The 57,671-nt window shown below is 47.7% G+C and carries 54 protein-coding genes, 1 tRNA gene and 3 pseudogenes (1 of these 58 cut by a window edge); 19 read left to right on the top strand and 39 right to left on the bottom strand.

Features of this window, described 5'->3' with window-relative positions; translation table 11 throughout:
• The 9 genes in view from J07HQW2_RS13715 to J07HQW2_RS18875 are tightly spaced (at most 16 nt apart) and all read right to left on the bottom strand, a layout consistent with a single transcriptional unit that may run on beyond the window.
• Nucleotides 1-956 carry the 5' end (the start) of a cation:proton antiporter gene (locus J07HQW2_RS13715; protein ID WP_021056172.1) on the bottom strand. 1,189 nt of this gene lie to the left of the window's left edge, so the window shows 956 of its 2,145 coding nt (coding positions 1-956); the start codon lies at nucleotides 954-956; the stop codon falls past the left edge of the window.
• Nucleotides 956-2,467, bottom strand: coding sequence for a monovalent cation/H+ antiporter subunit D family protein (locus tag J07HQW2_RS13710; RefSeq protein ID WP_021056171.1), 1,512 nt, complete (start codon nucleotides 2,465-2,467; stop codon nucleotides 956-958). Before J07HQW2_RS13710 ends, J07HQW2_RS13715 begins: the two co-directional genes overlap by 1 nt.
• Nucleotides 2,460-2,828: a cation:proton antiporter subunit C gene (locus tag J07HQW2_RS13705; protein ID WP_021056170.1), complete on the bottom strand. Its 369-nt coding sequence runs from the start codon at nucleotides 2,826-2,828 to the stop codon at nucleotides 2,460-2,462. Before J07HQW2_RS13705 ends, J07HQW2_RS13710 begins: the two co-directional genes overlap by 8 nt.
• Nucleotides 2,825-3,376: a Na(+)/H(+) antiporter subunit B gene (locus J07HQW2_RS13700; RefSeq protein WP_021056169.1), complete on the bottom strand. Its 552-nt coding sequence runs from the start codon at nucleotides 3,374-3,376 to the stop codon at nucleotides 2,825-2,827. The genes J07HQW2_RS13705 and J07HQW2_RS13700 overlap by 4 nt, the downstream gene beginning before the upstream one ends.
• Complete coding sequence (locus J07HQW2_RS13695; RefSeq protein WP_021056168.1) at nucleotides 3,373-3,918, bottom strand: DUF4040 domain-containing protein; 546 nt, start codon at nucleotides 3,916-3,918, stop codon at nucleotides 3,373-3,375. The genes J07HQW2_RS13700 and J07HQW2_RS13695 overlap by 4 nt, the downstream gene beginning before the upstream one ends.
• Entirely contained in the window at nucleotides 3,915-4,271 is a 357-nt protein-coding gene (mnhG, locus tag J07HQW2_RS13690) for a monovalent cation/H(+) antiporter subunit G (RefSeq protein ID WP_021056167.1), read from the bottom strand. Before mnhG ends, J07HQW2_RS13695 begins: the two co-directional genes overlap by 4 nt.
• Nucleotide 4,272: 1 nt before the next feature.
• Nucleotides 4,273-4,599, bottom strand: a complete 327-nt coding sequence (locus J07HQW2_RS13685; RefSeq protein WP_021056166.1) for a cation:proton antiporter — start codon at nucleotides 4,597-4,599, stop codon at nucleotides 4,273-4,275.
• Nucleotides 4,599-5,468: a monovalent cation/H+ antiporter subunit E gene (locus tag J07HQW2_RS13680; RefSeq protein ID WP_021056165.1), complete on the bottom strand. Its 870-nt coding sequence runs from the start codon at nucleotides 5,466-5,468 to the stop codon at nucleotides 4,599-4,601. Before J07HQW2_RS13680 ends, J07HQW2_RS13685 begins: the two co-directional genes overlap by 1 nt.
• Before the next feature lie 16 nt (nucleotides 5,469-5,484).
• Nucleotides 5,485-5,805 (bottom strand): hypothetical protein, encoded by a 321-nt coding sequence (locus tag J07HQW2_RS18875; RefSeq protein ID WP_021056164.1) that lies wholly within the window; start codon nucleotides 5,803-5,805, stop codon nucleotides 5,485-5,487.
• A gap of 522 nt (nucleotides 5,806-6,327) precedes the next feature.
• On the opposite strand from J07HQW2_RS18875, the gene hpt reads away from it, so the two are divergent.
• The gene (gene hpt, locus J07HQW2_RS13675) at nucleotides 6,328-6,894 is read left to right on the top strand and encodes a hypoxanthine/guanine phosphoribosyltransferase (RefSeq protein WP_021056162.1); all 567 of its coding nucleotides are present in this window, start codon (nucleotides 6,328-6,330) and stop codon (nucleotides 6,892-6,894) included.
• Nucleotides 6,895-6,900: 6 nt separating this feature from the next.
• Here the strand turns inward: hpt and J07HQW2_RS13670 are convergent, their stop codons facing one another.
• The gene (locus tag J07HQW2_RS13670) at nucleotides 6,901-7,167 is read right to left on the bottom strand and encodes a transcriptional regulator (RefSeq protein ID WP_048075698.1); all 267 of its coding nucleotides are present in this window, start codon (nucleotides 7,165-7,167) and stop codon (nucleotides 6,901-6,903) included.
• 271 nt (nucleotides 7,168-7,438) lie between these two features.
• Here J07HQW2_RS13670 and J07HQW2_RS13665 point away from each other — a divergent pair, with 271 nt between their 5' ends.
• Nucleotides 7,439-8,401: a nucleotidyltransferase family protein gene (locus J07HQW2_RS13665; RefSeq protein WP_021056160.1), complete on the top strand. Its 963-nt coding sequence runs from the start codon at nucleotides 7,439-7,441 to the stop codon at nucleotides 8,399-8,401.
• Between the two features lie 196 nt (nucleotides 8,402-8,597).
• Here the strand turns inward: J07HQW2_RS13665 and J07HQW2_RS13660 are convergent, their stop codons facing one another.
• A complete protein-coding gene (locus tag J07HQW2_RS13660; RefSeq protein WP_021056159.1) occupies nucleotides 8,598-9,341 on the bottom strand; it encodes a diphthine--ammonia ligase in 744 nt (247 codons plus the stop codon).
• A 410-nt stretch (nucleotides 9,342-9,751) separates the two neighbouring features.
• Here J07HQW2_RS13660 and tnpA point away from each other — a divergent pair, with 410 nt between their 5' ends.
• Both tnpA and J07HQW2_RS13650 read left to right on the top strand, forming a co-directional pair.
• Nucleotides 9,752-10,153, top strand: coding sequence for an IS200/IS605 family transposase (gene tnpA, locus J07HQW2_RS13655; protein WP_048075308.1), 402 nt, complete (start codon nucleotides 9,752-9,754; stop codon nucleotides 10,151-10,153).
• A pseudogene (locus J07HQW2_RS13650) lies at nucleotides 10,150-11,407 on the top strand (RNA-guided endonuclease InsQ/TnpB family protein). Before tnpA ends, J07HQW2_RS13650 begins: the two are co-directional and overlap by 4 nt.
• 106 nt (nucleotides 11,408-11,513) lie before the next feature.
• Here J07HQW2_RS13650 and J07HQW2_RS13645 read toward each other — a convergent pair.
• The 7 genes from J07HQW2_RS13645 to purB all read right to left on the bottom strand — a co-directional run bounded on the left by J07HQW2_RS13645 (nucleotide 11,514) and on the right by purB (nucleotide 18,823).
• Nucleotides 11,514-12,485 carry a phosphoadenosine phosphosulfate reductase family protein gene (locus J07HQW2_RS13645; RefSeq protein ID WP_021056155.1) on the bottom strand — a complete coding sequence of 324 codons (972 nt, stop codon included), beginning with the start codon at nucleotides 12,483-12,485 and terminating at the stop codon, nucleotides 11,514-11,516.
• A gap of 27 nt (nucleotides 12,486-12,512) precedes the next feature.
• Entirely contained in the window at nucleotides 12,513-13,889 is a 1,377-nt protein-coding gene (locus tag J07HQW2_RS13640) for a glycerate kinase type-2 family protein (RefSeq protein ID WP_021056154.1), read from the bottom strand.
• Between the two features lie 214 nt (nucleotides 13,890-14,103).
• Nucleotides 14,104-14,673 carry a DUF7110 family protein gene (locus tag J07HQW2_RS13635; protein WP_021056153.1) on the bottom strand — a complete coding sequence of 190 codons (570 nt, stop codon included), beginning with the start codon at nucleotides 14,671-14,673 and terminating at the stop codon, nucleotides 14,104-14,106.
• Nucleotides 14,674-14,987: 314 nt separating this feature from the next.
• The gene (locus J07HQW2_RS13630) at nucleotides 14,988-15,335 is read right to left on the bottom strand and encodes a glutaredoxin family protein (protein WP_021056152.1); all 348 of its coding nucleotides are present in this window, start codon (nucleotides 15,333-15,335) and stop codon (nucleotides 14,988-14,990) included.
• Nucleotides 15,336-15,526: 191 nt separating this feature from the next.
• Entirely contained in the window at nucleotides 15,527-16,219 is a 693-nt protein-coding gene (gfcR, locus tag J07HQW2_RS13625) for a transcriptional regulator GfcR (protein WP_021056151.1), read from the bottom strand.
• Nucleotides 16,206-17,282, bottom strand: coding sequence for a glucose 1-dehydrogenase (locus J07HQW2_RS13620; protein WP_021056150.1), 1,077 nt, complete (start codon nucleotides 17,280-17,282; stop codon nucleotides 16,206-16,208). The genes gfcR and J07HQW2_RS13620 overlap by 14 nt, the downstream gene beginning before the upstream one ends.
• Nucleotides 17,283-17,425: 143 nt before the next feature.
• A complete protein-coding gene (gene purB, locus J07HQW2_RS13615; protein WP_021056149.1) occupies nucleotides 17,426-18,823 on the bottom strand; it encodes an adenylosuccinate lyase in 1,398 nt (465 codons plus the stop codon).
• Nucleotides 18,824-19,968: 1,145 nt separating this feature from the next.
• Here purB and purN point away from each other — a divergent pair.
• From purN to J07HQW2_RS13595, 4 genes are all read left to right on the top strand, one after another.
• Nucleotides 19,969-21,573 carry a phosphoribosylglycinamide formyltransferase gene (gene purN, locus J07HQW2_RS13610; protein ID WP_021056147.1) on the top strand — a complete coding sequence of 535 codons (1,605 nt, stop codon included), beginning with the start codon at nucleotides 19,969-19,971 and terminating at the stop codon, nucleotides 21,571-21,573.
• A gap of 145 nt (nucleotides 21,574-21,718) precedes the next feature.
• Nucleotides 21,719-23,050, top strand: coding sequence for an adenylosuccinate synthase (locus J07HQW2_RS13605; RefSeq protein WP_048075307.1), 1,332 nt, complete (start codon nucleotides 21,719-21,721; stop codon nucleotides 23,048-23,050).
• A gap of 54 nt (nucleotides 23,051-23,104) precedes the next feature.
• Complete coding sequence (locus J07HQW2_RS13600) at nucleotides 23,105-23,290, top strand: methytransferase partner Trm112 (protein ID WP_021056145.1); 186 nt, start codon at nucleotides 23,105-23,107, stop codon at nucleotides 23,288-23,290.
• Between the two features lie 131 nt (nucleotides 23,291-23,421).
• The gene (locus J07HQW2_RS13595) at nucleotides 23,422-24,024 is read left to right on the top strand and encodes a DUF7524 family protein (protein WP_021056144.1); all 603 of its coding nucleotides are present in this window, start codon (nucleotides 23,422-23,424) and stop codon (nucleotides 24,022-24,024) included.
• A gap of 145 nt (nucleotides 24,025-24,169) precedes the next feature.
• Here J07HQW2_RS13595 and J07HQW2_RS13590 read toward each other — a convergent pair whose 3' ends face one another.
• Together J07HQW2_RS13590 and J07HQW2_RS13585 are read right to left on the bottom strand one after the other, a co-directional pair.
• Nucleotides 24,170-25,417, bottom strand: coding sequence for a DR2241 family protein (locus J07HQW2_RS13590; RefSeq protein ID WP_021056143.1), 1,248 nt, complete (start codon nucleotides 25,415-25,417; stop codon nucleotides 24,170-24,172).
• Nucleotides 25,410-26,285, bottom strand: a complete 876-nt coding sequence (locus tag J07HQW2_RS13585) for a CbiX/SirB N-terminal domain-containing protein (RefSeq protein ID WP_021056142.1) — start codon at nucleotides 26,283-26,285, stop codon at nucleotides 25,410-25,412. The genes J07HQW2_RS13590 and J07HQW2_RS13585 overlap by 8 nt, the downstream gene beginning before the upstream one ends.
• 340 nt (nucleotides 26,286-26,625) lie before the next feature.
• Between J07HQW2_RS13585 and J07HQW2_RS18870 the strand changes: the two genes are divergently transcribed.
• Nucleotides 26,626-26,928: a DUF7523 family protein gene (locus tag J07HQW2_RS18870; RefSeq protein WP_021056141.1), complete on the top strand. Its 303-nt coding sequence runs from the start codon at nucleotides 26,626-26,628 to the stop codon at nucleotides 26,926-26,928.
• A 199-nt stretch (nucleotides 26,929-27,127) separates the two neighbouring features.
• A complete protein-coding gene (cysS, locus tag J07HQW2_RS13575) occupies nucleotides 27,128-28,618 on the top strand; it encodes a cysteine--tRNA ligase (protein WP_021056139.1) in 1,491 nt (496 codons plus the stop codon).
• A gap of 340 nt (nucleotides 28,619-28,958) precedes the next feature.
• Here the strand turns inward: cysS and J07HQW2_RS13570 are convergent, their stop codons facing one another.
• Nucleotides 28,959-29,246: a DUF357 domain-containing protein gene (locus J07HQW2_RS13570; RefSeq protein WP_021056138.1), complete on the bottom strand. Its 288-nt coding sequence runs from the start codon at nucleotides 29,244-29,246 to the stop codon at nucleotides 28,959-28,961.
• Between the two features lie 210 nt (nucleotides 29,247-29,456).
• Between J07HQW2_RS13570 and J07HQW2_RS13565 the strand changes: the two genes are divergently transcribed.
• Both J07HQW2_RS13565 and J07HQW2_RS13560 read left to right on the top strand, forming a co-directional pair.
• Nucleotides 29,457-30,524 (top strand): NAD(P)/FAD-dependent oxidoreductase, encoded by a 1,068-nt coding sequence (locus J07HQW2_RS13565; RefSeq protein ID WP_021056137.1) that lies wholly within the window; start codon nucleotides 29,457-29,459, stop codon nucleotides 30,522-30,524.
• A gap of 97 nt (nucleotides 30,525-30,621) precedes the next feature.
• Nucleotides 30,622-30,906 carry a DUF7545 family protein gene (locus J07HQW2_RS13560; protein ID WP_021056136.1) on the top strand — a complete coding sequence of 95 codons (285 nt, stop codon included), beginning with the start codon at nucleotides 30,622-30,624 and terminating at the stop codon, nucleotides 30,904-30,906.
• 48 nt (nucleotides 30,907-30,954) lie between these two features.
• On the opposite strand, the gene J07HQW2_RS13555 is transcribed toward J07HQW2_RS13560, so the two are convergent.
• The 16 genes from J07HQW2_RS13555 to J07HQW2_RS13480 form a co-directional block, all read right to left on the bottom strand.
• Entirely contained in the window at nucleotides 30,955-31,737 is a 783-nt protein-coding gene (locus tag J07HQW2_RS13555) for a CBS domain-containing protein (RefSeq protein WP_021056135.1), read from the bottom strand.
• Nucleotides 31,738-31,803: 66 nt separating this feature from the next.
• A complete protein-coding gene (locus tag J07HQW2_RS13550) occupies nucleotides 31,804-33,276 on the bottom strand; it encodes a DHH family phosphoesterase (RefSeq protein WP_021056134.1) in 1,473 nt (490 codons plus the stop codon).
• A 186-nt stretch (nucleotides 33,277-33,462) separates the two neighbouring features.
• Nucleotides 33,463-34,971, bottom strand: coding sequence for an NADH-quinone oxidoreductase subunit N (locus J07HQW2_RS13545; protein ID WP_048075306.1), 1,509 nt, complete (start codon nucleotides 34,969-34,971; stop codon nucleotides 33,463-33,465).
• A 29-nt stretch (nucleotides 34,972-35,000) separates the two neighbouring features.
• Nucleotides 35,001-36,527: a complex I subunit 4 family protein gene (locus J07HQW2_RS13540; protein ID WP_021056132.1), complete on the bottom strand. Its 1,527-nt coding sequence runs from the start codon at nucleotides 36,525-36,527 to the stop codon at nucleotides 35,001-35,003.
• Nucleotides 36,524-38,548 carry an NADH-quinone oxidoreductase subunit L gene (nuoL, locus tag J07HQW2_RS13535; protein ID WP_021056131.1) on the bottom strand — a complete coding sequence of 675 codons (2,025 nt, stop codon included), beginning with the start codon at nucleotides 38,546-38,548 and terminating at the stop codon, nucleotides 36,524-36,526. Before nuoL ends, J07HQW2_RS13540 begins: the two co-directional genes overlap by 4 nt.
• A gap of 1 nt (nucleotide 38,549) precedes the next feature.
• Nucleotides 38,550-38,852 carry an NADH-quinone oxidoreductase subunit NuoK gene (nuoK, locus tag J07HQW2_RS13530; protein WP_021056130.1) on the bottom strand — a complete coding sequence of 101 codons (303 nt, stop codon included), beginning with the start codon at nucleotides 38,850-38,852 and terminating at the stop codon, nucleotides 38,550-38,552.
• Nucleotides 38,852-39,211: a hypothetical protein gene (locus J07HQW2_RS13525; RefSeq protein WP_021056129.1), complete on the bottom strand. Its 360-nt coding sequence runs from the start codon at nucleotides 39,209-39,211 to the stop codon at nucleotides 38,852-38,854. The genes nuoK and J07HQW2_RS13525 overlap by 1 nt, the downstream gene beginning before the upstream one ends.
• Nucleotides 39,208-39,468, bottom strand: a complete 261-nt coding sequence (locus tag J07HQW2_RS13520) for an NADH-quinone oxidoreductase subunit J (protein WP_048075697.1) — start codon at nucleotides 39,466-39,468, stop codon at nucleotides 39,208-39,210. The genes J07HQW2_RS13525 and J07HQW2_RS13520 overlap by 4 nt, the downstream gene beginning before the upstream one ends.
• A gap of 290 nt (nucleotides 39,469-39,758) precedes the next feature.
• A complete protein-coding gene (locus J07HQW2_RS13515) occupies nucleotides 39,759-40,220 on the bottom strand; it encodes a NuoI/complex I 23 kDa subunit family protein (RefSeq protein ID WP_021056127.1) in 462 nt (153 codons plus the stop codon).
• Nucleotides 40,217-41,278 carry a complex I subunit 1/NuoH family protein gene (locus tag J07HQW2_RS13510; protein WP_021056126.1) on the bottom strand — a complete coding sequence of 354 codons (1,062 nt, stop codon included), beginning with the start codon at nucleotides 41,276-41,278 and terminating at the stop codon, nucleotides 40,217-40,219. The genes J07HQW2_RS13515 and J07HQW2_RS13510 overlap by 4 nt, the downstream gene beginning before the upstream one ends.
• Entirely contained in the window at nucleotides 41,278-42,957 is a 1,680-nt protein-coding gene (locus J07HQW2_RS13505) for an NADH-quinone oxidoreductase subunit D (protein ID WP_021056125.1), read from the bottom strand. Before J07HQW2_RS13505 ends, J07HQW2_RS13510 begins: the two co-directional genes overlap by 1 nt.
• Nucleotides 42,954-43,658 carry an NADH-quinone oxidoreductase subunit B gene (locus J07HQW2_RS13500; RefSeq protein ID WP_021056124.1) on the bottom strand — a complete coding sequence of 235 codons (705 nt, stop codon included), beginning with the start codon at nucleotides 43,656-43,658 and terminating at the stop codon, nucleotides 42,954-42,956. Before J07HQW2_RS13500 ends, J07HQW2_RS13505 begins: the two co-directional genes overlap by 4 nt.
• On the bottom strand, nucleotides 43,655-44,068 hold the full coding sequence (locus tag J07HQW2_RS13495) for an NADH-quinone oxidoreductase subunit A (protein ID WP_021056123.1): 414 nt from the start codon (nucleotides 44,066-44,068) through the stop codon (nucleotides 43,655-43,657). The genes J07HQW2_RS13500 and J07HQW2_RS13495 overlap by 4 nt, the downstream gene beginning before the upstream one ends.
• A 425-nt stretch (nucleotides 44,069-44,493) precedes the next feature.
• Nucleotides 44,494-45,147: a 5-(carboxyamino)imidazole ribonucleotide mutase gene (gene purE / locus J07HQW2_RS13490; RefSeq protein ID WP_021056122.1), complete on the bottom strand. Its 654-nt coding sequence runs from the start codon at nucleotides 45,145-45,147 to the stop codon at nucleotides 44,494-44,496.
• Between the two features lie 10 nt (nucleotides 45,148-45,157).
• A complete protein-coding gene (locus tag J07HQW2_RS13485) occupies nucleotides 45,158-46,357 on the bottom strand; it encodes a 5-(carboxyamino)imidazole ribonucleotide synthase (protein WP_021056121.1) in 1,200 nt (399 codons plus the stop codon).
• A 65-nt stretch (nucleotides 46,358-46,422) separates the two neighbouring features.
• The gene (locus J07HQW2_RS13480) at nucleotides 46,423-48,351 is read right to left on the bottom strand and encodes a flippase activity-associated protein Agl23 (protein WP_021056120.1); all 1,929 of its coding nucleotides are present in this window, start codon (nucleotides 48,349-48,351) and stop codon (nucleotides 46,423-46,425) included.
• 191 nt (nucleotides 48,352-48,542) lie between these two features.
• On the opposite strand from J07HQW2_RS13480, the gene ribH reads away from it, so the two are divergent.
• The 3 genes and pseudogenes from ribH (at nucleotide 48,543) to J07HQW2_RS13465 (ending at nucleotide 52,400) form a co-directional block, all read left to right on the top strand.
• Entirely contained in the window at nucleotides 48,543-49,019 is a 477-nt protein-coding gene (gene ribH / locus J07HQW2_RS13475; RefSeq protein ID WP_394324648.1) for a 6,7-dimethyl-8-ribityllumazine synthase, read from the top strand.
• Nucleotides 49,016-50,164 (top strand): pyridoxal phosphate-dependent aminotransferase, encoded by a 1,149-nt coding sequence (locus tag J07HQW2_RS13470; RefSeq protein WP_021056118.1) that lies wholly within the window; start codon nucleotides 49,016-49,018, stop codon nucleotides 50,162-50,164. The genes ribH and J07HQW2_RS13470 overlap by 4 nt, the downstream gene beginning before the upstream one ends.
• 195 nt (nucleotides 50,165-50,359) lie before the next feature.
• A pseudogene (locus J07HQW2_RS13465) lies at nucleotides 50,360-52,400 on the top strand (DEAD/DEAH box helicase).
• A 28-nt stretch (nucleotides 52,401-52,428) separates the two neighbouring features.
• Here J07HQW2_RS13465 and J07HQW2_RS13460 read toward each other — a convergent pair.
• Nucleotides 52,429-53,052, bottom strand: coding sequence for a DUF2238 domain-containing protein (locus J07HQW2_RS13460; RefSeq protein ID WP_021056115.1), 624 nt, complete (start codon nucleotides 53,050-53,052; stop codon nucleotides 52,429-52,431).
• A gap of 527 nt (nucleotides 53,053-53,579) precedes the next feature.
• Between J07HQW2_RS13460 and J07HQW2_RS13455 the strand changes: the two genes are divergently transcribed.
• The 3 genes and pseudogenes from J07HQW2_RS13455 to J07HQW2_RS13445 all read left to right on the top strand — a co-directional run bounded on the left by J07HQW2_RS13455 (nucleotide 53,580) and on the right by J07HQW2_RS13445 (nucleotide 55,996).
• Nucleotides 53,580-54,689, top strand: a complete 1,110-nt coding sequence (locus J07HQW2_RS13455; RefSeq protein ID WP_021056114.1) for a transcription initiation factor IIB — start codon at nucleotides 53,580-53,582, stop codon at nucleotides 54,687-54,689.
• A gap of 199 nt (nucleotides 54,690-54,888) precedes the next feature.
• A pseudogene (locus J07HQW2_RS13450) lies at nucleotides 54,889-55,877 on the top strand (class I SAM-dependent methyltransferase).
• A 46-nt stretch (nucleotides 55,878-55,923) separates the two neighbouring features.
• Nucleotides 55,924-55,996: transfer RNA gene (locus J07HQW2_RS13445), tRNA-Thr, on the top strand.
• Between the two features lie 299 nt (nucleotides 55,997-56,295).
• Here the strand turns inward: J07HQW2_RS13445 and J07HQW2_RS13440 are convergent.
• On the bottom strand, nucleotides 56,296-56,781 hold the full coding sequence (locus J07HQW2_RS13440) for a redoxin domain-containing protein (protein WP_021056110.1): 486 nt from the start codon (nucleotides 56,779-56,781) through the stop codon (nucleotides 56,296-56,298).
• A 338-nt stretch (nucleotides 56,782-57,119) separates the two neighbouring features.
• Here J07HQW2_RS13440 and J07HQW2_RS13435 point away from each other — a divergent pair.
• Nucleotides 57,120-57,671: glycosyltransferase (locus J07HQW2_RS13435; RefSeq protein ID WP_021056109.1), on the top strand; the 552-nt coding region annotated here is incomplete at its 3' end.

The following is a 57,671-nucleotide window of genomic DNA, read 5'->3' as shown; positions in this document are numbered from 1 at the left end:
TATGAAAGTTGACTAATCGTTGAATATGCAAGTCGTCGTTTGAGATTATCTTGTCTCAACGCGATCACACTCGCAATGACAATCGTCACCGCAGCAACAGCAGCTAGTGGCACCCCAACTCCCAGTTGTGCAACTGTTTCTGGACCGTAAACGTCGAGAACGAGACGAGAAATCCCAAAGACACCACTTTTGACAACCGCAACAGCATGTAACAGTCCCGAGACTGGAGTTGGGGCGACCATCGCGTCTGGGAGCCATGAATGGACGGGAATGAGTGCTGCTTTTACACCAAATCCACCAGCAAGAAGGGCAAAGGCGCCACGAGCGAGAAGTGGGTCGATGGAGGCGAGTTCAGCAATTCCCCCAGGGGTAAATGCAACAGTACCGGTTGACCAGAAAACAAGCACAATACCGGCAAGAACGGCAACACCACCACCAAAGGTGTATGCAAGATATTTTCGACCTGCTGCCCGTGCTACATCGCTTTCATCGTGTGTGACAAGCGGATACGTTGCAACAGTGAGCAGTTCATAAAAAATATATAGAATAATGAGATTTGATGCAAAGGCAACCCCGATTGCTGCGCTAACACTTCCTGCGAAAGCAGCAAAGTATCGCGTTTGTGCATGCTCATCCAGTCCGCGCATGTAACCAATGCTATAGAAGCTCGTAATAATCCACAAGAAGCTTGCAAGAAGTGCAAAGAGTGTTCCAAGCGCATCTGCGCGAAGACTAAAAGCGACACCAGGGACAAACGTCCCGAGATTGGTAACATACGCACTACCACTAAGGACAGCGGGGAGGAGGCTTGCAATGACACCAGCCGTCGAAACAGCAGTGAGAATTGTCGCTCCCTCTCGAATATTCGGGTATCGGCGTGAGAGAACAATTCCGGCGATACCGATAGCCGGGAGGATGACCGCTAATAGTGGTCTTAATGATGTAATCTCAGCCATTAGAAGTATACCTCCAATGCTGGTTCCAAGACGACAATAAGATCTGATGCAGCAAGTCCAAGTCCGATTGCACTGATTGCAGAGAGTGTGACGATTACACGAGTTGTTGTACTAATTGATGATGGTAACGTAGCATTGCCGCCATCTGTTGTCATGTTTGTACTCATGTCTGATGTTTGTTCATCAACTGGGACCGAAGACGGTGATCGGAAATATAGGCGTTCAACAATACGTAAGAAGTACGCGAGTGTAAGCATGGTGCTGACAACAGCAACCGTTGCAACAGCCCAATGACCGGCTGACACTGCACCAAGTACAATCTGCCATTTTCCGGCGAATCCAATGGCTGGTGGGACACCAACAAGCGCAAACGCAAGCGTTGCAAATCCAAGACTCACAATCGGTGCACGTCGACCAAGACCGATCATATCATCAATCGTCCGCCCTCCAGCAATGCTTGCAAGCCCTCCAAGGGCGACGAATAGACCCGCTTTCATAACAGCATGACCAACAAGATGGACTAAACTCCCTGTGAGCGCTATTTCATTCATTACTGCGATTCCAGCAATAATAAGACCAAATTGTGCGACCGAAGAATATGCAAGCATTCGTTTGAGATCTGATTGAACGACAGCCAGGACGGATCCGACAATGACACTCACTGCCGCAGCCCATGCAAGCGCATCAAGTGCAAGCGGAACAGCCGATGCAAATGAAGTGCTGAACACTGTGTATGTGATCCGGAATATCGCATATGCGGCAGCAGTAGATACCAATGCAGCAATGTATACGGTGACGCTGTGTGGTGATTCAGCATATGCATTTGGCTGCCATGTATGAACTGGGAACAGGGCTGTTTTAATCGCAAGTCCGGTCATCAACAATGTAAACCCGGTCACGACAAGTGGTGTGTCATATCCAACTGCCGGTAATTGACTCGCAAGATCAGCCATATTTAATGTCCCCGTAGCGATATAGAGATATCCGACACCAAGGAGGTACAACGATGCGCCAATTGTTCCAACAAGAAGATATTTGACACTCGCGAGTGCTGCTGCAGGTGATCGGTTGGCGGCTACAAGTGCATATGTTGCGAGACCGGTAATCTCGAGAAAGACATATAGATTGAATAAGTCGCCGGTAATGATGACACCAGATACGCCAGCAGTAAGCAACAACAGTTCACTGTAGAACGCATTTTGATGTGGTCCAGCACGACGAGCATACGCGACAGTAAGAATCGTTATAATCGAAACGAGAACGACAAGCACCGCAGTAACACTATCAGCAACAAGTTCAATGCCTATCGGTGGTTGAAATCCGCCAACAGCATAATTAAATTGACCGCTATTTAGTACCTGTTGTGCAACGATACCTGCAAGCCCGAGATGCACAACTGCAGTGATAGCCGCTGTAACCCATCCAGCATCGTTCCAGAGATATCCAAGAGCGACTGGGAAGAGGGCTGCAAATAATGGAATGACTACGAGTAATGGAAGCGCATCAGTCATTTAATTGCACCTCTCGAATCACATCTTCATCAAGACTACCATACGCATTATACACACGAATAATGAGTGCAAGTGCAACAGCAGTGAGGCTCACTCCAACGACAATAGCGGTCAAGATAAGCACGTGTGGGAGTGGACTCGCATACACAGCCTCAGTCCCCTTTTCAACAAGCGGAGGGGCGGCGTTGTTGACATACCCACCAGCAATGAAAAACAAGAAGATGCCAACCTGAAATATATTTAGTGCAATTACCTTCTTGACAAGATTTGAGCTGTTGATAACTCCATACAACCCAATACCAACTAATGCGACGTAGATAATATAACTGAATCGTGAGGTAAGTAGTTCAATTGGAGTCATGAGCCATCATTTTCCTGTTGTTTCTGTGGTGAAGGCTGAGTAATATCTCCCTGCGTAAGCATGTCTCCGCGGGCAAGTGTATAAAATAGCCCAATGAGGACACCTGAGACAATCGAACCAATTCCGAGTTCAACCAGTTCAATTCCGTATTTTATACCAGTAGTTCCAATATCATATGCAGCGTATTCGAGAAATTGACCATTGACCAATATCGAACCAAGTCCGATGATAATGAATAATCCGCTACCAGTCGCAATTGCAGTTCGGATGAGCGGTCCTTCGATCCATCTTCGTGTCGCATCGATGCCGAACGCGAATGCAAGGAGCAGAACCGTTGAGGCAACGATGACGCCACCTTGGAAGCCACCACCAGCGGAGTCAGCACCATGGAACATCACGAACAGCCCAAAGGTGAAAATAAATGGGACTACCAGCCTAACAGTCGTCATAATAACTGTGCTTTCAACGTATGTAGGGTTAGCAATACTTTCTGTACGGTCGTGAGTATCAGCGGACGTCGATGTGGGTGTGGATGATTTGTTACTCATGCATATGACTCCTGTTGAAGAACAACGAGAACGGCAAGCCCAGCAGCAATGACAACGGTCGCCTCACCAAGGGTATCAAAACCACGATATGCGGCTAGCACTGCGGTAACAGCATTTTCAACTCCTGTCTCTGGATACGCGTTCTCAATATAATATGATGTTACTGATGACGTTGCAATGGGTGACTGTGGACTTCCGACTGCGGGGAGATCATCAACCGTTGTCGCAAGGAGTCCAGCGAATAATATGGCTGTTATAGCCGCACGGGGGTCAACTTTTTCAAGAAGTCGGTCACCACTCTGACGAACTGTTCGTGCAATTGTCACAAGAAGCAGTGTTGTTGTGATACCAGCTCCAACTGCAGCCTCCGTGAGCGCAACATCTGGTGCTGCAAAGAGAATCCATGTGATCGCAACACCAAAACTGAACGTGGCGAATGCAATAATTGCATTAAGTACATCCTGAAGCAGGACTGCCGCAGCAGCGACAACCACAGCAAGCGAGAGGACAGAAGCAAGGATCCCCCACTGAAGTGGAGTCATCGGTCCTCACCCTCCGCATTTGCACTCGCGTTCACATTCACTTCTGCTTCCGCCTCTGCCGTCCATGGGACGATGTTTTGATCATACGCTGCACGCGTGATAGCATGTGCAGCCGTCGGATTTGTAATGAAAACAAATACTGCTAGTAAAACTGTTTTCGCCGTTGTCACACCACTCCCAAATACCAGTGCAACACCCGTTAGTGCAAGCACAATACCAAGAGTATCATTTTTTGAGGTAGCGTGCGCACGAGTGTACAAATCGGGAAGTCGAATAACACCAATGGTGGCAACAAGTCCAAAAAATGTCCCGAGAAGAACAAGTACAGTGGCAATAATGTCGAGAGGAGACATTTTAGAGCACGTCTCCGCGTTCGACAGTAAATTTCGAAATAGCGATACTCATCAGGAAATTCAACATTGCATACACAAGAGCAATATCAAGAAAACCAGGACGATCGAGTGCTGCCGCAAGGAGTGCTAGAACAACGACTGTTGTTGTCCCAACGCTATTCACTGCGATAACTCGATCCTGCATCGTTGGTCCAGAAACGATTCGATATGAGAGTATGACTGCTGACAAAATAAGAATAACAGCAGCCCCAATAAACACAGCTTCGATTGGGTCGTTAAGACCAAGATCAATATTACTCTGTATAATGGCTGTTAGCGATATAGACATTAGTCAGCCTCCTGTGGTGTCTGCGATGAAGATGACTCAGTAATGATATCGGTATTGAGATCAGACTCGGAGTCAGGATCAGTTGTAATCGAAACGATACTATTGCGCTCTGTCGGTGCCGGAAGTCGGGCGCCTGCCCGTCCGTAAAAAACGAATCGGACTGCTCGCTCTAGACCACCGGCGCTAAGATCAGCACGTGCGCTTTCAGTCAATGTGTGGATGTAGAGCCCATCATCAACATCGACTGTTAACGTTCCAGGAGTAAGTGTGATGCTGTTTGCAAGCGTCATCACTGGGAGGGCCCCTCGAACGCCAGCGCGAAACTGCTGCATCTCCGGGTCGATTGGAAGCGATGGATGAAGAATGATATACGTAATTGCAAGATTCGCTTTTGCAATCTCCCACAAGAGATATGGAACAAATACACCCATTCGGAGCACACGAATACCAGTTTGAATGAACCCTGGCGAAGTAGTGAATGTAATATTCGAAAACGCGATTGAGGCAGCAAGTGCAGTTACCGAACCAGTCAAGAGATTAAATGGGGTTATCGATCCGGCGATGAGGAGATAAAATACATTGCAAACAAGAAATGTTGCAATACCTTTCGTCAGCGTTGAAGGGGTTGATATTCGCGATCGACTGGTTTGGCGGTCAACCGGAGCTTCCTCAACGGTACAGTCCGTCTGTGCGAGGGCTGTCTCAAATGACCGAAGCATCGGTGCTCCTCCACCAGGTTGGTATTCGGGATCGATAATAATCCGATTAAGATCATGTTCTTCAGCGTAGTCAGTGGTGATCTCAGCAAAGTCAGCAGGACTGAATAGATATCGATCCGTGCCAAGAAGTGCCGTTTCGATCTCGATCACATTCTCATCGGCAGTATCAGCATTTACAGAACCTTTCGTTTCCGCTTTCGCTTCCGCTTCCGATTCCGATTCCGATTCCAGCAGCAGTATTCCTATCCTCATCTGCCCACACAGTCACGCGTTCTAAAAGTTCATCACCCGAAGAAATATTACCAGCAGCGCCGTCATCAACCGCTCGTTGTCGTGAGAGATAAACGAAGTGGACAGCCGGATCCTCACTCGCTGTTGCTGCTGACTCAGCAGCGCGAACTGCGTACGCAACGGTATTTCGAATCGTCGTGGACTCTCTGACAGGTACGAGCAGACGAGAATGTGCATCAGCAGTGCTGCCCGCCATTATTACTCACCTCCGGCGTGGATGACCAGCGGTTGTGCGTCATCGGGCTCTCGGCTCATATGTTATTGACAATTGTTGAAGCACCCAAATACGTCTTCCGTTCCATTGTAGCTAACTGACATATGAAGGTGATATCAGACATTCAAATGATGATGCAATTGGCCTGAAGCAACTTGCTCTTGTAGGTGACACTGAGTTCACGCCTCAGTCATCTCTCAGCGCTGTTGCCGGTGAAACAGCACGATATACGATAATAATAGCTGAATGGAATGGGCAAATAATCCGGATCATTTGGAGATCGGCGAATAACAGACGAGGAATGACACTTGCAACGTCAATAGCACCCGTCCGCCAAGCTTCTCCTGTATTCCATCTTATTCAGCCATTTGTGCTGAGGTTACTCAAAATTAATCAGGGCTTTGATGATCAAGAGTAAACAGTAGATATAAAAATTAAATTAACAACACACTCAATAACAAGATGAATCGTCAGCTTTTATATATGACATAGAATACCATCGACATGGATAAGCTGCAGCAATCGCTACTTGAGGCGCCAATTATTGAGAAAGGTGATTATGAGTATTTCGTGCACCCTGTCAGCGATGGTGTCCCAGTGTTACGACCAGAGTTACTTCGTGAAATCGTTATCAAGATCATTCGCAAAGTCGAGGTTGACAATGTTGATAAGATTGTAACACCGGCGGCAATGGGGATTCATATCTCAACAGCCGTGTCGTTGATGACTGATATTCCACTCGTTGTTATTCGAAAGCGTCAGTACGGGCTAGAAGGTGAAGTCTCACTCAGTCAGCAGACGGGCTATGCTGAGAACGAGATGTATATTAATGATGTTCGTGATGGCGAGCGAGTTCTTGTTCTTGATGATGTTCTCTCTACGGGTGGAACAATGCGGGCAGTACTCGATGCACTCGGTGAAATTGGTGCAGAAGTCGTTGATACCGTCGCTGTGATCAAGAAAGCCGGTCCAAACGAACTAGATAATAGTAGTCATAATGTTAAAAGTCTCATTAATGTTCGTGTGACGGATGGAACAGTTGACATTGTAGATTCTAGTGGGGACGATTAGCTCTTATCACAGCGGTTCAATGACAAACTCCGGCTCTGATATCCGCTCAGACCGACAATCGGGACAACGTGATGGATTATTGATTGGGTCATCAAACCGATCAAAGCCACAGTTTTTACATGTCGGAGGGGCGACCAAAAATTGTTCATCAGAAGCTGAATCAACACTTCGTGCAATATGATCGACATGCCCAAAGACAACGCTGCGAGGGATATTGACGAGCGATCCTAATTCTGAGGCTGTTTGTGGTGTTGTCCGGATTTCGGCTCTGATATGCTCTCGCGTTGTTTGTGCGTCTGATTGTGCTGTGGGTTTAGTATATTCTACCGTGTCGTCAGTCGATGATTCTGATTCTGTGGTCGTCTTAGACCCTGGCTGATGCGCTGAGTCTGCTTGAGAGTGGGTCTCTTCTGTGTCAGGTGATAGATTATTTTTATCCATTTATATCAATAGCAGCTCCGGGGGAATATATATTTCAGGACGATTCACTGTATTTTCATACTGTTTGGAAACATACTTGTCACTCCAGAAAGAGTCCTAGGCTATGAAAGCAGTCGTTCTTGCAGGTGGGTACGCAACACGGATGTGGCCAATCACAAAAGACCGACCAAAGATGTTTCTGCCAGTTGGTGATGGCACTGTTATTGATATTATCTTTGAGGATCTTGAGGAAGACAGCCGGGTTGATGAGGTGTTTGTTAGCACAAATGAACGGTTTGCCGATGATTTTGAGTCTTATATTGAGTCATCATCGTATGAGAAACCAACATTATCTGTTGAGGACACAAGTGAAGAAAATGAAAAGTTCGGAGTTGTTGGTGCGCTTGAACAGCTAATTGACCGCGAGAACGTTTCGGATGATCTCGTCGTTGTCGCTGGTGATAACTTACTTTCATTCGATCTGGGTGAGTTCGTCGATTTCTTTGAATCGAAAGGAACCCCTTGTCTGGCTGCGTATGATGTTGGATCGAAAGATCGTGCATCGTCATATGGACTGGTGCAGCTTGCTGATGATCGGGTTATCGATTTTCAAGAGAAACCAGACAATCCAGAAAGCACGTTAGTCTCGATTGCATGTTATGCATTCCCAGCAGAGACGCTTCCAAACTTTGAAACATATCTTGCAGATGGGAATAATCCTGATGAGCCTGGCTGGTTGATGCAATGGCTACAGAATCGAGGATCTGTACATGCGTTCACATTCGATGGTGCGTGGTTTGATATTGGAACGCCAGAGAGTTATCTTGATGCTGTATCGTGGTATCTTGACGGAGAAACATTCATCGATAGTACAGCAACTGTCGAAGACTCAACACTAGGTGATAATGTCCACATTATGTCTGGAGCGTCTGTTGTTGATTCTGAGCTTGAACGAACAGTCGTGTTCAAAAACACCGACATTAATGCTGCGACGATCAGTGATAGCGTTATTGATCAAGAAAGTAGCGTTGAAGCGGTTGATCTCGCTGACACACTCATCGGGTCGTACTCACAAATCCGTCACTGAAAGTGGTGTCTTTATTCCACTACTTTTGATTCACATTTAGCTGTCAGTAAGAAAATAAGCAATCCATCCGTACTCATATGCTCCAGCGGATATCAAAGATGCGAGGATGGGGAAACGCCCACAGAAGTCATTCAATCACAATTTTTCTATCCCACGTTGCGTACGAGTTTTACTAAACAATATTAATCGGTGTTTCTCATTTTGACCCAAGCGTTGCATTTGTCACATCGATGTAACCGTGTGTTCCTTTCCACGTAGTTGTATACTCAATTTCGATTGGTCGAGAGAGATGTGGACCATCGGTCACGAACGTTTCAAACTCACCACCCTCACCAAGCACATGGACTCCATAGCGATCATTGAGTGTAGCGAGTTCTGACAATGTCTTAGTATCAAGAGTGCGTCCAAGCCATGAGGAATCAAGACCACGCGCTGCGACCTGAACAATGATAATCTCGAATCCTGCAGCAATCATATTTTTACCAAGTGTCATCGGATCGCGCTGCCAAAGTGGTGCAAAGAGTTCAATATCGAGTCGATCACACATTCCTCGTATTCGACTCGTCTGAAATTCACTCTCGACCGCCCCAGCAGTAACGCCGGTGATACCTCCTGTGAGCGTCTCATCAAGTTCCGCAAGTGCATTCTCAAGCGGCTCTAACTCACGGTCACCCTGTGTACTTGCGTTGACCGCACTGGATGCGTCGAAATCATCTGGATCAATCTCAATTAATTCAATTCCAGCGCTCTCAGCCGCAAGCTGAGCGAGTCCCGTTTCAGGAACATGATACATGTATGAGTCCTCACTTGGATGTACGGTGAGCAGATGTGTGACATCACGGTCATCCCCAAGCGCGCGATATAGCGCCCATGAGGAGTCCTTACCACCGGAAAAAAGACTTACCCAGTGATCAGATTGTTTATTATCGGACAGTTTCATGATGTAGAGTTTTGATTATAGTGGTTCATATTCAATTTTATTACTGTATTGTTAGTTAGATGAACGTATAATGTTTTATTTTGTTTGAATTCGCTATCCGGAGACAGTGCAGCGATCAGGTACTCATCAGTATTGTATTCCATTCCAATCACAATGCACTTTCTCACCACTATGATGTGTTGGCGGTCACAACCGGCGAGAAGGGCGTATGCGCTAAAAGACTACAGGCATAATACCAGTATCGGAAAGTAAGATATGTATCTATGATAAAGTTACGAGCGCATACCCCCGTCTTTAGCCGGGGGTCAAGCGGACAATAGCGTACACGTCCGCCGACGACGCCACGGCTGGATTTCCCACCGATTTACCGTCAGTAGTAACATTCTGTGACCCCATAGTGTGTAAGAAGGATGAAGACCACACGACACGCGACCTACAACCTCAACTACCACATAGTGTGGCTGCCGAAGTACCGCCACTCGGTACTCGTCAACGAGGTCGCCAGTCGTGTCAGATCCATCCTCCACGAAATAGCCGACGACAAAGGCGTCGAAATACTCGACCTCACCGTACAGCCCGACCCCGACCACGTCCACGTTCACCTGTTCGTCAGTAGCCCGCCCAAGAACGAACCGGCTCTGCTCGCCAACTGGTTCAAGGGCATCTCCTCGCGCAAGTACAACCACCGCTACGCCGACCACGACGGCGAGAAAATCGGATGGGCGAGAGGATACTACGCAGGAACAGCAGGGCACGTATCGAGTGAGACAGTCGACAACTACATCCAACAGCACAAGGAGGGCGACTCGTGACCGAACTCACGAAGACGCTCGAACTCAAACTGGTAGAGCCGAACGCCCACAAGCGGAGGAAACTCCGAGAGACGCGAGAGGCGTACCAGAACGCCCTCCAAGACGCTTTCGACGCCGGATGTACCACGCCACGCAAGCCGGAGCGAACGACGTTGTGGTTGACTCCGACCTGAGCGGGTACGCCAAGAACGCGCTCAAGAAGTACGTCCCGCAGTTGAAGACGACGTACAACGCGGGCGAACTTCACGACGACCACCCTGTCCGCTTCACCAACGAGGGACTACGACTCGACCACAAGCCCGAGAATGCAATCGAGTGGTACGTCAAAATCCCACACCACGAGGACTACCACCTCTGGATGCCAGCACAGCCGAACCCCGAACAGCGAGACTGGCTGGAAGCGTTGAACGCTGGTGACGCGGAGATGGGCGAGAGTCGGCTGTTCGAGCGGGACGGAACATGGTATCTCCACGTTACGGCCACCCGCGACGTAGAGGAACGCTCCGAGGTGTCCGCCGAAGAACGGACTCCCATCGGAGTAGACATCGGGGAAGCGTCACTCGTCACGGTGTGTCACCGCGACGACCACGGCTCTCCGACCTCGCCCGAACTGTGGGCCGACGAGGGCAAGACCGTTCGTCGGCTCCGCAAAACCCACTTCACTGCCACGCGACGGCTTCAGCAGCGTGGCAGTGAGCGTATCGCTGACTCGTTCGGGGACGATATATGGAACCAGATCGACGACGTGTTCCATACCGTCACCAGCGAGGTCGTAGAGTACGCCGAATCCGTCGAGAACCCCGTTCTCGTTCTAGAAGACCTCACGTACATACGCGAGTCGATGGATTACGGCGAGTACATGAACCGCCGTCTCCACGGATGGGGGTTCGCCAAACTCCACGCGCAGATACGCTACAAGGCCGTCGAGAAGGGTATCCCCGTTGAGACGGTGAACCCGCGCAACACGTCGAAAGAGTGCCACGCTTGCGGTGAGGTGAGGTAGGATATCGCCCACGACAGGCGACGTTCAAGTGTACGAACGACGCATGCTGGATGGGGGAGTACCAAGCGGACGTGAACGGCGCGATAAACATCGCAGACCGCTACCTCAGCGGAGAGAGCCATGCAAGAGAACACACGGACACGGATGGCGATGACTCGGCTGAGGATGGGGGGCGTTTGACCGCCTCCGCCCCACAAGACACCCAAGCCGATGCTACCCAGCAAGAGACGCTTGGGACGTATGCGTCTTGAAACCATAGGGCCACGCTCGGCCTGAAATCCCGTGGTGGGATTCCCGCGTCTGCAGGCGCGGGGGGAGGTCAATGAGAGTATCAGCGCTATTTATCTAAGGAGAATATTACATATATCCAAGATCGCGAAGACGTTCCATCAGATCTTCTTTATCCTGTGCACGACCAGCTCGTTCTGTGGTGTTCTCGACGTCCTGTAGCCATGCTGGTTCCTCAGTTGTCTTTTCTGTCGAGACCTCGCTGCCAAGTGAGCGGAATCCAGCGAAGTATTTAGGCGAAACCGGAACGTCATCAACTGTCACACCATTTGGGAGATCATCGGCACCGGTTGGCACGTATCCTTCATCAGGATATGCTGAAACGGTATCTGGGACGACGAAGTTCCAAAATGTTTGCCAAACGGCGCGTTCGTCAAACTGGAGGATTGGCTGAATGCGGTCATGTGGTGGATAAATGTCTGGGTCATGTCGCGATGAGAAGAACGTCTCCTCAGCACGGGCTTCTTGTTCATCCCAGCGAACACCGGAGATGACTCCGTCGACACCTTCGCTCTCAAGTGTGTCATTGAGTGCTACTGTCTTCAGAAGATGGTTGCCAACATATGTGTCGAGTAAGAATGGGAAGGTATCCTCTTCATACTCAAGCAAGTCGCGTACATGATGTTGATTGTGTTCTGAAAGATCTGAAACAGGAATATCATCGCCCGGTTCAAGATCATGCTCATCAACGTACTCACCGATGTCATTGTTACGAGCATACATCACATCAAGATCCCAGGCATCTGCCCATCGGTCAACAAAGTCATGTATTTCATCAAAGTGCTGGAAATGATCAATAAATACTGTTGGTGGTGTCTCAAGACCGTGCTGACGAGCCACTTCCTCAATGAAATACAGTGTCAGTGTCGAGTCTTTTCCACCGGTCCACATGACAACTGGATTGTCATATTCCTCAAGACCGCGTTTGGTTACCGCAACTGCTTTCTCAATTTTTGATTCAATCGTCGGATAGTCGGTTGCTGTCTCCTCGCTGCCATCGGTATAGTCGACATCGAGATATTCAGGGAAACTTTCCGGCATATGTATAATTACATATTATTACAGCTATTAAGTATCTTCCGTTAGAACGGTGAGAACACGAAGATCATTAACATTAGTACCAGTCGCCCCATCAGTTGACATCATCAACGTGGCATGGTTATCAAGGAATGAGTACGCATTATTTGCGTCGAGTGCTGCGCGAGCTGCTGATGGCTCGTTGATACTCGCAGCTGTTACAGTTGCCCCAGCGGCATCCGTTGGACCATCAAATCCGTCAGTATCAACCGCACAAACTGCTGTATTCGGGGGAAGTTCAATTGCTGCTGCGAGTGCAAACTCCTGATTTGGACCACCGGCTCCATCGCCTGTCACCGTCACAGTTGTTTCACCACCAGCTAAGACAGCTGCTGGAGAGTCAATTGGAATTTTGTTTCGCTGAATTTCCTCTGCAATAGCGACATGTGTTTTTGCTGCTTCACGTGCTTCTCCACGAATGGATGAAGATAGAATTAATGGCTCATAACCCAGGTCTGAACATCGGTTTGCTGCGGCATCAAGTGCGGTCATTCCGTCTGCAAGGATAATCGTTGTCGTCGAGTCAAATGCTGATGAGGACTGCTTAGATGGAGTTTCATCGATCTTACCGTCGGCACCACGTTGAAGATGCATACGAACTGACTCGGGCGTGTCAATAGCGAATTCACCGAGTGTCGTGAGTGCGTCTGCATATGTTGTCGAATCTGGCGATAGTGGTCCGCTAGCGACAACGCTAGGGTCACCTGATGTAACGTCACTAAAGATGAGACCAACCGTCTGAGCTGGAGTAAGTGCACGTGACAATTGTCCTCCCTTGATCGTCGAGATATGCTTTCGAACGGCGTTAATCCGATCAATCGGTGCACCACACTGAATTAGCTCCTGAGTTACTTTCCGTAGTGCAGGCTCATCGATACCTGCAATTGGTGCTGATAAAAGCGCGCTTCCTCCACCAGTAATCACGACGAGAGCAAGGGTATTATCATCGCAGTTACGGGCACAAGAACGAATCTGTTTGGCACCACTGATGTTTGAATTGGTTGGAAGCGGATGAGTCCCGGTAATAACGGTGATTGGGTCGGCATCTACAGGGTTATCTGTAATAATGACTCCTCCAGTGAGGTAATCATCAATTATTGTGGTGAGATATCGTGCAATGCCACCGGCAGCATTACCACCACCTAGGATAACCACTTCTTGATACTCCGATAGGTCGTATTGATTATTAGCAATCGAGAGTGTATCGCCCTCTCGTGTTATCATTTCGGAGAGAACCTGCTTAGGATGTGCTGCATTGACACCAGCAGTGACAGCAGCCATAGCACATTCTTTTGGTGTAGCTGATACGGGTGTCCCAGATGGAATTTGAATTGCGTCTGCTCCATCTTGACCACGCTGTTCGAACATACATCATCTTGTGTAGACAAGTGGAAAATACTCACCGGCTGGTGAGACAGAATGAGTAGAGCATACTTATTGCTGAAGATATCAGGAATTCACCTCCATACTATCACTATGCACAGTTCAGTATGAGGTAGTTTAATTGAATACAGTAACTCTTACAGCGGCTAATGAAGGATTCAAAACGAAGCGACGGGTTTGCAGGACCTGCAATAATCAATTAATCACTGATGAATTTATTATCGCGCCAGTCTACGCCGCCAGATCCACTCTCATCCTGTGATGGGTTTTCAACGACCTCAATTGTCGCTGGTCGCTCTTCGCCTTCGACAATTCGATGAGCCGAAAGGTCCTCATCTACCTCAGTAATTGCAGTGAGCGTCCCTTTTTCCGCAAGAAGCGCAATCTGACGGAAGACGCGAAACATCGGATGCTGGAGTGCAGTGTTTTGAAGAACCGTCTCTCGGTCACCTTTGAAACAAGCGAACTCAACGAGTTCTGATGGTATTTCCTCTTCTTCCTCATCAGTCCATCGCGGGTTGCCACCACGTGGTGGTTCCTCTTCATACACGCGATTTTCTGTAACACTTGCTTTCAGTTGTGCAGTTGGTGTATATTTACTGAGATTATCATCAGCAGCAACAGCTTTCAAAATGAGTGTGTTGTTTCGACGTGTTAATTCAATTGACTCAATCTCGGTGGGCAGGTCCGGGTCACCGTTTAGAAACGCTTCGACGTCTTCGAGTGGCAGTTCTAGTGTCGAGTGGAGTCGGTATACACGGCCTGACATAATTGCGTTTCGGGTACCCGTGCGAGATGGAGAAAACGCGACGTCGGTACCTATATAAATATATGAGTCCCGGACTTATATAATGTCCGAGAGAGATGCGGTCATATCTACTTTATCATGTCTGATTGTGCCAATAGATTGAAGAATTCTTGGGTATATTTCTGCGCATAATAATTACTGAACGGTCATTTTGCTAAGTCACTGATAATATAAAAATAAAAAGTAGTTCTTATTGGGAATAAGATGGATTATCACACATTATTTATATTCTCGGTGATAGAGCCGTAATAGACCAATTGTTGTCGTAATTGGACTCAGTCGTCAAGGTCAAGTGTATCTGCAAGATCCCCCCGCTCATCAAGTTCAGCGAGAATATCACTACCACCGATGAACTCACCATCGACATACGTCTGGGGAATCGTTTCCCAACCGCTATGATCGTCAAGTGCACTGCGATATTGATCAAGTGCAGGAAGCACATCGATAGTTTCGAACTCCTCAACGTGTTGTGAAATGAGATTGACTGCTCGTTGTGAGTACCCACACTGTGGCATCAATCGATTGCCTTTCATGAACAGGGCAACATCGTTGTTTGCGATTGTCTCATTGACACGAGTCGTGACCTCATCATCGCTTAATTCGGAATCAGGCTGAAACGTCATACTATATTATATGAAGTCGGATAACAAAGAGGTTGTGTCGAAATTAATTCAGATTTACTCAACTACCGCAGTTTATACAAGATAAGGAGAATACCCGCGTCTTCAGGCGCGGGAAGATGTCAACAAAAGAGAATCCAATAGTAATTGATATCAACTGAAACTGCGTACGGCGCTTCTCTCATCGAACTCGCTCACCTGTTAGGTCGCGTCGACTTCGACCTATCAGATATATCATGATCAGCATTACTGTCACTATCGACACGAACAACGTCAATCAGTGAATAAATAGGGACATCGGCGATCGAATCAACGCCCTGTTTATCAACAACAACGACACATGCGACAGGTCGACCACCGGCATCACGAATCGCTTCGATTGTTTCTCGCATCGTTGTACCGGAGGTGATTGTATCATCAACGACGTAGCAGTCACGGTCACGGATCTGTGCAAAATTCCGTGAGAACGACCCACCAAGTTCATCAATGTCACCTTCGTTCCACTGGTGTTTTGCAGGCGCATACGATCCAAGGTCTGTATCAAGTTCCTGAGCAACAACCGTCGAGAGTGATGCACCCGCTTTTTCAATTCCAATCGTCAAATCGACCGCCTCACCTTCTTTCATTAATAGATCAGCCATTGCTCGTCCAATGTGTGTGAGCCGTTTTGAATCACGTCCAATAGCACTCCAGTCGACATGGATATCGTGTGCTTCTGTTGGCTTGTTTGATGATGGTGATTGATTATCATCGCCTGGGTCACTTCGCTCGACAAGCCAGCTAGCCGTTTCTCGAGAGACATTTAATTCATCGGCAATCTCACCTTTGGAGAGTCCTCGCTCGGCAAGTTCGGCTGCATTCTCGATAAGATCATCAACGTTCTTCATATGCGCTGAGTTGCACGGCTGTTTTTATAGTGGTGTCGTCATCATCAAATGCATCGATAAAGTTTGAGAGTGGATATACATCGGTGATTAATGCATCAATAAACCACTCTGGAAACGTGCGGAGATCATCGGTCGCTGTCTCAAAATGATCAGCATTTGAATTTACACTACCGATGAGCGCTTTATTATGTAAAACAAGTTCATTGTGGAGTGCGCCGCCGTCAATTTCGAAGGTTGATGACTCAGGAACACCAAGCAGCGCACCGACACCATTCGGTGCGAGTGCATCAATCGTTTTGAAGGCATGTGGTGCATGTCCGGTTGCTTCACAGACGAAGTCCATCGATTCATATGCAGACGGAATCGTGTCGACAGGTGTTTTCCGAGAGTCAATATACGTCGCACCCAGCCGTTCGATGATATCAATCGTCGGATCCGGTCGGTCACGACGTCCAAGACAGTAGCATCGCTCATAGGTATCTGTTGATGTAAGGTGAGCGAGCATCAGTAGTCCAAGACTACCATTACCCAAGACAAGTGCCGATGTTGGTTCCCAATTGAATGATGACCGCGAAGTCATTGCCAACTCAATGGCTTTATTCACGACTGAGAGTGGTTCAATGAGAAATCCAACGCGAGCCAATGACGGAGGAACTGAAACGAGATATTGTGCCTGTGAAGTGAAGAACTCAGAGAAATAACCATGAGACCCAATAATACCACGTTCATAATATGATTCCTCGGGTGCCATGTCCGGTTCGCCACGGTCGAAGTACACAGAGCCTCCATCTGGTGGGCGCCGGACTATTGGCGCTACAACCTCGCCACGCTCAAAATCGGTTGTTCCCGGGTCTTCGACTACGCCGACCGCCTCATGTCCGAGAATAAGATGATCCTCACCATCGGGATACTCACCATAGGATCCAGCAAGTATCTCATGATCAGTGCCATCAATACCAACGCGGAGTGTTCGGACCAATGCCTCACCTGGTTCTGGCTCAGGTCGAGGCTTTTCAATACAGATTGGTCCCTCAGAATCGCGTGAGACTGCAATAGCTTGCATATGTGCATGAGACAGCCAGTGTACAAAAGATTTCTTTTATTCTGAGTAAAAATTGATATTGCATATATCTACTCACTCATAGATCCAGAAGCGACATGTCACAGTGTCAATTCGGTAGTTCGGATTCAGTCGCGGTGATGGTATTATGACTGTTCATCGATTTCATCAACAAGTTCGTTCGCACGTCCAGTGTATCTCAATGGTGAGAGTGCCTGGAGTTCTTCACGAACAGATTTTGAAACTGAGAGTGACTCAAAAAGCTCCTGGAAGTCTTCGAGTGTGACGTCTTCTCCTCGTGTAAGTTCCTTAATACGTTCATACGCATCTACATCGCCCTCACGTCGAAGAATAGTTTGAATTGCCTCTCCAATCAACTCTGGATAGGATTCAAGCTCTGACTGCATTACTGTTTGATTCGGGACTACTTTCTGTAGACCATCAGTCGTCTTTTTATATCCGATTAATGCATGTGCAAAGCCAGCGCCAATATTACGCTTAACAGTTGAGTCTGAAAGGTCGCGTTGAAGTCGCGAATTGGTGATGTAATCAGCGAGGAACCGGAGATCAGAGGTAGCTTTTGAGAGATTCCCTTCTGCATTCTCAAAATCAATTGGGTTGACTTTATGTGGCATCGTTGATGACCCCGTTTCTCCAGTCGTTGCTTCCTGACCAAGATATCGATCAGAAATATACAACCATGCATCACGGTCAAGATCAACGATGATATCATTTACTCCACAAAGCGCATCAAATAATGTTGCAAGGTCATCACAAGGGTTAATTTGTGTCGTTAATTCTATGTGTTCAAAACCAAAATCGGTAACAAATGATTGTGCAAACGCTTGCCAATTAATATCAGGGTAAGCAGCCGTATGAGCAGCATATGTCCCTGAGGCTCCAGCAAGTTTGCCTGTGAGTTCACTGTTGGCATTTGTAATCCGACCAATAGCTGTTCCAACACGCGTTGCATAAACCGCCATCTCCTTGCCGAATGTAGTCGGGGTTGCTGGTTGTCCGTGTGTCTGAGCTAACATTGGTGTATCTCGATATTCCTGTGCAAGCGATGTCAGTTCATCACGAAGTGATTGTAATGCTGGCACAAGCACGTCTGACACGCCTGAACGTATCAAAAGCCGATGAGACAGGTTGTTAATATCCTCTGAGGTGAGCCCGAAGTGGATCCATGGGTGGATATACGATGGTGTCTGTATCCGGAGAAAGTATTCAATCGCTTTGACATCGTGGTTAGTCGCGCTGTATCCGGCTGCGCCATTAACCTCAAGTTGTTTGATCATCGCAGCATCATCGCCGTCAAACGAGTCAAGAGTTGTCTCGAGAGTATCACGGTCAGAGTTATTTAACGAGAATGAGACTCCATCAAGCGCATCAAGCGCGTACAGATATTCAATCTCAACACGGAGTCTAGCATGCATCAGTGCTGCCTCACTTGTATGTGAGACAAGCGGCGCAGTCCGCGCTGAATATCGCCCATCAAGCGGTGAGACCGCTGCAAGTGGGTTATCACGAGAGAGATCGTCCATATGCTGAGATGCCGGTGGTATCTCAAAAAGGATGTCGATGCTGCTAATATAGCATATCGTGAAGTCCCTCGGGGACAAGCCCCGACTCCGACTCCGAGGCTTCCCTAGTGAGGCTGCACTGCCCCGGCAAGGGAATTTCAGTCATCCCGACATTTTCCGTGAGGAATCGGCTGGAAGTCACACCCGCACACGCGATGTGTCCGTGGGAGTGGGAGCCGGTCACTCCACCATGACCATGACCTGACCCTGACCCGGTGAAACCCCCACCCGCCCCCGTCCCCGTCGCACCGCCAGTGACGGATGGTGACAGGGGTTACATTTCCAAACTGTCGCAGCCAGCAGTAGATGAAAATGAAGATCGGTAATCCGTCTGTGAGATTTTCTGGCTGTGTTCTTTTATGACCTATGTAGCGTCATCAGTGTGTATGTCGGCTTCACCCTCTCGGTCTCGGGGTCACATCAGTACAGTATCAAAGCCCCGACTCCCGACTCCGGACTCCGAGGCACTCGCCTTGATATCTGTAGACTCCTTGATATCAGATTAACATCGTAGCTATGAGAGACATCCTAAACATGTCACTGACAATTAACACCAACAGTCATTATAGAATACAAGGAGAATACCCGCGTTTGCAAGCGCCGAAGAATGCTGATCACTCGTGACCTCCTCCCCGTGGTAAACGATGGGGCTTCCCACGGTACCGTACCGCACCGCACCGCTCCGCTGGGGTGGGGTGGGATATTTGCTGGGTGACGACTCGTCGGCATGACGAGCCGATGGCGGAGCCGAGCCACACCGCCGTTACTCCTATCCCGGCAGGGGACTCGGAGTTATAGTTATCTTCACCGAGACACCACAGCGGTTCGAGAGGGTGTCTCGAACATTCTGGATCTCGGAATCCCGATATTGTGCAATTGGGTGGGCGGTGGAACCGCCTCGGTGTATGGCATGTTATGGACCGATGCGAGTTACATATTCGTATCGTCGTCAGACTGTAGTTTGTAGCAGAGTTGTCGGATTCACGCCCGGCGTAAACGCCGGGATTCTCTCTTTGAAGAAAGATAGATAGTCGATTGATGTGGCTTTTTATATACGTCATGACGAGACCGGAACTGACTTACAACCTGCGTGAACTCCGACGATTATGCCCACGATTGCCGGTTTAGCGAGTAACCACGGTCGAAATCTACTACACATCGCGGATCAATCGCCTGGAGACGCGACAATCGGAGTGATTGTGACAAATGATGCAGACGCGCCCGTGCTTGATGCGGCTTCCGCACGTGGCATCCCGACCGCCGTTATCGAACGTCCAGATGAACAATCCAGAGAAAACCATGAACGGCGTATTCTTGATACGCTTGCACAGCACGATATCGATATTATTTGTCTTGATGGATATATGCGGGTCCTCACTGAGACGTTTATTGAATCAACACCACCAGTGTTGAACGTCCATCCGTCACTACTTCCAGCATTTCCAGGATTACATACACACGAACGAGTGCTGGAGGCAGATGTTCGGATCACAGGATGTACTGTGCATCTTGTCACGGAAGCCGTCGATGAGGGTCCGATCATTACCCAGGAGTCCGTCCCAGTTCGAACCGATGATGATGTTTCCACGTTAAAAAAGCGGGTGCGTACGAAAGCGGAGTTCGTTGCATATCCGCGTACGATTCGGTTGTTTAGTAATGATAACATCGCGATCGATGGTTCTGAAACGCCACCATCAGTTTCTGTCGACGGTGATGATAATGACCAGCTCCCTGAGGAGAGGCATGTCTCAAGTAATCGTATAGATACACTGCGGTATGGGGAGAACCCACACCAAGCAGCTGCTGTATACGGCGATATGGGTAGTGCTGAACCAAGTGTTGTGAGAGCACCGCAGCTAAATAAGGGGGCAAAAGCGCTCTCATATAATAATTATAATGATGCTGATGCTGCATTACGACTCGTACAGGAGTTCGAAGAGCCAACTGCAGCAGTAATCAAACATACAAATCCTGCAGGATGCGCGACTGCTGAGACACTCGCGGATGCATACGCGGATGCACTTGCCACTGACCCGATGAGTGCATTTGGTGGCATTGTTGCGTTGAATCGAGAGTGTGATGATACAACTGCTAAAGCAATTATTGACTCATTCAAAGAGGTAGTTGTTGCTCCAGGGTATACTGACAGCGCAATTGAGTTTCTCAAAGAGCGTGAAGACCTTCGGGTTCTTGAAATCGACTCTATGAGTGACTCTCAGGAGACTCATCAACAACGCTCAACGATATCTAAGCCGCTTATTGGAGGACGGTTGGTGCAAGAGCAGGATACATGGGCGCCGTCACGAGATGATCTTGAAGTCGTAACGAGTGTTGAGCCAACAGAAGAACAATTAATCACGATGGAATTTGCATGGCGTGTATTAAAACATGTCAAATCAAATGGAATTGTGTTGGCGGATGGAACTGAGACCAGGGGTATTGGAATGGGACAGGTATCGCGTGTTGATGCTGTTCGATTGGCAGTGATGAAAGCCACTGAGCATGCGGAGAATGGTGGACCAGCAGGCAGCGTCATGGCTTCTGATGCATTTTTCCCATTCCCCGACGGTGTTGAAACCGCTGCTGAGGCTGATATTGAGGCTGTGATTCAGCCTGGCGGGTCTGTAAACGATGATCAGGTGATTGCTGCCTGTGAAGAACAGGGTATACCGATGGTCTTTACCGGTCGGCGCTGCTTCAAACACGATTAATGATACTAGATTATCATGCGCACAGGCGAATAGACCGCAGGATAGAGAGAGTATAACCTGAGACGGTCATCGAGTGGAATCCTCTTTGGATTTATCAATAAATAAAGTCGTAATGGGTTTCAATTGGCATGCAGAAATATCCTATATGACCGTCACAATCGTCGGCTCTCAGTTAGGAGACGAGGGCAAAGGCGCGCTCGTTGATCTATGGGGAGGCGGCGCCGATGTCGTCGTACGATATCAGGGCGGCGACAACGCAGGTCACACCGTTGTTGAAGACGGTGATGAGTATAAATTGTCGTTGGTGCCAAGTGGTGCAGTCCGAGACAAAATCGGCGTGTTAGGCAACGGCTGCGTAATCAATCTTAAGACATTATTCAGTGAGATTGATGACCTCCGTGACCGCGGACTTACACCTGATGTCCGCGTCGCTCGTCGTGCACACGTCATTATGCCATATCATCGGGTTCTTGATGGGATTGAAGAAGACGCTAAATCAGACTCCAATCTTGAGGCTGGGACAACCGGTCGTGGGATTGGACCAACGTATGAGGATAAAGTAGGTCGACGGGGAGTTCGGATTGGAGACTTACTCGATCCGGCTGTCCTTCGAGATCGACTTGAATATGTCGTTCCACAAAAGCGTGCACTCGCCGAGAGTATATTTGAGGTAGAAACAGACGAAGCGTTTAATATTGAATTCCTCTTCAACAAGTATCGTCAACTTGGGGAGCGACTAGTCGAGGAAGACATGACAATTAATGCAGGCGAGTTTCTCAGCGAGCGTCTTGATAATGATTCAGCAATTTTATTCGAAGGCGCACAAGGGACATCGATTGATATCGACCACGGAATTTACCCATATGTTACATCATCAAATCCAACAGCAGGTGGAGCAGCAACTGGAACAGGAATCAGCCCGACAGTTATCGGTCGCGGTGAGGTTGTTGGGATAATCAAAGCATATCTATCGCGGGTCGGAACTGGACCGCTTCCAACAGAACTCACAGGTACTGATGAGCCGCTTGCAGATCACATCCGAGAGAAAGGTGGCGAATTTGGAACAGTGACCGGGCGTCCCCGACGAATTGGGTGGCTTGATATTCCGATGCTCCGACATGCAACGCGATCGAATGGGTTCACCGGGCTTGTAATAAATCATATCGATGTGCTCGCTGGACTTGATGAGGTCTGTGTTGGGCACTCATATGATCTCAACGGCGAAGAGCAATCTACTATCCCAACTACGACGGAAAAATGGGCAGAGTGTGAGCCGAATCTTCGATCATTTGACCCATGGGATAGTGTTGCATGGAGCGACGTTGCAAGTGAGGGATATGAGGCGATTCCAGCAAATGCACAACAGTATCTTGAATATCTCACAGACGAACTCGATACCCCAATTTATGCGATTGGTGTTGGACCGGATCGCGCTGAGACGGTTGAATTGATCAACCCATTTACTACTACTGATTAGTAACGAATTCAAAAACCCGTAGTCTTTTTACCGACGCAATCTTCGCTGTTATCGATGAAAGAGTCATTGATGGATATCCTCTGTGATCCTCTAGATAAGAGTGAACTCGAACTTGAGGTGGACGAGCGTGATGGTGAGGAGATCATCGAAGGACAACTCATTGGAACTGAGACTGGTGAGGTGTATCCAATCGAAGACGGGATTCCAAACTTGCTTCCTCCAGATATGCGTGAGGAGTGAGCAGATAAATCGTATAGCTCACATATTGATGCCCTGATTAACTGTGAGTTGGCGCTGAGAGTCAATAGCTGTATGTGATAGATTACAGTTCAATCTAAACGTTTTTACTAGCGGGCGCCGTCACCCAGTTCGTGATAGAACCACTCACGGTCCGGCTGAACGTTGGGAAGCTATATTCAGTTGATGCACCCGACGCATTTACCGCTCGTGAGGATTTTAACATCGAACTGCAGAATATGGGCGAGTCTGTGCATGTTCACCTCCGCTTTGATGAGGAACTTTCGCAAAGGGCACAGCTACCTGAGGTTAATCATTACGTCGAAGCAGATGATAATCGACAAGTTGGCGTTCGTGTATCAGATCATCAGTATCCGATTAAAGGCGAATTGACTGTCGCATCAGGATATGGGTCTGAAACTGAATGTGTCTCCATAACGATTGCAGCACCAGAATCAGACTCCGATAAGACAAAAAAAGCTGCAGAAGATGACGGGTCATCAGAGACTGATAGCGGCTCAGTGCTCACCCGTGGGCGGGAGTGGATTCAAATGCACAATGTCACTGAGACCGGGGTTGGAGGGATCGCTGCTGTGGGCGGACTTGGGGTTATTGCAGTCGGGATTGCAGTTATTATTGCGATGATCGTCCCAAATTCAGTCACAGTGCTATTAGTTGGAACCACTCTGGGTGTGGTGGTTGCGGTTGCACTCGGGTTGTTACTCGGATTCGACTGAACACATAGGTGATGCGTTAGGTGACTTCTAATGAATATACGTCTCAAATAAATATATCATGAAGTTCAGCTACTCACCAAACACCTAATAAAAAATATCATTCACACTTCTATTAAAAGTATCAAAGCGAGTTATATCGGACACCTCATTCATCTCCAGTGAGTTCTTCGTTATCCTCAGTTTGCTTTTCACTCATCTGATTGTCGTGACGATCACCATCGTGATCATGTGATTCATCTTCATTTTCAGATTCTGCGTCATCATCGGTGTCGTCTACGGCAGTATGTTGGCTATTTTCTGTTGGCGTACCTGAGAGACGGCCTTCATCATCGACTCGTTTTGCACGAAGGAATCGTGTCCGATACTGGTTTGCTCCTTTATACACGTCAGCTTCTCGAATCTCATCAACACGACCGTCAGCAACAGCGTTGATGATATCTTCAATTTGCTCTTTTTCGGATGGTGTGAGATCAAACTCATAGGTTCGTTCATCCTCCTCTTCAAGCTTTGTCCATCGACGAGATGCTGCGATAACAAGCGAACAGGGCTCTCGACAAGGGAACGTTCCCGTTCCGCCATCAGCCTCTAGTTGGTCATCCTCGGTATACTGCCACTCGCGACGCTTGAGACACTGTGAGTCTACACAACAGGCTTCTGCTACCCATTCAACAGCGGACCGGGGAAGTTCCTCGACAATATCATAAATCCCGGTTTGGCGATCAACCGTCTCACGCCAGTGTGTGACATCAAGTTCGTCGTTGCGTTCAAGATTCCAGTTAGCAATTGAGGCTGGGTAGAGGAAATTAATCGTCTCGACTGCATCGCGTCCATTAAGATCGGGAAATATCCATCCTGTCTGGAGCGATGGTGCTGTCTGTAATGGTCGATAACGACCACGGTCATCATATGTCGAAATTTCACGGGCATCAAGCGGATCGGTATATGTTTCAATTCTCTCAGGTGTAGCCTCTTCATCAGCTTGATGACGAATATCGTAGTGGCGACGACCTCGAGTGTCGAGTGTTGTTGTTAGTTGTATCTCTCCCCACTCGGTGAGACAGCCATCATCTGAACGGAGAGCTGTATATCGCGTTGGGACATCATGGGTATGTGCACCCTCTGCATGTCGGAGGAACGCCCGGCGATGACGACCAAGTTCTGAAAGCGTCGATTCCCAATAATACCAATTTGTGACATATGGGGCAACCTCTGCAGTTGTAATATAGTCGAGAAGCGCTGTATGGGTGAACTCAGACGCGTCAGTTGATGGAGTGTCAACCTGGTAGCCCTTGTCTGTGGAGCTAATATGAAGCCCATCAAAATCGATTTCACGTTCTGAGTCGGTGAGATAGGTGATTAACGCTTCGCTGACTTTGCCTGATACCTCAATCATCCGCGACAGTTGTTTCTCGAGTCTGTTCACGAACCGTTTCAATCGCTGTTGAGATGTCCGCACCAGCATCAGCGGTACGTTCAAGAATCACATCTGCTGTGAGCCCTTCGGTCCCGACAGCACCTGCATACCAGACTCGATGATCGTCTACAGTCGCGGGTACATCGTATCCTGTTCGATAATCATCTGTAAGACCCATATCTTCCGGAATATCTTCTTGGGTGTGGAATCCATCCGCGACAAACAATGGGACGACAACAATATCGTCGGTATTGAAGAAGTTAGTGACGTCGTCCACTTCGGGGTCTTCGTCCATATAGAGTGCTTGGACTTCATCGAATCGGTCAAGCTCACTGACGCGGTCAGCGTGATACTCAATTGCTTTTGCAGAGTTCTCATTTCGCTCGGTTCCATGACCAACAACCGCAAACCCGAATCCATCACCAACCGATGGGTCGTCTGTGACGGTTTCAGCACGTCGAACAAGTACATCGGTCATTGCCTCATGAGTACCAACGGGACCACAGTAGTGAACGGTCTGGTCGGTATCGGTAGCTGAAAGGGTTGCTGTGTCAGCACTCAGCCCATCAGAATTCCATTCAGAAACATCCCAGCCGTCCAATCGGAGTTCACGAGGAATTACCTGTTCTGTAAAGTACCCTTCACTGATGAATAGTGGAACAAGATAGATTTCATCAGCTTCAACAGTTCGAAGGATCTCTCGAAGTGACGGCTCTTCTTTCCAAAATCCGGTTCTAACCTCATCAAAAGCACCGCTCGCGCGGATAGTGTCTGCATGTTGATGTGTCGGGGTCGACGAATCTGGATTAAGATGTGACCCGTGTGCTACGATGACGAGGGCTTGCATATATTACTGAATCAACCGGCGTCCTCTTATTTACTTCGGGTTTGCTCAGTGATCTCTTCAACACTTAGAGGATAGCTATCCCGGTAAAAAGCCAACCTATCTAATGAATGCAGTGAGGATACAGCCATACGTTATCCTCAACAAATATAACCCAAAAATATGAATCAATCCATAATATGAGTACGTATCATTTTATAAATGATTTCTCAGACTGTCCCCTCGATTGTGTGTTGATAACAGCGTAGGGATAGGTTAGAGGACGCTACATGTATGCAACCGCTACACATATCGAAAGTATGTCACTCGCTGCTGAGACACGTGCTGCTGCTCGTGCTCATCCTTGGCTTGGCTTGTAATCGCGTTACGCGCTGATATCATCAATTATCGCGCCGCCGCATCGTTTCTTGATATCGATGGAGATATTGACTCAGTTGCACGAGCGCTTCGTCGATTTGCTGATACTCTTGATGAGTTCACTACCGTAGAAGCATCCGATGTGACAGTTCGAATGCATCATGGCGTTGATATTGTGAGCGAGGATCATGATGTAGTTCAAGATCAAAATGAATCGGATGTTGAGACATTATTATTACGACTGATGGACAGTTATCCGCTATTATTGTTGACAATATCTCCGAGGTAACCATATCGGGGTTCACAACAGCAATTGAGCACATCCAAACGGACGATATCAATATCAAAGCAATGGGAAGTGTGGGTGTGGGTGATATGTTCATTATCGTCGTTCCACGTCGGGAGGGTGCAGACGCACTCCGCAGTATCGAAGCCGCATTAACGGTCATTCCGACGAATTGAAACCATCGACGTGAGTACCGCACGATATGACATTGTCCGTGACAAATACCCTAACGGGCGAACGCGAAGAGTTTGAACCGCGTGGTGATGAAGTGTTGTTATACGTCTGTGGGCTGACTGTCTCGGATCACGCACATTTGGGGCATGCTAGATTGTGGGTACATGCAGATATGATGCATCGTTGGCTTGAGCATCAGGGGTACGATGTCCGACATGTGGAGAACTTCACCGATGTTAATGAGAAGATTGTTGCTCGAGTCGGTGAAGATGATCTAGGTGAGAGTGAGACGACTGTCGCAGACTACTTTACGAATAGTGTGATCCGGGATATGCGTGGGTTAAATCTCAAACGAGCAACGGTTTATCCGCGTGTTTCTGAGCATATTCCGACAATTATCGATCTTGTCGAAACTCTACTCCAAGATGGGTATGCGTATGAATCAAACGGGTCTGTATATTTTGATGTTACTGCGTTTGACGGGTATGGGGATCTCTCGAATCAACAACTTGATGAAATGGAGATGCAGGGTCCTGCAGATGAGCGTGCTGAAAAGCAACATCCGGCTGATTTCGCATTATGGAAGGATGGTGCTGTTGACCCGGATGATGTAGCAGAACATCGGTCAATTGAGCTTGATTCGGTTGAGACCGCTCGTGGGCAAACGTGGAGTGCACCGTGGGGAGAGGGGCGACCAGGATGGCATATTGAATGTTCAGCAATGTCGATGGAACATTTAGACGAGACACTAGATATCCATGTCGGTGGACGCGATCTTGTTTTTCCACATCATGAGAATGAAGTTGCACAAAGTGAAGCAGCGACCGATCAACAGTTCGCACGATACTGGCTCCATGTCGGGTTACTCCAATCAGCAGGTGATAAAATGTCCTCAAGTATTGGTAATATCCTCACTGTTGATGAGGCACTTGATGAGTATGGTGTCAATATTCTTAGGATGTTTTATCTCGCAACAGCATACCAAAGTGAGCAAACACTGGGTGAATCCGAACTGACAGAGGCAACCGAGCGATGGGACCGACTTAATCGTGCGTATGAGGCGGCTGTTCAGGCGTCTGATAGCACCGATGCTTATGCAACAGTTGAGGATGAGTCCCTTCGTTCGAGTATTTCAGAAACAAAGTCATCATTTACTATTGCGATGAACAATGATTTCAATGTTCGAGAGGCGACGGCTGCCCTCCTCGAACTTGCGACAGCTGTGAATCGGCATATCGACTCACGGGAACGGTATGATTATCATGGACTGTATATGGCGATTGAGACGTTCGAAGCTCTTGGCGGGGATGTATGCGGACTCAAATTTGACGATCGCTCTACTGGTGATGGAACGATTGAGATTGCTGAAGAACTTATTGAACTCGTATTGGACGTACGTGAGACGGAACGGGAAATAGGGAATTATGACCGGGCGGATGCGCTTCGAGCCGGTCTCGACGATATTGGGATTGAAGTGCAAGATACTGATGAGGCAACAACGTATCGATTGAACGATTAATAAATGAACATGGATGAACTACAGACATCTCGATCCTGGTTGATACTAAGAGACTTATAGTAAGCATTAGTTCATCGGACACCTCATTGAAATATCATTTATCCGATCTATTATAGAAATTCGAGGCGAAATCCAACGACTTTAGCCGTGCGAGGAGGTCAATCTAAGCTAATCACTATCATTATCGGTCGGTGGTATGCGGTCACCGCTCTCTCTTTGCTTGAGGTCGGTGACTCCGATATTAACGCCTAGGAACGTTGATTTCGATGTAATAATAATTCAAAGTGTTCTAATCCGTATTTGATTTCATAGTTACACATAAACTACAAATATGAGTCATTTATATCGTAGTAAATAGATCTGAATCTTCAGGAATCGTGAATAATCCCATTCGCACACCAGCATCAAGCCAGCCATATCCATAAGAAAACGCTGCGAGTGCATTCACCGGATCATCATCGGCTCTAAAATGCCGACCATCCTCAAGATATGAACGAGCCATCTCACGTGTTTCACGAGCCGCGCGACCGAGTGGCGTTGTCGGTGGAACTGCGATTTCTGCCACTTCAAGTGCGTCTGTAAGCATTCGCTCATACTGATCTGTTTTGGCAATCAACTCAGCGGGCATATTCAGTCGTCAACGGTTGAAGACAAAGGACCATCGCACGAACACAGGACAGCATACTACTCATCGATTAGAATACAGAAAAACAGAATCGACTTGTTAATATCAGATTCCTTCGAGTTAATGTATTGTGTAAATAATACATTTCTATTGGACGTGGATTGTACACAACAGCGAAGATTAAAAGGGTGAGTCTGTCAAATATCATTGTATATGACAACACAGACCGATGAATCTGCTGAGCACCGGCGATTAGTCATTGCCGGGTCAGGGATTGCTGGTCTCTCAGCGGCAATCTACGCTGGGCGAGCTAATAATGATCCACTGGTGCTTGAGGGTGATGAGCCTGGAGGGCAGCTTACATTGACCACCGAGGTTGAGAATTATCCTGGATTCCCCGAGGGGATTTCTGGTCCAGAGCTTATTCAGAACATGAAGTCACAAGCAAAGCGTTTCGGAGCGGAGATTCGTCATGGCGTTGTTGAAACAGTCAACGATGATGAGCAACCACTTATTCTTAATGTGTCTAACGGTGATACGTATACAACAGATGCATTGATTGTCGCATCAGGTGCATCCGCGCGGACGCTCGGTGTTCCCGGTGAGGATGAACTGATGGGATATGGGCTTTCAACGTGTGCAACTTGTGATGGAGCTTTCTTCCGTGGAGAGGAGATCATGGTTGTCGGCGGTGGCGATGCTGCGATGGAGGAAGCGAGTTTCCTTACGAAATTTGCTTCAACAGTCCACATCGTTCATCGTCGTGAAGAGTTCCGAGCTGAGGATTACTGGGTTGACCGGATAATGGAACATGTCGAAGATGGTGATGTCGAAATCATGCGAAACACAGAATTGACCGAGTTACACGGTACACGTGAAGACGGTGTCGACCATACGGTACTTGCTCAACATCCTGAAGGCTACCCAACAGAAAAAATGGATCATTCGGATACCGAGACGTTTGAATTTGATGTTGGGGCGGTTTTTTACGCAATTGGACACACGCCGAATACCGAGTACCTCAACGACACTGGTGTTGCACTTGATGACCGCGGATATCTTGATGCCGCAGGTGGCGATGGTGGTGGGCAGACTAAGACAGACGTTCCTGGCATCTTTGCTGCAGGAGATGTTGTTGATTATCACTATCAACAAGCAGCAACCGCTGGTGGTATGGGTGTAAAGGCTGCTCTTGATGTTGATGAATATCTTGAAGATCTTGAGCGTACTCAGACAGCAGCAGCTGGAGCTGATGTAACAGCTGTTGAAAGTGACGACTGAGCTGAGACAGTAGTCGTTAGTTAGATTAAAATTCGTAGAATACAGGTAGCTGGTCGCTGTCCCACAGACCCTTATGTACTGGCTGTTGTAATTGAGTATGGCTTCGACAGAAACGTACACTATTGAAGATCCTAACGGAAATACCGAAGATGTTGAACTTCCTGCTGGTCTTCCGGATATGTTTACTGAGCAGGGAGAAGATTCAATTGCAGTTGTCTGTGATTTAGTCATTCAATCATTTGCACAACAGTCACATGCTGTTGTTCATCACGGTGAGGGCGAAACACCGGCAGATCTTGAAGAACTCAATGATGAGATGGAGTCGTTATTTGAGGACCGATTCGGTGTCTCATTGAGCGAAGCAATGGGACATAACCACTAAGCGCGGAGAAAGCGAAAGTCGAAAGTTTACTATCAGAAGACTACTGTGTTATTGCAGTCGGCGTGTCGTTTCAACAAGGGGATGTCGTCCATACTCAACAACCTCAATATCACCAATTGAGTGAAGCCCTTCTTTTTCTGCTGTCCGCTGCATTCCTAATTCTACGGGATCACTGACGATGATAACATATGCTTCCATCTCGTCAATCCCAATTTCCGCAGCAGCCATAACACGATGGTGACCGTCAGCAAGAAGTAATGCACCAGCAGTATCGATTGCGACAAGCGGTTCCGCAAGTCCACGTTCGAGTTCATATTGTCGTCCCTCAAGTTCGTCGCCATATACACGGCTTTGTGTCGGAACGAGATTATCAAGCGTGATTGAGCGACGTTCCTGATCAACACAAATGCCATGAATTTGCTCAAGTGTCCGCATTAATTTTCCAACCTTCTCCGGTGTTGCACGCTCTATTTGTGAGCGGACAACGTCTGTATTAGAAATAATTCCAACGAGGTTACCTGCATCATCAACAACAGGGAGTTTTTGAATACCCGACCGAAGAATAACTCGTCCAGCATCAACAACTGCCATATCCGGATGTGCTACGATGATATCCTCAGTCATCACGGTAAAGATAGGTGCCTCATCATCAACCAGGAGAAGATCACAAGCGGTCACGACCCCCTCAACAGTCCGCCCTTCCGAAACAGGAAATCCGGTATGACCAGCGCTATTTTTGATCTGTTGGGCGACGTTAGCGACGGTGTCAGTCGGAGAGACAGTCTGAACATCACGTGTCATGTACTCATCGACGGTCACCTTCTCGCTCATTATATGTTAATGGTCAATCAGTATTAAAAAACGTACCCATCATCGTGGTATGACCGCAGACAACTGTTAATTGCTCTTTTGAGGGAACTGAAATGACTCAAGAGATGATTTGTCTTCCTCAGGCTCAAGTACTGTCGTTTCATCATCTAAGGCTCCAAACACCCGTGTTGAAATCGCGTCTGAGACAGTTGCATAGAGGTCGTCTGACGATTCCTCCTGAGCTGAATTAACTGCGTTGAGTGGAATCTGTGCACCAGCCAAGTCAGCATGTCCGCCAGCACTCCCAATATTTCCAAGAGCATTCCGAAGTGTTTCACCAAGGTCAATATCAACACCACGTGCTCGTCCAGAGAGATAGACGGTATCGTCAATCCACCCATATATAATAACAATATTAATTCCCTCAAGATTCAACACATGATCTGCTGCTTGAGCAAGTGATTCACGATCGATAATCTCACCAACATTCGAGGTGAGCGCGTTACTACGAACATCACGATTCTGAATCGCATTTGAGAGTGTCTCAAGAACAGTTGAAGTCATCTGCGGAGATTCAACATCTTCAAGAATCGAAAGATCTGCGTGAGTGAGTAACCATGCGACCGCCTCAAAGTCTGCCGTAGAAACTTCTCTGGCAAAGTCATTTGTATCGGTCCGAATTCCGAATAATAGTGCTGTGGCAACAGACTCACTGGGTGTTGCATTTATTCTGCGAAGATAATCTGCAAAGATAGTGCTTGTTGCACCGACATTACGACGGAGATCAACAAAGGACGCCTCAACATGTGCCCGTGGTGGGTGATGGTCAACAACAATATCAACGGTCGTAGCAGGGTCAAGTCCATCATTGACTCCTGGTCGTGAGTGATCAACAAGTGCAACGCTATCATATGTCTCGACATCGGTATTTGATTCAAGTTCAATCAAATCAAGATCAAGCAGATTAACGAGGGCACGATTTTCTTGATGTGAGATCGATCCATAATAACATGGATCAGCATCAACATCAACACTGTCAGCGAGTTCTACTAAACTAAGGGCACTTGCGATTGCATCTGGATCGGGAGCGTCATGCATCACAATTGCAAGGGTATCGTCAATAGCACGCAATGTTGCGAACAGTTGATGTAGCTGATTAGTACCTGAGTGTGTCAATATATCGCTAAAGCGATTCACCAGCGCTCGACGGGCGTCAACTATTCGATCACTTGCACCATTGATTCGCTGTCGTGTCTTCTGAGAGGCGCTCGAAGGGATATGACTGGTGACATGTGCATGTGGAAACTCCGCTCGAGCAGTCTCAGCCGTAATTGCATTTTGTTCAGCTTCGTCACCGGCGATAAAGATCATATCGGCGGTTGAAGGATATACCGTCGAGTCATCAGGATTAGCCTGTATGTGATGGGTATCGTCACCATCGAGTGATTCAAGAGCAGTCTCATGCCGCGTGACAATCGTAAGAGGTCCAGACCGGTTAATAAAGCGTTCAACCGCATCATGGACGGCAGAGCCACACCCAAGTAGCAACCGCCGATTCATACACGATAGTTCGAATGCAGGCGCTAAAACACTGCCGTCATAATATTATTATCGTCCGTATCCGAGAATAAATATTAGCCTCCTTATATATCAAATGCGTTATCATGTATGATATTTCACCTACATGCATCAGGAAATCGAAGCTGTGGTATGAGAAATAAAACTCAAACGTCGGAACTATGAAATCTAAAACAGTGCTGCTGCGACAGTTTGTGCAGTCTCAACGACAGGACCAAATGCAGGGAGCAAAACAAGTGTTCCAACTCCAGCAAACAAGACCGCAGCATAGAGCCCAACAGGACGCGATTCAAGCGCAGAGAGATCTTGTGTCGGTGACTCAATCCACATTGCTCTTATAACACGACTATAGTAGAACAGTGACAATGCGCTGTTGACAGCACCGACAGCCGCAAGCCACCAGAATCCAGATTCAATTGCCGAGTAAAATAACGCATATTTTGAAATAAAGCCACCAAACGGTGGCAGTCCAGCAAGACTAAACAGAAAGACCGTCATCGCAACAACAGCAATCGGGGCCCGTGTTACCAATCCATTGTAATCTTCAAAGGTTCGACCGATACCCCAATGTTCGACAAGGGCAATGAATAAGAACGCGCCTGTGTTCATGAAGCCGTATACGAATAGATGTGCCATCGATGCTCCGAGCACATCACCGTTCGGACCACCGGCTGAAAGTGCTGCTAGACCAATAAGCGCATAGCCTGCATGCCCGATTGATGAGTATGCAAGCATTCGTTTCACTGTTTCTTGAGTCGCAGCCGCGAAGTTACCAAGTGTCATTGTTGCAACAGCCAATAGCTGAAATGCAAGCACCCAGTCAATTCCGACTGGAAGTGAGCTGAGTGGGAATGCCTCAGTGAACACACGAAATGCAACAGCAAATCCAGCAGCCTTTGATGCAGATGACAGAAACGCTGATACCGGTGCCGGAGCCCCTTCATATGCTTCTGGTGCCCAGAAATGAAATGGTACGGATGCAGTCTTGAATGCGAATCCACCTGCAATCATCAATATACCAATTCCAAGCACACCGACGAGTTCTGTCTCTGCGACCGACTCAGCAATATCACTGAGAAGCAGTGATCCAGTGGCTGCATAGATAAGACTGACTCCAAAGACAAAGACAGCCGATGACAGCGCCCCAATGAGGAGATATTTTAATCCAGCCTCAATACTCCCTCGGTCTTCTTTAAGAAATGAAACAAGTGCATATGATGGCAGTGATGCAAGCTCAAGACTCACAAATGCCGTTGCAAGTGAGTTTGACATCGACATCAGTGCCATACCTGTTGCTGCGAATAATATGAGTGAGTAAAACTCAGCCTTGTACTGCTGAGGGCTAAGATAATCATATGACGCGACCGCGACCATCGTGGTCACAATAGTGAATATTAGTGTAAAGAACAGACTTAATCCATCAATGATGAGCGCATCACCGTACAGTGTGATAGCACCACCCGTCTGTGCCTGTCCAAGCCCACTGATGAGGAACCACCCAGTAATACCGAATGCAAGCAATGATCCTACCGCAGAGACCCCGGTTAACAACAGATCATTTACTGTCTCAGTAAATATGATATCGATGAGCAACAACACAAGCCCAGTGCCTGCAAGCAGAATGACCGGAGCAAGCGCCAAAATTCCAGACGGCAACCCTGACTGTAGGGTAATCATATCAGGTAATACTAGTGTCGAACTAGTCATTACACCCCACCTCCCGAAAGAATTGGTGTAACTGCTTCTTGAATCATCCCGAAGAATATGTCAGGAGCAACACCTAATGCAATAACAAGAGCCAATAAGACCGCAAGAGGCGCAATATCATGCATTGCAGCGGTTGTAATCTCATATTCACCATCAAATGAGAACGGTCCGAACAGTGTTCGTTGCATCGCAAAAAGAAGATATCCTGCGACAATCACGATCCCAAACATCGCCGCCGCTGTGAACAATGGCATTGCCGTATGAACTGTCGAGGCGAATGCACCCTTAAAAATGAAGAATTCGCCGGCGAAGCCAGCCATTAGCGGTAATCCCATATATCCAAATGCACTCGCGATGAAAATCCCAGCAGTGATCGGCATACGATCTGCAATACCGGACATATCACCGACCATGCGTGTATGAGTTACATTGTAAATTACCCCGACAGACATGAACATCAATCCAGAGATGAGCCCATGGGCAACCATCTGAAATGTTGCACCACCAACACCATATGTCGTATATGCAATAAGTCCAAGAATCACATATCCCATCGATGATACTGACGAATATGCAACGATACGCTTGAGATCTTGTTGTGCAAGTGCGAGCAATGCCCCATAAATAACGCTGATAACAGCAATACTCGCAATCGGAATAACAAGATTTGTCGCCACATCAGGCATCATCGTAAAATTATATCGAAGTAGTGCATATGTGCCCATCTTAAGCAGAACCCCGGCGAGCATCACAGATACTGGGGTCGGGGCTTCAACATGAGCATCCGGCAACCACGTATGTAATGGCGCGACTGGTACTTTGACGGCGAACCCAACGAACATCGCAATGAAAGCAACGAGTTTCAGCGTTGCAGCATCAATGCCACCGAATGCGGTGAGGCTTCCTGCACGAAGAGCTTGTGTGATCTCAGGAAGTCGCATTGATGATACCGATGAGCCAAGTCCAAATACCAATGCAATGAATCCAATGAACATCGCAAGTGAAGCGATGTTTGTATATACGAAAAATTTGATTGCTGCATATCGGCGATTAGGACCTCCCCAAACTCCGATGAGGAAGTACATCGGAACCAAGACCCCCTCCCAAAAAATAAACCAGACAAAGAAATCAAGTGTCGTAAAGACACCGAGGAGATTTGCCTCCATAAATAACATCAATCCATAAAACTGAGACTGTCGTTCATCAATCGGTGTCCATGCACTGACAATCGCAAGCATCGTCAGGATAGTCGTCAGAACAACAAGCGGGAGGCTGATCCCATCAACACCAACGAACCAGTGAAGATCAAGCCCACCAAGCGTCAGCCAGATGATATCTGTCTTATATGCGATAGATCCACCAAGGAGAGCATTCCCAGTCGCGTCATACTGTGCCCACATCCAGAGGCTCCCAAGGATCGGAATAACACTCGCTATTGCAGCAAGTCGACCTGCAGTTTTGTCTGGAACGACAAAAATGATCAGTGCAGCAATGAACGTGAATGCAATAAGTAATTCAATAATCATGCAAACCACCCTCCCATGAGTCCAAGTCCGACTAACAGTGCCGTAAGTCCAAGCGTTAGCAGTGCTGCATAATTGCTAATAACGCCTGTTTGAATTCGTTTGATTCGGCTGCCAGCAAATAAGCTTATACCGGAAACACCGTTTACCACTCCGTCAACGACGCCTTGATCAAGTTTGTTCGCAACACGGGCAAGCGGCTGTGTGAAACGTGTTGCAATCCAGACCTGATATTCGTCCTGATAATAATTATTGTATAACATTGTTTTGAAACTGCCGAGACGGTCAGTGTGAGCAACTGGCTCAGGGACATTGTACAGTTGATATGCTAATAAGAACCCAGCGAGTGCCAATCCAAGCGATACGGCACCAGGAAGAATTGGACTTAATTCGATGCCAGCCGCACCGTAGCCAGCAACATCATGTAGAAGCTCGCCATAGTGTTCGACAGTCAGGCTGGCAAAGCCATGCTCAAGCCACTTATGTAGGAATTCGATATGTAAGCCGGTCAACTTCGCAACGGGCGTCATATTGAGAAAGCCAGTCGTCGCGGCGAGTGTCCCAAGAACGACGAGTGGAATTTTAACATTCATTCCAACTGCATCTGGGTCACGAGCTGTTTCTGATCGGGGATTTCCGTGGAATGTTAAAAAGACCATCCGGAAAGTATAGAAGCCGGTGAAAAATACGGCGATAAGTCCCATTGCATACGCGGCTAAGAGGATTATATTTCCATCGAGTCCATGTAGTAACGTCTCGTAGAGGACTTCATCTTTCGACCAAAATCCAGCAAAGGGGATAATGCCCGCAAGTGCGAGTGACCCGGTAATAAATGTATAATATGTGACTGGGAGCTTTTCTTTCAATCCGCCCATTTCCCACATATCTTCAGTATGATGCATCGCGATGATGACTGATCCTGCGCCAAGGAATAATAGCGCCTTGAAGAATGCATGTGTCATGAGATGGAATGTTGCAGCGACGTAGCCACCACCACCGAGACCAAGCATAATATATCCATACTGTGAGATGGTTGAGTACGCGAGCACCTGTTTTATTTCGCGTTTGACAACACCCATTGTCGCAGCAACAAGCGCTGTAAACCCACCAAAGAATGCAATGATCGCCAGTGCTGTCGGTGACAGCGCATAGAAACCATACATTCGCGCAATGAGATAAACGCCAGCAGCGACCATCGTCGCGGCATGAATGAGAGCCGAAACAGGTGTTGGACCTTCCATCGCATCTGGAAGCCATGTATGAAGTGGGAATTGCGCTGATTTTCCAACGACACCACCAAGGATCAACAATCCAATAATCGTAAACCACAGCTGTGGTTCAAATCCGAACGTTCGGATAGATTCAGCAGCTCCTCCCTGCAACGCTGCCTCTGCAAGCACTGGGAATGACTCACTCCCGGAAAACGCGGCTGTTCCAAATGTTGCAAAGACGGCAACAACACCAATAAGGAAAAAGTAATCTCCAAATCGCGTGACGAGAAATGCCTTTTTTGCTGCGCTTGGCGGACCTGGCTCGCGGAACCAAAACCCAATGAGCAGGTACGAACAGAGCCCGACCAGCTCAAAGAACATGAATGCCATCAATAGATTATCTGCAACGACGAAGCCAAGCATTGATGCAGAAAAAAGTCCGAGTCCAGCATAATATCGCGGAAGTCCGACTTCGCCTTCGGCGTTCATGTACCCAAGACTGAATATATGAACAAGGAATGAAACAAGTGAAACGATGATCAACATCATCGCTGACAGTGGGTCAATGAGCACACCAAAAGTTAGATCAACTACATCAAGACCACTAGCCCACGTATAGACGGTTGCATCATACACGTTTCCTCTAGCAACAACGACTGCGGTCACAATTGCAATCAATAACGACCCGCCGGTTGCTGTAATTCCGGCAAGTGCGCCGCCCTTTGGAAGTCGGTTGCCGAAAGCGAGTGCTATGAGGAATGAGACAAACGGTAACAGAACGATTGCTGGTGTGAAGTCAAATATTCCGACCATATTACCACTTCATTGTTGTAGCGTCGGTGACGTCGACGCCGTCGAAGTTGCGATATAATACCAGAATAATCCCAATACCGATGGCGACCTCTGCTGCGGCGAGAGCCATAACAAATAATCCGAACGTCTGTCCAGTGATATTACCCCACAGATATGAAAACGCGATGAGATTGATATTTGCAGCATTCAACATCAATTCAACAGACATCAAAAACAGCAATGCATTCCGCCGTGTCAAAACACCGAATAATCCGGTGCAGAATATTGCTGCTGAGAGAATGAGATAATACTGTGGTGTAAGCATTACTCGTCACCTTCGTTGAATATTTGTTTTTTGAGTTTTCGTCCGCCGTCAGTAAGAACTGAAGAGTCCTCTTCAGAGCGCTCACGACGTGCAAGGTGAATCGACCCATCAAGTGCAACATCTAGGGTGAGTGCAATAACGATGAACGCAGCAAGAAAGCTCTCACCGGCGACATCGCCAACATCGAGATTGAACATCGCATAGCCGATACTTGCCGTAATATTTGCATTTGCAGGGAATCCCTGTGGTTGTGGGAATGATGCAGACAGGAATGCTACGGTCATCACAATGAACAATCCGATAGCAGCAAGTCCTGGCAGAAGATGCGATCCAAGCTTGAGTTCTGGTCGTGTTGTCATATATTACTTCCCTCCGGTTGCGTCCGCGTCAGCATCACAGCAAATGTGACAAGAATCAATATCCCGCCAACATAGACAAGAATCTGCATTGCGGCGAGGAACTCTGCCTGTAACATGATGTAATGCACTGCAACGCTCAATAACGCCCCTCCAAGCAAGAGTGCAGAATGCCATATGTCCTGCATGAGAACGACGCCTAAACTGCATCCGACTGTAATAACCGCAAACAGCACAAATGCGATTGTCTCATAAACCATTATACGTGTCTCCTTGAGGTATCCTTTTGAATATTTCGAGAAGTTCCCGAAAGTAATCGCAATAAGGGTATCTCTTATGCACATGTGTATACCCTAGAGTAATAAAATCGTAGATAAGATTCACTCAAACGTTACTGCTTACCGGTGAGAATGGCTAAAACGTGGACTTGACCGTATCTATACGTTCAGTTCAACTCACAGTTTGAAAAGAAGCGTCATAGCTTATGCGGAGAGAAAATTAAACGAGCAGGAATAAGACATAGACAGCTACAATAGATCAGAGATACCGATTATTGATAATCAACTTCACCGGCTCCTTCGTCGATCCATCCACCGCGGTCTGGTTCGCGGGAATTGAGCGGATCAATATCTTTGTACCACGGCACATTCTTCAGTTGTTCCATGTTATAGACAAACTCATCTTTCGTATCAGCAGTAAATTCAAAATTCTGCGTTAACAAAATTGCATCAACAGGACAAACCTCCTCACATAATCGACAATAAATACATTGTCCGATGTGAAGATTATACTGCTCACCATTTCGTTTGTCATCTTGAACAATCTGAATTGTGTCATTCGGACAGACCTTCTCACATTGTCGACACCAGATACAGCGCTCTTGGCTGAATTTATGTACCCCGCGGAAACGAGGACTGACTTCTGGAGCGACGTCAGGATATTCGACTGTGAATGTCTGTCCGTCCAATGCATGCTTCATCGTTGTCGCCATTGATTTGAGCAATCCAATCATGCTATCACTCCCACGATAATGGCCGTGAGTGCCAGATTTGCGAACGAGAGGACAAGCATCCCCTTCCAACCGACATCAAGAAACTGATCAACACGGAGTCGGGGGATCGCTGACCGAACCCACTGTGTGAAGAGATAAAATGACCAGATCTTGATAATAAACCAAATGAATCCCGGAAGAATTGGACCGGCAGGACCACCGAGGAACAGCGTTGCTACGATGGCGCCACCAAGGAAGATATGAATAAACTCACCAAGATAAATCAGTACAAAGTATACCGATGAGTATTCAGTTTGATATCCGGCAACAATTTCTGTTGGTGCCTCAGGAATATCGAATGGGTTTCGACCCACTTCTGCAAGATTTGCAATCACAAACAGTACAAACGCAAACGGGTTGACGAATGCAAACCACTGTGGTATTATCACACCAGCAATTGAAATGAGCGGTTCACTCTGTTGTGCAACAATTGCACTCGTTTGGAGCGTCCCAGTGAATAAAATGACCGATGCCCCTGTAATCACAAGGGGGATCTCATAGGCAATATTCGATGCGATTGCACGGAGTCCACCGAGTAGTGAAAATTTATTATTCGAACTATATCCCATCATAATAAGTCCGAGTGATGCAATCGAAGCCGCTGCAAATGCAAACACAATTCCAGTCTCGGGATCAGCCAACTGGATACCATTTCCCATCGGGATTACCGCAAACCCAAGCAGCGCCGAAAACGGGATGATAAGTGGTCCAAGGTCCCATGCTGGACGGTCAACACCCTCCGGAACGACAAGTTCCTTTGATAATAATCGGACAGCATCGGCAACAATGACAAGTAAGCCAAATGGACCGATACGATTGACTGCAATACGATTGGTGAATGCGGCTGTGATCTTTCGCTTAGCCCATGGTCCTGCGACAGCTGTTTGAACTAACAGCAGGTTGGCAATCACAAATGCACCAATCATTCCACCAACAATCGCCCCGATAGTTCCTGAGAGACCGAGTAGATCTGCAATCGTCTCAGGAAGCAGCGTTTTCGACTGCAGTATCACCGACATCAGCGGTCCACCTCACCAAGAACAATATCGAGACTTCCAAGAGAAGCAATCATATCTGGGATGTATTCACCGTTGGACATCTCTGGAAGTGTCTGTAGATTTGAAAAGCACGGACTCCGAATTTTGAATCTCCCTGGTTCCTCAGTGCCATCGCCACGGATGTAGATACCGAGTTCACCTTTTGCGCCTTCAACAGCACGATAGATTTCAGCATCATCATCAGGGCGGAGTGTTCGTGGAACGTTTGACTGTATCGTGCGCTCGTCCTCAGGCCATCCCTCGAGGATATCAACACACTGTTCGATAATTTTTGCAGATTCCTCGACCTCACGAAGTCGGACAAGAAGTCGGCTGAAGTTATCACAACCATCCTCAGTTACGACGTCCCAATCGAGTTGGTCGTAGTACCCATATGGATCATCGCGACGAATGTCATAATCGATCCCAGACCCACGGGCCACTGGTCCTGTTGCACCGTAGGATTTTGCCTCCTCAGGTGGAAGCACACCAGTGTCAATTGTCCGCACCTGAAGGATTTCATTTGAGGAGATCAGATCATGATACTCCTCAAGCGCTGTTGGAAGATCCTCAAGAAAGTCACGAATCGTCTCGAAGAACTCATCACGAGGCTCTGGTAGATCCCAAACAACGCCACCAAGTCGGAAGTAGTTGAACATCATCCGCTGACCGGTGAGGTCTTCAAGGATATTTTGCGCTTTCTCTCGATCACGCATAGCATACATGAAAATTGCAGTGAAGTCCCCATACACGTCTAGTGCAAAGGTCCCGACTGCGAGCATATGTGAGGCGATACGACAGATCTCAGAGCCCATTGTCCGGATAACTTGTGCGTACTCTGGTACCTCAAGATCATTGAGATCCTCGGCAGCGCGTGCGTATGCCCACTCATTAAGCAGCCCAGATGAGGCGTAATCCCAGCGATCCGGATACGGCATGATCTGATGGCGATATGTTTTCGCCTCACAAACCTGCTCTTCGCATCGATGAAGATAGCCAATATCAGGATCAATATCTGCTATCTGTTCGCCATCAAGCACGGTTTTGACGTGAAGAACTCCGTGTGTGGCTGGATGATGTGGACCGATGTTGACATACATTGTGTCACCTTCCTCTTCTCGGTGGTCCTCTGCAAGAGGATTCTCCCATTCATTCAGGGTGACTATCTGTGGTCGATCCTGGTCATAGTTGTTCGAAAGTGGATGCCCTTGCCACGTTTGTGGAAGGAGAATTCGACGAAGATCTGGATGATCGTCATAATTGATTCCAACGAGGTCATATGCCTCGCGCTCATGCCAGTCTGCGGTTCGGAAAACGGGCGCAGCTGATTCACTGACGGGGTCGTCTTTTGTGGTTGGAACAACGACGCTCACCTCACGAGTGCGTTCATCATAACTTGTGAGATGATAAATCGATTCATATCGGTCAACACGCTCCTCAGCAGTCACACAGGAGAGATGATCAAATCCAGCCTTATTCCGGAGTCGGCGTAGTGTTTTTTGAACATCATCCGGACGAATAACCATCCCTGGTGCGTTCAGATGGTCATCTCGGCCGATAACAACATCGCTGAGGAGTGATTCAATCTCATCACCTGTTGTTGGTAGTTGTTCAGCCGCTTTCTCAACGCTCTGGGTTGGTTCGGGTTCTTCAAGACTCATGAAGAATCAGCCCAGTCATATCGCATCACAAGATCGTCTTCATCGATATCATCAGCCAGTTGTGAGACAATCTCGTCCTGTGAGAGGTCATCAAACTGCTGAAGTTCATACGGCTTGACTGTCACCGGTGCAGATTCGCCGTTAGCAATCCGTTCTTGGAGCTTTGCGATTCCATAGACAAGTGCTTCCGGACGAGGAGGACATCCAGGAATGTGGATATCAACAGGGATGACTTCTTCAGCGCCCTTGATAACGTTGTATCCCTCTTGGAACGGACCACCCGAGACTGTGCATGAGCCCATACCAACAACGAATTTTGGTTCAGGCATCTGGTCATACACGCGTTTCATACGAGGGGCAAACTTGGAGACGATTGTGCCGGGGACAATGATGACATCAGCTTGACGTGGTGATGCCCGTGGAACACCAGCGCCGAAGCGATCAAGATCGTGTTTGACCGCATAAGTATGCATCATCTCGATACTACAGCATGCAATACCGAACTGAAGCATGAACATCGATGACCCACGGACCCAGTTCATAAACTGGTCAAACTTCGTGAGAATAAACGGCGAAGAGCCGAATGCCTCGCGAAGTTTCGAATTGAATCGTTCATCAGTGCCTGATATTCGGGCGTCTCGAGTATCGGTCTGTACTTGGGTGTCGTTTGTGACGAATGCGTTATTTTGTTCGCTGCTCATGTATCTCGTTCTGTTTTTTGACGGGTTGCGAGCGGACTTTTGATCCATTTAACAGCGCCGTTTCGCCATGCCCAGACCAATCCGACGATGAGGATACTAATGAACACAAGCATCGGTAGCAACACCGTGGTAAGATCTGCGCCGGCTTCTAATGCGGGCCGATAAATAACGGTCCATGGAAGTATGAGTACGGTTTCAACATCGAATACAAGAAACAGCAACGCGGTCATGTAGTATTGGATATTAAACTGGACACGTGCTGACCCAGTCGGAATCTCGCCGCTCTCATACGTGGCGCTTTTTCCTTGTTCGGGAACAGTCGGACGAAGAATCGCTGATACAGCCATCATCCCTAGCGGGATACCAACAGCGACAAGTCCGAGTGCACCGACTGCGATCCATTCACTCATTCCGTATTCTCCTAACAGTCTCTCATTAGCGACGCCCCTGTATAAGCATTGATTTATTACCGCTTGATGTCGTCACGGGTGGATTATCTCCATACTGTTGATGCATCTACCCCAGAACACTCATATGTGAAGCGTAGGCGCAAATGATCTATTTGAGACAAAAATACCGCTTATATGATGAATCTGGAGAAATAGATTTCATTCTTTCATTCTCTGTTTAGGAGACGTGAGTGACTATTCCACACTGACAGTATGCAGTAACAAGCAAGATAATTACAGATTTACGAGTTGACACGGCGAATGCCACGGGGCTTGACCCCGAGCAGTTCACTGGGTTGCTCTACTATACTGTGTTAGTTCATGTGAGGTTCATATGGCTCGTGAGAATACATATACTCACCAGACAAATACCAATAGTTATGAATTCACTCGTGTGATGCACTCGATTCATCACTGTCAGCGCGTGATGTGACTCCGATATCATGTACTCGAAATGAATCTGCTGCAACATCGGTAATGAGCTCTGTATGGTAATTCTCAAGTCGTGTTTTGAGCGCGTCCTGCTCACGAGAGAGAATCTGCACAGCCGAAAGCGCCGCATTATGTGATTTTCCAGCATCAACAGCAACGATTGGTGCACCTGTTGGCATTCCAATGACCGAGTCAACCGATTTCTCCTGAACAGGAACACCGATAACGGGAATTGGATATGCGATCGAGGCGGTCATATTCGGAAGGTCAGCAGACTTTCCACCGGCACCGGCGATAATTACATCAATTCCACGGTCAGCTGCTGTTTCGCCGTAGGCATACAGTACTTGTGGTGTCCGGTGTGCAGAGACAACATACGTTTCATACGTGAATCGGGCGTCCGGGGAAGTCATGAACTCAGTCTGTTCATCAAACCCAAGTTGTTCAAGCGCCTCATGGGCACCCGACATGATGTCTAGATCCGAATCAGATCCCATAATAATCCCGATGTCAGGTGTTTCTGTTGAAGTAATATCAGCATCAGCTTGGCTGTGAAGTCGGTCAAGAAGTGCCTGTACCGTCGGAGTCTCTGGAGTATGTGCCGGCATCGTATTGTAATTACTCAAGCGGTGTTTCAATAAACGCTACTGCTTCTCGACAGCGACGTGCTCTCTCAATTAATGATTGAATCGATGATGGGTCTGGTTCTGCTGATGAATCGTGTGCCTCAGCCGTATCATCAGTAAGCGTCAGGTGCCCCATCTTACGAAGTGGGCGAACCTCATCCTTTCCATACCAGTGCATCGAGGTATGTTCATCTGCAAGAACTGATTCAATACCAGTAAGCATTGCCGGACATGGGGTGTCGACTGTCCCGAGAATATTTGTCATAACAGTCGGTGATCGGCGTGTTGTTGACCCGAGCGGCCAGCCCAACACGGCACGGACATGTTGTTCAAACTGTGAACTGTGAGCACCTTCGATTGTCCAGTGTCCAGAGTTGTGTGGTCGAGGGGCAATCTCATTGACGAGAATATTCCCATCAGCGGTCTCGAACATCTCGATACCGAAGACTCCGCGACCATCTAATGTCTCGAGAACATCACGGGCGACTGCATCTGCGCGGTCACGTGCATCTTCGCTGGTACGAGCGGGAATAATAGTTTCACGAAGAATCTCTGCTTCATGTATGTTCTCTCCTGGTGGAAATGTCCGTGTGGTTTCGGTTCCTTTGACAGCAATTACAGAGAGTTCTCGCGTGAAATCAATCAACCTCTCAGCCATAGCTGAACCACCGACTGACGCAAGTGCATCTGCAGCATTCGCGGGGTCGGTAACTGGCACATTCCCCCGACCATCATAACCCCCGGTTCGAGCCTTTAGCATTACAGCATCAAATATGTCAAGTGCTGTTTTGAGCTCAGAAACCGTATCGACCGCTCGAAACGATGGAACGGGAATACCAGCGTTATCGAGAGTTCGTTTTTGAATGAGTTTGTCCTCGATCATCGCTAATGTTGAGGGTGCTGGATTGACCGTCACATCGAATGTCGATGTAACGTCTGAAAGAAGATCAGCATCTGCAAGTTCAATCTCAAATGTAATTGCATCAACACGACCAGCAAGTTCAGAGACAGCGTCTGGATCATCAAATTCACCAACAATCTGATCGCGAACAACAGGAGCAGCAGGGCAATCTGGTGTTGGATCAAGGACAATTACTTCGACACCAAGCGGAGCAGCAGCCTCAGCGAGCATTCGACCAAGTTGCCCTCCGCCGACAACACCAAGCGTTGGTCCAGGAAGAGTGACTGACACGACCGTCGGTACCCAATCAGTCCGAATAAAACTTGAGTTTCAGCGAAAGTCCAAATAGATCACATCTATGTCTCGGTATCGATCGATACCGGGTAGTTGTGCGTTGATGAGACAGGCGATTCTGACGGGGATGAGACTGAAGATGATGACTTTTGAGGCGATTCAATAACTGATGCACGTGTTTCATCATGAATAAATATCACAACGGTCTCGCCCCAAAGTCGGAAGTTGTGCTCAGAGGCTGTGTACCCTTGTAGTGTAGCTGAGACCGCATCTCGGTCATGACCTTTGCTGATGACGACTGGCGGGGGGTCTGAAAGTGCCGTTTCCAATTCAGTGTCAGGATCGGTACTCGTAATTGTCGCATTAGTGCGTTCGAGATACCAGGGGAGTGGCAGTCGACTGTGCCATGCAGGACCACCGGGTGGTGCCGTTGCAACTGAGGATTCATTATCGACATAGAAATCAGTATTACTTGCACTTGGTGGAGTCGTCCCGACGAAGAGGACATCAGTTCCCGCATTACTCGCTGCGATAGCTCCGGTAGTCAACATCGATGATTTAAGATCATTCTCCGGCTGAGCCCACTGAAGTACCTGTTTATCATCCGCGGATGCACTGTTGAAATACGTTGCATTTGCACCTGCAACGCCGCCAGCAGCTGCAAGAATTATAAGAATCGCCAATCCAGCGGTTACAGTGTCAGTATTAATCCTCATTAGTGCATCGTGAGCCGATTCAATGACAAATGAGAGACCGACAGCCGCAGGAATTGCAAGTGGGACAATAATATGGATAGTAACCCATGGTGCCTGAATATCAGTCGCAAGTGGATATCCAAGAAGGGATGCAACTGCCCAGTATGTGGCAAATGTGATCAGTGGTCGACGACGGTCGGTGATTACACCATATCGATTTGTGATGATACCAAGGAGACCAAATGAGAGAAGCGCTGGGGCACCGTATACAAGAGTCTCAACAAGATCATGGAAGTATGGTAAATACGCATGATCTTGTCGCCCCCCTGTTGCCCACAGATCAATGAATTTCTCTGCTGCGCCGATAGTTCCTGCTGTTATTGTGTCTGGTAGTTGAGTTGGGTTAGCAATTGCTTGCCAAAGGTCTGGACGTGGAGCATAGAAAAATGTAAAGATAGCGATAAACAGCACGAGTGACCCAATAAATGTGCAACCAATGCGGGCAAGTGACATTCCCGGTGTTGTTCCATGTCCGGTGAGCGCTACATAAATCCGGGTTTTCCATTCTGAAAGAATGTGTGTGTGTGATTCTTCACGTGCTACTGCCCGTGTGAGACGCCAGTCAACCACAACAACAGCAGCACCAATGTAGCACACTGGATAGAGAAGTGCATTCTCCTTTGTTGTGAACGCAAGAGCCAGCGCCACGGCTGCGGCAAAGCTATATCGAAGGTGACCTGTGTCAAGTCCGCGAATGACAGCTCCAAGCGCGATAAATGCGAATGTGGCAACCAGAACATCATTGCGCATGAACCGAGAGTAATAGACAACCAGCGGATTAATTGCCAGCAAAGTCGCGAGTGATATGATTTCAATATCTCGAAGATGCTCACGAAATAACAGTGCTGCAAGCGGTAACAGTCCCCCGATAACAGCGATCGGAAGACGGGCAGTCGCATCAGTAATTGGGGCAATTTCGAACAACCAGCGATCAACAATCGGAATAAATGGACCATGGACTATCGGTCGATACGTATGGATTCCAGTCTCGTGATATCGAAGGATCCAGTAACCGACGCGACCTTCATCCCAGTGGAAGACACGACCACCGAGCGCATTAAGACGTAACACAAGCGCAAACACAGTAGCGGTAACAACACCCACAAGTGTGCGCTGTGCACGTATCGCATCAATAACCGGGAGGGTGGACACTCGAGACCCAATGGTCGTGCGTCGTTGTGACTCTTCACCGGCTGGAAGCGATTCAGCCCCCTCTGGGACCTCATCTGAATTCATTGAGCGGCTATCGTAGCCACGAGATTAACATTCTTGTGTTTGAATTCAACAGAAAAGACCGATAGCTAATTTGAACTGGTATGATATTAACCAATATAACAATGAATGAACACACCTCGACCGATATGGAGACAGATACCGCTACCCACGAGGATGTGAATTCGTCAAAAGAGAAGCAACAAGAACAGACTATGGATAAAAATGAAAATGACTCCAGAGAGAAATTACGTGCTGAGTCAGATATCGAGAGTCAAATAACAGAGACGGTCAATCTAGGACTCATTGTTGCCGATTTCAACCGCTCAGTTACGACGGAAATGGAGACAGCAGCACAGGAGACTGCGGCTGACAGAGATGCAATAGTCAGTATAACGCTCCCGGTCCCAGGCGTTTATGATACGCCACTTGCTGCAGATCGATTAGCCCGTCGTGAAGATATCGATGCTGTTGTTGTTCTCGGCGCTATCGTTACCGGCGATACTAATCATGATCAAGTTATTGGTGATGCAGTCGCACAGAAATTGACCGATATCAGCCTTGAGCGGGATACTCCGGTCACATTTGGTGTCTCCGGTCCGGGACAGAGCGGTGCGGAAGCACGCGAGCGTGTCGGGAAAGGTGCGGAAGCGGTAAACGCAGCCATCGATATGATAGAGGTGTTGGCATGAATTTCGACTTCGCATCCCGTGTTGAACGGGTTGAGCCGAGTGCAACGTTGGCAATTAGTAACAAAGCAAGCGAGCTAGAGGCAAATGGCGTTGATGTTGTTGACCTCTCTGTTGGTGAACCCGATTTCCCAACGCCACAGAACATTGTCGAAGCCGGAAAGGATGCAATGGATGCCGGTCACACAGGATACACCCCATCAAATGGAGTTCCCGAGCTTCGAGAGGCGATTGCTGCACGACTGCGGAAAGATGGAATCGATGCTATCGATGAGGAAATCATCGTAACGCCTGGTGGCAAGCAAGCATTATATGAAGCATTCCAGACACTAATTGATGATGGTGATGAGGTTGTGCTACTTGATCCCGCTTGGGTTTCATATGAAGCGATGTCACGACTCGCTGGAGGATCATTGACACGGGTTGATCTCGCACCGTACTCTTTCCAACTTGAGCCAGGACTTGATGATCTTGAAGCAGCCGTCTCAAAAGAGACTGAGTTGCTCGTAATTAATTCGCCGTCAAATCCAACAGGTGCAGTGTACACCGATGCTGCGCTTGAAGGTGTCCGTGATCTAGCGGTTGAGTATGATATTACCGTTGTTTCTGATGAGATATATGATAAAATAACATATGGAGTCGAACAGACAAGTCTTGCATCGATTTCAGGAATGGGTGACCGGACAATAACGATTAATGGATTTTCAAAGGCGTACTCAATGACTGGATGGCGACTTGGATATGTTCATGCACCCAGCGCATTGATTGATCAGGCTGCCAAGTTGCATTCTCACTCTGTGTCGTGTGCGGTGAATTTCGTCCAGCGGGCTGGTGTTGAAGCAATTGAAAATACTGATGATGCTGTTGGTGAGATGTGTGATGCATTCCACGAACGACGTGATATGCTCGCAGAGCTATTCAGTTCACACGGTGTTGATGTACCAATCGGTGATGGCGCATTCTACATGATGTTGCCTGTTGATAATGATGATCAAGCCTGGTGCAGTGGTGCGATTGAAGATGCACATGTCGCGACTGTTCCCGGGTCGGCATTCGGTTCTCCAGGGCATGCACGTATTTCATATGCTGCAAGTGAGACCCGACTTCGTGAAGCTGTCAGCCGGCTTGCAGAATATGAATATATCTAATTCAATCTAATCTAATCTAATCTCATAATAAGAATCTGGGTTGTAACATATAATAGACACAACTTTATTTGTGAGTTTTATTATTGTAGAAGGATATTCGAGTCTTTGATCCAGGATGACCGCAGACAGTCGGACTGACCTGAAATAGATACGCCTCGTGCTTTTGTGCACGTAGGTCTGAATAATGGTGTGTCATTGGACATCAAGGAATTGCCGGTGTCCGCAGCTATTCGCGAACATTATTACGATGCGGGTATCACACAGTTGTATCCTCCACAGGAAGCAGCGGTGGAAGCCGGCGTTGTTGATGGTGAAAACGTCATTGTCGCTATTCCAACTGCCGCTGGAAAAACGCTTATTGCGCAACTAGCGATGTTGACAGCCGATGGACCTGCATTATATATTGTTCCGCTTAGAGCCCTTGCGAGGGAGAAATATGAGGCATTCACCGCACTTCCTGGTATCGAAGCCGCCATTTCGACAGGAGATTTCGACACGGCTGAAGACGATTTAGAGACTGCTGATGTCGTTGTTGCGACAGCTGAAAAGGTTGATTCTGCAATTCGAAACGGCGCCTCATGGGTCGATAAATTAGCTTGCGTTGTTGTTGATGAAGTACACTTACTCGGAAGTGCAAATCGAGGTCCAACGCTTGAGATAACGCTTGCGACAATCCAGCGACGAGCACCTGGTGTGCAAGTTGTTGCACTTTCAGCAACAATTGATAATCCAGAGGAAGTCGCGTCATGGTTGGATGCAGAGCTTGTTTCTTCAACTTGGCGACCAGTCTCGCTCCGAACAGGTGTTTATGATGCAGTTGACGAGAGGGTTGTCTTTGATGATGGAAACCGGTTGTCGATAGCAGCCGATAGTAATCGTACTGCTACCCCTGAAATTGAAACGGTGGATGATGGAACTGATACTGATACTGATCACAGACACAGACACAGACACAGACACAGAGGCTACGATTGCGCTTGTATCCGATGCGGTTGAATCGGGTGGACAGTGTCTTGCGTTCGTTCGGTCACGTCGGGAAGCAGCGTCACTCGCCGAGCAGTTAGCTGCTGTAGGATTTGGATCAAATACCGAGCTTGCTGAGGACATACGCGATATTGGAACTACACCGACTGGGCGACAGCTCGCAGACACGGTGATTGCCGGCGTTGCATTTCACCATGCTGGACTTCGAAGTGATCATCGAATCCGTATCGAGTCGGCGTTTCGTAACCGCGACCTTCGCGTGATCTGTGCAACACCAACGCTTGCTGCGGGCGTGAATGTTCCAGCGCGGCGTGTTGTCGTTCGAGATTTAAAACGATATACAGGAGAGAAGATGGCACGGCTACCTGCTCTTGAGGTACATCAGATGTGTGGTCGGGCTGGTCGACCGCATCTTGACCCGTATGGAGAGGCAGTCCTGATTGGTGATATAGTCAATAACACTGATTCAAGTAGTACACAAGTATCTGTAAATGATGACAGAGATATCCGAACAGGATCAAGATGGCGTCAATATATTGATGCGGGTCCTGAATCCATTGAATCACAGCTTACAGCTCGTGACGCACTCAGAACACATGTTCTTGCATTGATCGTTGCTGGATTCGCTGACTCAAATGATCAAATCCTTGATGTATTAGATTCGACGTTTTTCGCACATCAATCATCCACAGCAGATCTCACCGCTGTCGTTGATGATGTTGTGACTGAACTGATTGACATGGGACTGCTCACGGCAGATACATCCGACACAGCACTTGCTGCGACATCAGTTGGTCAGACTGTCTCACAGCAGTACATTCGACCAACGACAGGCGCAGAACTCGTTGATGGGATTCAATCGATTGCGACGCTGCCGGTAGAGCGTACTGCGGTGTTAACTGCGCTTGAAATCGTATGTGGGACGCCTGATATGCATGATACATATCTTGGGAATAGTGAACGAGCTGATCTATATCGATTTGCAACGAGCAACATGGACTCATTTGTGAGGGACATGGGCGAAATTGATGATTTTGAATCATGGCTCTGTACAATTAAGCTCGCACGGATACTTACTGCATGGAGCAATGGAGTGACAATTGATGAAATTGTTGAGACATACCGCGTCGGTCCTGGGGATGTTGAGTCACACGTCGAGCGAGCGCGATGGCTGCTTGGGGCTGCCGATGCACTCACGGAGACACTCGGTGTTAATATCGATATATTCGCGAAAGGGCATATGCAATTGTGACGGAACAAATAATTCAATTCAGAGGATATCAGCGATTGCGGCGTGAGGATAACTTAGCGGTCATTGGATTATCATCCGCTGAGTCTGGTAGAATATTGACTTCTCTCAGAATATGAACACCAACTACGAATGCTATCGCGCCGGTAGTGTTAACGATAAGATCAATGACAGTATCAAGTAGATAAAATCGAAGAGTCCAATTATACCAGAACGTCTTAAATAAGAATTCATATACCTCAAATCCGGTTCCAAATGCGAATACGGCAGGAATAACCCAATATGTGGTTGATCTGATTGATGATTGAAATGTAAGTCCTAGAACTGCTGCGACACCAAATCCACTCAATGAGTGCGTGAGAATATCCCACCATGACACAGCAGTGTAGATATCAAAGTAAAGCCCGCCAAAGTGCAACCCTGAAACACTAATCGAGCATAATGCAGTAATTGCCCAGCCATATCGAAGTGTATTATTCTCATTGATATCACGTCTGAGCTGAGTGATCAGAAGACGTGGCCACAAACGAACAGGAGTACGTGCTGGGTATCCAGATGTCTGACGGGTAATCTGTAGTGCGATGAGTGTAAGCAAAAATGACCCGATTCCAACAATGGCTCGCGAAGAGAAGTGTTGTGATTGAAGGCCAACCATTGAATAAGCCTCGATAGCATGCTGGTAAGTGTCTTCTTGTTAGTATATCGACGCGAACAGCTATATATAAGACAGCAGCCACAGAGAGCGCAGACTCAGTCGAGGCAATAATAGAATATGTTGAAATATTGTCGTGCTAACACAAAAATAACAAAAATAATAAACAAATTATGATCCTATGACAGAGAGACCTATGAATAAATCACTCTCTTCACAAGATACTGTTATCGGTAAAAGAACCGGCTGTGCGTCGCTCATATCTGTAATTGAGGAGATGCTAGAGTCTTCTTCAGATAATTAATAACTGCTAATATGAGGATAACGTGCGTCTATACTCATAAAACCGTAAATCTGTAAGAATGGACAGAAGGGTTGATAGTGACTAACCGTCGATGGTAAATTTCTACTTTAGAGCCCCCACTTTTGTATGACTTTTGCACACAGCCGACACTTTTTTGTCTTATACCAATTTACTATATGATAGAACGAGGCGACGGACGTTCTCGTCGCACTCTTCAATAACTAACATGAGTGACTCCCTTCACGCGCGCACGCGCGAGACTGAGGAAGATGAGCAAAGCGATGGTCGTACCTGGCGAGATCATAGTACGACATCTGAACGCCGAGGTACGCGGAATAACTCGAAAACTGCTGAATCAGAGGAATCGACAAGAAAAGAAACTGCCGATGAGTCTTCAGAGGTTGAAGAAACAGTTCACTGTCCAGAGTGTGAGTCGACAGATCTCATTACCGATGATGAGCGTGGTGAGACAGTCTGTGCAGATTGTGGACTCGTTGTTGATGAAGACTCAATCGATCGTGGACCAGAGTGGCGTGCGTTCGATAGTGCCGAACGAGACCAGAAATCTCGTGTCGGTGCCCCAACGACGAAGTTGATGCATGATAAGGGGCTTTCGACAAATATCGGCTGGCAAGATAAAGACGCATATGGGAACTCTCTGTCGTCAACACAGCGGCAGAAGATGCAACGACTTCGAACATGGAATGAACGGTTCCGGACTCGTGACTCAAAAGAGCGGAACCTCAAACAAGCACTTGGCGAGATTGACCGGATGGCATCTGCACTTGGTCTTCCAGAGAGCGTTCGTGAGACCGCATCTGTGATTTACCGTCGAGCGCTTGATGAGGATCTCCTGCCTGGTCGTTCTATCGAAGGAATTTCCACAGCTGCATTACACGCTGCAGCACGGATGGCACAAGTGCCGCGGAGTATCGATGAAGTCGCTCGCGTCTCTCGAGTTGATGAGGATGAGTTTGAGCGAGCATATCGATACATTGTCCGTGAACTCTCATTAGAGATTCAACCGGCTGACCCGGCTGAATACGTCCCTCGGTTTGCCTCTGATCTTGAGGTTCCGAAAGAGACCGAACGGACAGCCCGAGAACTACTGGAAAGCGCCAAACGTCAAAATGTGCACTCAGGGAAATCCCCAGTTGGACTCGCTGCAGCAGCTTTGTATGCTTCTGCACAGTTGACGAATGATGAACTCACACAGGCTGATGTGAGTGAAGTAACGGATATCTCAGAAGTCACCATTCGAAACCGATATCAAGAACTGCTCGAAGCATGGGATAACCGATCCAACAAATCCGGCGCTGACGCAGCAAGTGCATAACTTCTCTATCTAATATACGCTTTTCTGCGGTCGTGAAATGATCTTGTATGTTATCGCTCTATCATACAGGTCCACACTTACCCTGTGATTGTGGGTAAATTACTTGCTGATGTGATTGCTGATGGATTACCCCTATCTGGTGGCACGTGTCAGCTAATCTCGGAATACCTAAATCAAACTGAGATAGATAGTCACTTCAATGTCTGATGACATCCCTTGTGTTCGTGTCCCGACGACCGCAGGTGAGCAAACGCGGACAACACTTGCTGAACGAGGGCTTATCGACACCATTCATGAGATTGATACAACAGACAATTATCTGTATATACCTGTTACCGATCCATCGGCTGTATCTGATCAATTCAATGTTGTGACACACGGGGTAACGACTCGTGATACACCAACAACCCCTGCTGATAAACTTGGATTTGATCCCTCATATCAACGGCTCGGTGAGATTATTATCATTGATGAAGCTGACGATCAGAAAGCACGTGCGGTTGCTGATGCGATGTCGAATCTGACATTCCTGTTAAGACTGTCCTAAATCGAGCCTCAAAGGTACATGGACCATATCGAACCCGTGATTGGGACGTCCTCGTTGGAGAGCAAACAGAAGCATGTCATCGAGAGTATGGACACACGTTCAAATTGGATGTCGACTCGATGTATTTTTCACCACGACTTGCGACTGAGCGTCATCGTGTGGTTACACAGAGTGATTCTAATGAACGTGTAATTGATATGTTCGCCGGAGTCGGACCATTTGCAGTTCCAATGGCTGCTCATGGTGCAGATGTTGTTGCTGCTGAATTGAATGAATCTGCTGTTGAGTATTTGTTAATAAATGCCGAACAAAATGACGTCGTAGATAATCTTACTGTCGCTTCTGGGGACGTCAAAGCATTATCTGATTCCTACACAGACTGGGCTGATCGATTAATAATGAATCTTCCTCACAGTGCTGATGAATTTTTACAGACGGCTGTGAGACTCGCTGGTGATGACTGTGTGATTCATTATTATGATATTCAACACGAGGATACACTATTTGAGCCTGGGATTAATGCAATTCGATCGGCTGCAGAGCAAACGTACACCGTGTCCGTTGAGACACGGCATGAAGTCCGGTCATATGCACCTCATGAGTACAACATCTGTCTTGATGTGCGATTACAGAGACGCTGATTCGGAAATGTTTTGAACATTACTGGAATATACATACATGAGCAATGCCGGTGTAGCTCAGCTGGGAGAGCGATTCCTTCGTAAGGAATAGGCCGAGGGTTCAAATCCCTCCACCGGCTTACCGAACGTTTTATTTTATCTTTCTATTTCACCACTCAAATGATACTCAATGGCGTATTTTAGCGTGAGACGTTTAGCCAAGATACTGGTGATGTCCTTGAGCATGCACATATATGCTAACCGATAGCGAAGAGACTCATTACCTTGCCTCGCAGTGTGGCGAGTGCTTACTCGATTACACTACATTGACTCCAAAAGATCAAGAAACCAAACCAGATAGTTACTGAAATAAAGGACAAGGCCCCAGCCTCCGTCCTTGAGGCGGGGATGAATCCGGCAGAAATGTCGTGGAAGGCAGTTAGGCTGTAATGGCTTCGACCGTCGCCACGATTTCGTCGTAGTCAGGTTTCGTTTTCGTGTCGTCGACAACCCACGAATAACTGACTTTGCCATCGCCATCTATGATAAAAACAGCACGCTTGGCGACCGCGTTTATTCCGTATTTCTCCCAATTCATCGAGACACCATACTTCTCAATGATCTCACGGTTGGCATCGCTGAGGAGACCATACTCCAAACCTAATCGTTCACGGAAGGCGTTCTGTGCAAAGGGGGAGTCGACACTGATACCGAAGATAGTCGCTCCAGCATTCTTGAAGGCTGATAGTCGCGCCTGGAACGTCTTCATCTCGTGGGAACAGGTGGTTGTGAACACACCCGGAAAGAACGCAAGCACGAGAGGTGGCTCTTCAAGATGGTTCGAAAGCGTGAACGACCCGACTTTACTATCATCGTGAGCGATCGGTAGAGTGAACTCCGGGGCAGAATCTCCCTCTGTTAACATAACTAATCTCTGTGTCCAGGAAATAAAAACCACACAAATATATACACATGTCTCTAGTTACAGTGAGTATACATCTCGGGTTCTAAGATCTTTCAAAACGCATTGAGCATCGTCAACATTGTCATAGCCAGTATAAGAGGTAACTTCCGAGAACGATTGGATCACTCTTAAGAGTATATTCGAATAGCTATCTGTTAAGCTAGCGCACTAATCGACTGGTCGATAAATCTCATTTATCAGACCGGCGAGCCGGCTCTGTATAGTGTAGATAACCCGACCGCTTCCGTTCGATGTAGTTACCATTGAAGTAGCGCCAGTGAGGCAAATAGTATAATTTGATGACTGATCGTGACCCAGTGAGTGTGCTGCTGCCGACAGTCGAGTGGAACACAGCCTGTGACCAGATGGCTGCGCAGTTAGCGCCGGATGACGAATTATTCATTATTTGTGACACCAAACAAGACCCAGTCGCTAGTCATGAGCCACCGGACGGAGTGCAAATTCTGATTGCTGGGGAGCCAGAGGGGTGTTCGGGAAAAGCGAATGCGCTTGCACATGGAATGACTGAAGCCAGCCACAATCGATTCGTCTGGACTGATGACGACTTTGAGCGGAGTATGGATTGGCTTGACCGACTGGTCGCTGCTGGCGAAACACACGGACCGGCAACGGCAATTCCATTCTTCACCGGTCGTGGGTGGTGGCGATTGTTCGAACCCTGGTATGGAGCCCTATTCACACTCATGTTCTACCTACAGTTGGGCAATGCCGATGACATCGCTTGGGGCGGAGGCGTGGTGTTCACGCGATCAGAGCTGACAGTTCCAGTGTCGCAGTTTGTTAAGGAACTTAGAGAAGTTTTGAGTGATGATTACTTGCTCACAGAACGC

This window comes from Haloquadratum walsbyi J07HQW2, from assembly GCF_000415985.1.
GTDB classification, from domain to species: Archaea; Halobacteriota; Halobacteria; order Halobacteriales; family Haloferacaceae; genus Haloquadratum; species Haloquadratum walsbyi_B.
The sequence above is the reverse complement of the archived record's forward strand: the minus strand, read 5'-3'. Positions and strand labels throughout refer to the sequence as shown.

Coding starts and splice junctions, on each gene's coding strand:
- J07HQW2_RS13710 (WP_021056171.1), bottom strand. CDS start 2,467: ATGACTGATGCGCTTCCATTACTCGTAGTCATTCCATTATTTGCAGCC.
- J07HQW2_RS13705 (WP_021056170.1), bottom strand. CDS start 2,828: ATGACTCCAATTGAACTACTTACCTCACGATTCAGTTATATTATCTAC.
- J07HQW2_RS13700 (WP_021056169.1), bottom strand. CDS start 3,376: ATGAGTAACAAATCATCCACACCCACATCGACGTCCGCTGATACTCAC.
- J07HQW2_RS13695 (WP_021056168.1), bottom strand. CDS start 3,918: ATGACTCCACTTCAGTGGGGGATCCTTGCTTCTGTCCTCTCGCTTGCT.
- mnhG (WP_021056167.1), bottom strand. CDS start 4,271: ATGTCTCCTCTCGACATTATTGCCACTGTACTTGTTCTTCTCGGGACA.
- J07HQW2_RS13685 (WP_021056166.1), bottom strand. CDS start 4,599: ATGTCTATATCGCTAACAGCCATTATACAGAGTAATATTGATCTTGGT.
- J07HQW2_RS18875 (WP_021056164.1), bottom strand. CDS start 5,805: ATGGCGGGCAGCACTGCTGATGCACATTCTCGTCTGCTCGTACCTGTC.
- hpt (WP_021056162.1), top strand. CDS start 6,328: ATGGATAAGCTGCAGCAATCGCTACTTGAGGCGCCAATTATTGAGAAA.
- J07HQW2_RS13665 (WP_021056160.1), top strand. CDS start 7,439: ATGAAAGCAGTCGTTCTTGCAGGTGGGTACGCAACACGGATGTGGCCA.
- J07HQW2_RS13660 (WP_021056159.1), bottom strand. CDS start 9,341: ATGAAACTGTCCGATAATAAACAATCTGATCACTGGGTAAGTCTTTTT.
- tnpA (WP_048075308.1), top strand. CDS start 9,752: ATGAAGACCACACGACACGCGACCTACAACCTCAACTACCACATAGTG.
- J07HQW2_RS13645 (WP_021056155.1), bottom strand. CDS start 12,485: ATGCCGGAAAGTTTCCCTGAATATCTCGATGTCGACTATACCGATGGC.
- J07HQW2_RS13640 (WP_021056154.1), bottom strand. CDS start 13,889: ATGTTCGAACAGCGTGGTCAAGATGGAGCAGACGCAATTCAAATTCCA.
- J07HQW2_RS13635 (WP_021056153.1), bottom strand. CDS start 14,673: ATGTCAGGCCGTGTATACCGACTCCACTCGACACTAGAACTGCCACTC.
- J07HQW2_RS13630 (WP_021056152.1), bottom strand. CDS start 15,335: ATGACGTTTCAGCCTGATTCCGAATTAAGCGATGATGAGGTCACGACT.
- gfcR (WP_021056151.1), bottom strand. CDS start 16,219: ATGAAGAACGTTGATGATCTTATCGAGAATGCAGCCGAACTTGCCGAG.
- J07HQW2_RS13620 (WP_021056150.1), bottom strand. CDS start 17,282: ATGCAAGCTATTGCAGTCTCACGCGATTCTGAGGGACCAATCTGTATT.
- purB (WP_021056149.1), bottom strand. CDS start 18,823: ATGGACGATCTCTCTCGTGATAACCCACTTGCAGCGGTCTCACCGCTT.
- purN (WP_021056147.1), top strand. CDS start 19,969: ATGCCCACGATTGCCGGTTTAGCGAGTAACCACGGTCGAAATCTACTA.
- J07HQW2_RS13605 (WP_048075307.1), top strand. CDS start 21,719: ATGACCGTCACAATCGTCGGCTCTCAGTTAGGAGACGAGGGCAAAGGC.
- J07HQW2_RS13600 (WP_021056145.1), top strand. CDS start 23,105: ATGAAAGAGTCATTGATGGATATCCTCTGTGATCCTCTAGATAAGAGT.
- J07HQW2_RS13590 (WP_021056143.1), bottom strand. CDS start 25,417: ATGATTGAGGTATCAGGCAAAGTCAGCGAAGCGTTAATCACCTATCTC.
- J07HQW2_RS13585 (WP_021056142.1), bottom strand. CDS start 26,285: ATGCAAGCCCTCGTCATCGTAGCACACGGGTCACATCTTAATCCAGAT.
- cysS (WP_021056139.1), top strand. CDS start 27,128: ATGACATTGTCCGTGACAAATACCCTAACGGGCGAACGCGAAGAGTTT.
- J07HQW2_RS13570 (WP_021056138.1), bottom strand. CDS start 29,246: ATGCCCGCTGAGTTGATTGCCAAAACAGATCAGTATGAGCGAATGCTT.
- J07HQW2_RS13565 (WP_021056137.1), top strand. CDS start 29,457: ATGACAACACAGACCGATGAATCTGCTGAGCACCGGCGATTAGTCATT.
- J07HQW2_RS13560 (WP_021056136.1), top strand. CDS start 30,622: ATGGCTTCGACAGAAACGTACACTATTGAAGATCCTAACGGAAATACC.
- J07HQW2_RS13555 (WP_021056135.1), bottom strand. CDS start 31,737: ATGAGCGAGAAGGTGACCGTCGATGAGTACATGACACGTGATGTTCAG.
- J07HQW2_RS13550 (WP_021056134.1), bottom strand. CDS start 33,276: ATGAATCGGCGGTTGCTACTTGGGTGTGGCTCTGCCGTCCATGATGCG.
- J07HQW2_RS13545 (WP_048075306.1), bottom strand. CDS start 34,971: ATGATTACCCTACAGTCAGGGTTGCCGTCTGGAATTTTGGCGCTTGCT.
- J07HQW2_RS13540 (WP_021056132.1), bottom strand. CDS start 36,527: ATGATTATTGAATTACTTATTGCATTCACGTTCATTGCTGCACTGATC.
- nuoL (WP_021056131.1), bottom strand. CDS start 38,548: ATGGTCGGAATATTTGACTTCACACCAGCAATCGTTCTGTTACCGTTT.
- nuoK (WP_021056130.1), bottom strand. CDS start 38,852: ATGCTTACACCACAGTATTATCTCATTCTCTCAGCAGCAATATTCTGC.
- J07HQW2_RS13525 (WP_021056129.1), bottom strand. CDS start 39,211: ATGACAACACGACCAGAACTCAAGCTTGGATCGCATCTTCTGCCAGGA.
- J07HQW2_RS13520 (WP_048075697.1), bottom strand. CDS start 39,468: ATGGTTTATGAGACAATCGCATTTGTGCTGTTTGCGGTTATTACAGTC.
- J07HQW2_RS13515 (WP_021056127.1), bottom strand. CDS start 40,220: ATGATTGGATTGCTCAAATCAATGGCGACAACGATGAAGCATGCATTG.
- J07HQW2_RS13510 (WP_021056126.1), bottom strand. CDS start 41,278: ATGTCGGTGATACTGCAGTCGAAAACGCTGCTTCCTGAGACGATTGCA.
- J07HQW2_RS13505 (WP_021056125.1), bottom strand. CDS start 42,957: ATGAGTCTTGAAGAACCCGAACCAACCCAGAGCGTTGAGAAAGCGGCT.
- J07HQW2_RS13500 (WP_021056124.1), bottom strand. CDS start 43,658: ATGAGCAGCGAACAAAATAACGCATTCGTCACAAACGACACCCAAGTA.
- J07HQW2_RS13495 (WP_021056123.1), bottom strand. CDS start 44,068: ATGAGTGAATGGATCGCAGTCGGTGCACTCGGACTTGTCGCTGTTGGT.
- purE (WP_021056122.1), bottom strand. CDS start 45,147: ATGCCGGCACATACTCCAGAGACTCCGACGGTACAGGCACTTCTTGAC.
- J07HQW2_RS13480 (WP_021056120.1), bottom strand. CDS start 48,351: ATGAATTCAGATGAGGTCCCAGAGGGGGCTGAATCGCTTCCAGCCGGT.
- ribH (WP_394324648.1), top strand. CDS start 48,543: ATGGATAAAAATGAAAATGACTCCAGAGAGAAATTACGTGCTGAGTCA.
- J07HQW2_RS13470 (WP_021056118.1), top strand. CDS start 49,016: ATGAATTTCGACTTCGCATCCCGTGTTGAACGGGTTGAGCCGAGTGCA.
- J07HQW2_RS13460 (WP_021056115.1), bottom strand. CDS start 53,052: ATGGTTGGCCTTCAATCACAACACTTCTCTTCGCGAGCCATTGTTGGA.
- J07HQW2_RS13455 (WP_021056114.1), top strand. CDS start 53,580: ATGAGTGACTCCCTTCACGCGCGCACGCGCGAGACTGAGGAAGATGAG.
- J07HQW2_RS13440 (WP_021056110.1), bottom strand. CDS start 56,781: ATGTTAACAGAGGGAGATTCTGCCCCGGAGTTCACTCTACCGATCGCT.